The 57,671-nt window shown below is 63.0% G+C and carries 49 protein-coding genes and 1 pseudogene (1 of these 50 only partly in view); 26 read left to right on the top strand and 24 right to left on the bottom strand.

The window, feature by feature from the left end; translation table 11 throughout:
- Positions 1-158: 158 nt before the first annotated feature.
- From ACWPWO_RS00525 to ACWPWO_RS00515, 3 genes are all read left to right on the top strand, one after another.
- Positions 159-374, top strand: coding sequence for a hypothetical protein (locus ACWPWO_RS00525; protein ID WP_454006336.1), 216 nt, complete (start codon positions 159-161; stop codon positions 372-374).
- An 84-nt stretch (positions 375-458) separates the two neighbouring features.
- Positions 459-1,988 carry an MFS transporter gene (locus tag ACWPWO_RS00520; RefSeq protein ID WP_454003576.1) on the top strand — a complete coding sequence of 510 codons (1,530 nt, stop codon included), beginning with the start codon at positions 459-461 and terminating at the stop codon, positions 1,986-1,988.
- Between the two features lie 217 nt (positions 1,989-2,205).
- Complete coding sequence (locus ACWPWO_RS00515) at positions 2,206-3,183, top strand: tripartite tricarboxylate transporter substrate-binding protein (protein WP_454003574.1); 978 nt, start codon at positions 2,206-2,208, stop codon at positions 3,181-3,183.
- Positions 3,184-3,356: 173 nt separating this feature from the next.
- On the opposite strand, the gene ACWPWO_RS00510 is transcribed toward ACWPWO_RS00515, so the two are convergent.
- Together ACWPWO_RS00510 and ACWPWO_RS00505 are read right to left on the bottom strand one after the other, a co-directional pair.
- Positions 3,357-4,412, bottom strand: coding sequence for a CobW family GTP-binding protein (locus ACWPWO_RS00510; protein WP_454003572.1), 1,056 nt, complete (start codon positions 4,410-4,412; stop codon positions 3,357-3,359).
- A gap of 57 nt (positions 4,413-4,469) precedes the next feature.
- A pseudogene (locus ACWPWO_RS00505) lies at positions 4,470-5,395 on the bottom strand (DMT family transporter).
- A 201-nt stretch (positions 5,396-5,596) separates the two neighbouring features.
- On the opposite strand from ACWPWO_RS00505, the gene ACWPWO_RS00500 reads away from it, so the two are divergent.
- Genes ACWPWO_RS00500 through ACWPWO_RS00490 form a run of 3 tightly spaced genes read left to right on the top strand, consistent with a single transcriptional unit; the run spans position 5,597 to position 8,088 of the window.
- Positions 5,597-6,325, top strand: a complete 729-nt coding sequence (locus ACWPWO_RS00500; RefSeq protein ID WP_454003570.1) for a GntR family transcriptional regulator — start codon at positions 5,597-5,599, stop codon at positions 6,323-6,325.
- A 35-nt stretch (positions 6,326-6,360) separates the two neighbouring features.
- Positions 6,361-7,326 (top strand): Bug family tripartite tricarboxylate transporter substrate binding protein, encoded by a 966-nt coding sequence (locus ACWPWO_RS00495; RefSeq protein ID WP_454003568.1) that lies wholly within the window; start codon positions 6,361-6,363, stop codon positions 7,324-7,326.
- 18 nt (positions 7,327-7,344) lie between these two features.
- Entirely contained in the window at positions 7,345-8,088 is a 744-nt protein-coding gene (locus ACWPWO_RS00490; protein ID WP_454003566.1) for an arylmalonate decarboxylase, read from the top strand.
- Between the two features lie 5 nt (positions 8,089-8,093).
- On the opposite strand, the gene ACWPWO_RS00485 is transcribed toward ACWPWO_RS00490, so the two are convergent.
- From ACWPWO_RS00485 to dnaA, 15 genes are all read right to left on the bottom strand, one after another.
- The gene (locus ACWPWO_RS00485; RefSeq protein ID WP_394063047.1) at positions 8,094-8,876 is read right to left on the bottom strand and encodes an enoyl-CoA hydratase/isomerase family protein; all 783 of its coding nucleotides are present in this window, start codon (positions 8,874-8,876) and stop codon (positions 8,094-8,096) included.
- A gap of 27 nt (positions 8,877-8,903) precedes the next feature.
- On the bottom strand, positions 8,904-9,671 hold the full coding sequence (locus ACWPWO_RS00480) for a GntR family transcriptional regulator (RefSeq protein WP_454003563.1): 768 nt from the start codon (positions 9,669-9,671) through the stop codon (positions 8,904-8,906).
- Positions 9,672-9,688: 17 nt separating this feature from the next.
- Positions 9,689-10,489 (bottom strand): alpha/beta fold hydrolase, encoded by an 801-nt coding sequence (locus ACWPWO_RS00475; RefSeq protein ID WP_454003561.1) that lies wholly within the window; start codon positions 10,487-10,489, stop codon positions 9,689-9,691.
- 2 nt (positions 10,490-10,491) lie between these two features.
- Positions 10,492-10,863, bottom strand: coding sequence for a hypothetical protein (locus ACWPWO_RS00470; RefSeq protein WP_454003559.1), 372 nt, complete (start codon positions 10,861-10,863; stop codon positions 10,492-10,494).
- Positions 10,863-12,380, bottom strand: a complete 1,518-nt coding sequence (locus ACWPWO_RS00465; RefSeq protein WP_454003557.1) for a class I adenylate-forming enzyme family protein — start codon at positions 12,378-12,380, stop codon at positions 10,863-10,865. The genes ACWPWO_RS00470 and ACWPWO_RS00465 overlap by 1 nt, the downstream gene beginning before the upstream one ends.
- Entirely contained in the window at positions 12,373-13,101 is a 729-nt protein-coding gene (locus tag ACWPWO_RS00460) for an ABC transporter ATP-binding protein (RefSeq protein WP_454006215.1), read from the bottom strand. The genes ACWPWO_RS00465 and ACWPWO_RS00460 overlap by 8 nt, the downstream gene beginning before the upstream one ends.
- Positions 13,094-13,864 carry an ABC transporter ATP-binding protein gene (locus ACWPWO_RS00455; RefSeq protein ID WP_454003555.1) on the bottom strand — a complete coding sequence of 257 codons (771 nt, stop codon included), beginning with the start codon at positions 13,862-13,864 and terminating at the stop codon, positions 13,094-13,096. The genes ACWPWO_RS00460 and ACWPWO_RS00455 overlap by 8 nt, the downstream gene beginning before the upstream one ends.
- Positions 13,861-14,841 (bottom strand): branched-chain amino acid ABC transporter permease, encoded by a 981-nt coding sequence (locus tag ACWPWO_RS00450; protein ID WP_454003553.1) that lies wholly within the window; start codon positions 14,839-14,841, stop codon positions 13,861-13,863. The genes ACWPWO_RS00455 and ACWPWO_RS00450 overlap by 4 nt, the downstream gene beginning before the upstream one ends.
- On the bottom strand, positions 14,838-15,695 hold the full coding sequence (locus ACWPWO_RS00445; RefSeq protein ID WP_454003551.1) for a branched-chain amino acid ABC transporter permease: 858 nt from the start codon (positions 15,693-15,695) through the stop codon (positions 14,838-14,840). Before ACWPWO_RS00445 ends, ACWPWO_RS00450 begins: the two co-directional genes overlap by 4 nt.
- Before the next feature lie 73 nt (positions 15,696-15,768).
- Positions 15,769-16,926: an ABC transporter substrate-binding protein gene (locus ACWPWO_RS00440; RefSeq protein ID WP_454003549.1), complete on the bottom strand. Its 1,158-nt coding sequence runs from the start codon at positions 16,924-16,926 to the stop codon at positions 15,769-15,771.
- A 293-nt stretch (positions 16,927-17,219) separates the two neighbouring features.
- Entirely contained in the window at positions 17,220-18,494 is a 1,275-nt protein-coding gene (locus ACWPWO_RS00435) for an ATP-binding protein (RefSeq protein ID WP_454006213.1), read from the bottom strand.
- A gap of 66 nt (positions 18,495-18,560) precedes the next feature.
- On the bottom strand, positions 18,561-19,142 hold the full coding sequence (locus ACWPWO_RS00430; protein WP_454003547.1) for an AlbA family DNA-binding domain-containing protein: 582 nt from the start codon (positions 19,140-19,142) through the stop codon (positions 18,561-18,563).
- 224 nt (positions 19,143-19,366) lie between these two features.
- Complete coding sequence (gene gyrB / locus ACWPWO_RS00425) at positions 19,367-21,820, bottom strand: DNA topoisomerase (ATP-hydrolyzing) subunit B (protein WP_454003545.1); 2,454 nt, start codon at positions 21,818-21,820, stop codon at positions 19,367-19,369.
- Between the two features lie 76 nt (positions 21,821-21,896).
- A complete protein-coding gene (gene dnaN / locus ACWPWO_RS00420) occupies positions 21,897-23,006 on the bottom strand; it encodes a DNA polymerase III subunit beta (RefSeq protein WP_454003543.1) in 1,110 nt (369 codons plus the stop codon).
- Positions 23,007-23,008: 2 nt separating this feature from the next.
- The gene (gene dnaA, locus ACWPWO_RS00415; protein WP_454003541.1) at positions 23,009-24,412 is read right to left on the bottom strand and encodes a chromosomal replication initiator protein DnaA; all 1,404 of its coding nucleotides are present in this window, start codon (positions 24,410-24,412) and stop codon (positions 23,009-23,011) included.
- Between the two features lie 225 nt (positions 24,413-24,637).
- On the opposite strand from dnaA, the gene rpmH reads away from it, so the two are divergent.
- The 5 genes from rpmH (at position 24,638) to ACWPWO_RS00390 (ending at position 29,130) form a co-directional block, all read left to right on the top strand.
- Complete coding sequence (gene rpmH, locus ACWPWO_RS00410) at positions 24,638-24,772, top strand: 50S ribosomal protein L34 (RefSeq protein WP_003800771.1); 135 nt, start codon at positions 24,638-24,640, stop codon at positions 24,770-24,772.
- A 209-nt stretch (positions 24,773-24,981) separates the two neighbouring features.
- Entirely contained in the window at positions 24,982-25,350 is a 369-nt protein-coding gene (locus ACWPWO_RS00405) for a ribonuclease P protein component (RefSeq protein ID WP_454003538.1), read from the top strand.
- A complete protein-coding gene (gene yidD, locus ACWPWO_RS00400; RefSeq protein ID WP_454003536.1) occupies positions 25,347-25,589 on the top strand; it encodes a membrane protein insertion efficiency factor YidD in 243 nt (80 codons plus the stop codon). Before ACWPWO_RS00405 ends, yidD begins: the two co-directional genes overlap by 4 nt.
- Before the next feature lie 107 nt (positions 25,590-25,696).
- The gene (gene yidC / locus ACWPWO_RS00395) at positions 25,697-27,361 is read left to right on the top strand and encodes a membrane protein insertase YidC (protein WP_454003534.1); all 1,665 of its coding nucleotides are present in this window, start codon (positions 25,697-25,699) and stop codon (positions 27,359-27,361) included.
- 311 nt (positions 27,362-27,672) lie between these two features.
- Entirely contained in the window at positions 27,673-29,130 is a 1,458-nt protein-coding gene (locus ACWPWO_RS00390) for a catalase (RefSeq protein WP_454003532.1), read from the top strand.
- Positions 29,131-29,276: 146 nt separating this feature from the next.
- On the opposite strand, the gene ACWPWO_RS00385 is transcribed toward ACWPWO_RS00390, so the two are convergent.
- From ACWPWO_RS00385 to argE, 4 genes are read right to left on the bottom strand one after another with little or no spacing between them, the layout of a single operon-like run.
- Positions 29,277-30,248 (bottom strand): tripartite tricarboxylate transporter substrate-binding protein, encoded by a 972-nt coding sequence (locus ACWPWO_RS00385; RefSeq protein WP_454003530.1) that lies wholly within the window; start codon positions 30,246-30,248, stop codon positions 29,277-29,279.
- Positions 30,249-30,279: 31 nt separating this feature from the next.
- Entirely contained in the window at positions 30,280-31,284 is a 1,005-nt protein-coding gene (locus tag ACWPWO_RS00380) for an ornithine cyclodeaminase family protein (protein WP_454003528.1), read from the bottom strand.
- A gap of 3 nt (positions 31,285-31,287) precedes the next feature.
- Positions 31,288-32,262, bottom strand: a complete 975-nt coding sequence (locus tag ACWPWO_RS00375) for a threonine ammonia-lyase (RefSeq protein ID WP_454003526.1) — start codon at positions 32,260-32,262, stop codon at positions 31,288-31,290.
- Positions 32,263-32,295: 33 nt separating this feature from the next.
- Positions 32,296-33,492 (bottom strand): acetylornithine deacetylase, encoded by a 1,197-nt coding sequence (gene argE, locus ACWPWO_RS00370; RefSeq protein ID WP_454003524.1) that lies wholly within the window; start codon positions 33,490-33,492, stop codon positions 32,296-32,298.
- 161 nt (positions 33,493-33,653) lie between these two features.
- Between argE and ACWPWO_RS00365 the strand changes: the two genes are divergently transcribed.
- From ACWPWO_RS00365 to ACWPWO_RS00310, 12 genes are all read left to right on the top strand, one after another.
- Positions 33,654-34,205, top strand: a complete 552-nt coding sequence (locus ACWPWO_RS00365; protein WP_454003522.1) for a helix-turn-helix domain-containing protein — start codon at positions 33,654-33,656, stop codon at positions 34,203-34,205.
- A gap of 129 nt (positions 34,206-34,334) precedes the next feature.
- On the top strand, positions 34,335-35,708 hold the full coding sequence (gene mnmE, locus ACWPWO_RS00360; RefSeq protein ID WP_454003520.1) for a tRNA uridine-5-carboxymethylaminomethyl(34) synthesis GTPase MnmE: 1,374 nt from the start codon (positions 34,335-34,337) through the stop codon (positions 35,706-35,708).
- 184 nt (positions 35,709-35,892) lie between these two features.
- Complete coding sequence (locus tag ACWPWO_RS00355; protein WP_454003518.1) at positions 35,893-37,098, top strand: tyrosine-type recombinase/integrase; 1,206 nt, start codon at positions 35,893-35,895, stop codon at positions 37,096-37,098.
- A 146-nt stretch (positions 37,099-37,244) separates the two neighbouring features.
- Entirely contained in the window at positions 37,245-37,562 is a 318-nt protein-coding gene (locus ACWPWO_RS00350) for an HVO_A0114 family putative DNA-binding protein (protein ID WP_454003516.1), read from the top strand.
- Between the two features lie 26 nt (positions 37,563-37,588).
- Positions 37,589-38,581, top strand: a complete 993-nt coding sequence (locus ACWPWO_RS00345; protein ID WP_454006211.1) for a restriction endonuclease — start codon at positions 37,589-37,591, stop codon at positions 38,579-38,581.
- A 320-nt stretch (positions 38,582-38,901) separates the two neighbouring features.
- The gene (locus ACWPWO_RS00340) at positions 38,902-40,629 is read left to right on the top strand and encodes a class I SAM-dependent DNA methyltransferase (RefSeq protein WP_454006209.1); all 1,728 of its coding nucleotides are present in this window, start codon (positions 38,902-38,904) and stop codon (positions 40,627-40,629) included.
- Positions 40,619-41,134 carry a hypothetical protein gene (locus ACWPWO_RS00335; RefSeq protein WP_454003514.1) on the top strand — a complete coding sequence of 172 codons (516 nt, stop codon included), beginning with the start codon at positions 40,619-40,621 and terminating at the stop codon, positions 41,132-41,134. The genes ACWPWO_RS00340 and ACWPWO_RS00335 overlap by 11 nt, the downstream gene beginning before the upstream one ends.
- Positions 41,135-41,181: 47 nt before the next feature.
- The gene (locus ACWPWO_RS00330) at positions 41,182-42,024 is read left to right on the top strand and encodes a hypothetical protein (protein ID WP_454003512.1); all 843 of its coding nucleotides are present in this window, start codon (positions 41,182-41,184) and stop codon (positions 42,022-42,024) included.
- A 2-nt stretch (positions 42,025-42,026) separates the two neighbouring features.
- Complete coding sequence (kwaA, locus tag ACWPWO_RS00325) at positions 42,027-42,608, top strand: anti-phage protein KwaA (protein WP_454003510.1); 582 nt, start codon at positions 42,027-42,029, stop codon at positions 42,606-42,608.
- Positions 42,605-43,573 carry an anti-phage protein KwaB gene (kwaB, locus tag ACWPWO_RS00320; RefSeq protein ID WP_285230738.1) on the top strand — a complete coding sequence of 323 codons (969 nt, stop codon included), beginning with the start codon at positions 42,605-42,607 and terminating at the stop codon, positions 43,571-43,573. The genes kwaA and kwaB overlap by 4 nt, the downstream gene beginning before the upstream one ends.
- 117 nt (positions 43,574-43,690) lie before the next feature.
- On the top strand, positions 43,691-46,852 hold the full coding sequence (locus ACWPWO_RS00315) for a type I restriction endonuclease subunit R (protein WP_454003507.1): 3,162 nt from the start codon (positions 43,691-43,693) through the stop codon (positions 46,850-46,852).
- A complete protein-coding gene (locus ACWPWO_RS00310) occupies positions 46,831-48,543 on the top strand; it encodes an RNA-binding domain-containing protein (RefSeq protein WP_454003505.1) in 1,713 nt (570 codons plus the stop codon). Before ACWPWO_RS00315 ends, ACWPWO_RS00310 begins: the two co-directional genes overlap by 22 nt.
- A 123-nt stretch (positions 48,544-48,666) precedes the next feature.
- On the opposite strand, the gene ACWPWO_RS00305 is transcribed toward ACWPWO_RS00310, so the two are convergent.
- On the bottom strand, positions 48,667-49,530 hold the full coding sequence (locus ACWPWO_RS00305; protein ID WP_454003503.1) for a phage integrase N-terminal domain-containing protein: 864 nt from the start codon (positions 49,528-49,530) through the stop codon (positions 48,667-48,669).
- A 587-nt stretch (positions 49,531-50,117) separates the two neighbouring features.
- Positions 50,118-51,287, bottom strand: coding sequence for an STY4528 family pathogenicity island replication protein (locus ACWPWO_RS00300; protein ID WP_454003501.1), 1,170 nt, complete (start codon positions 51,285-51,287; stop codon positions 50,118-50,120).
- Between the two features lie 587 nt (positions 51,288-51,874).
- Here ACWPWO_RS00300 and ACWPWO_RS00295 point away from each other — a divergent pair.
- Positions 51,875-52,264, top strand: coding sequence for a DUF6180 family protein (locus tag ACWPWO_RS00295; RefSeq protein WP_454003499.1), 390 nt, complete (start codon positions 51,875-51,877; stop codon positions 52,262-52,264).
- A 375-nt stretch (positions 52,265-52,639) separates the two neighbouring features.
- On the top strand, positions 52,640-55,930 hold the full coding sequence (locus ACWPWO_RS00290) for an autotransporter outer membrane beta-barrel domain-containing protein (protein ID WP_454003497.1): 3,291 nt from the start codon (positions 52,640-52,642) through the stop codon (positions 55,928-55,930).
- 64 nt (positions 55,931-55,994) lie between these two features.
- Here ACWPWO_RS00290 and ACWPWO_RS00285 read toward each other — a convergent pair whose 3' ends face one another.
- Positions 55,995-56,492, bottom strand: a complete 498-nt coding sequence (locus ACWPWO_RS00285) for a hypothetical protein (protein WP_454003495.1) — start codon at positions 56,490-56,492, stop codon at positions 55,995-55,997.
- Positions 56,493-56,689: 197 nt separating this feature from the next.
- On the opposite strand from ACWPWO_RS00285, the gene ACWPWO_RS00280 reads away from it, so the two are divergent.
- Positions 56,690-57,671, top strand: the start of a protein-coding gene (locus ACWPWO_RS00280) for an autotransporter outer membrane beta-barrel domain-containing protein (protein WP_454003493.1). 2,342 nt of this gene lie beyond the right edge of the window; 982 of the gene's 3,324 nt are visible here — the first part of the coding sequence; the start codon lies at positions 56,690-56,692; its stop codon lies beyond the right edge, outside the window.

Genomic DNA, 57,671 nt, shown 5'->3' with positions numbered 1-57,671 from the left:
GGTCCTGCGCACCCTGTGTCCCTTCGGCGCCGCGGTGCGCGCCCAGCACCACCAGCCCGACACCCGCCTGCAGGGCGATCTGGAGCGGCTGCAGGCTATCTGGCAGGAAGGGCTGCAGCGCTTCGGCGGGCCGTTCCTCCGGGCCGCATTTCAGCGCGGTGGACGCCTTCTACGCCCCGGTGGCCTTTCGCATCCAGACCTACGGCCTGGAGCTGGACGAGACGTCCCAGGCCTATGCGCAGCGGCTCCTGGCCCTGCCGGCCATGCAGCAGTGGCACGACATGGCCTGCCGCGACACCTGGCGCGATCCCAACCACGAGGCCGAGATACTGCGTGTGGCCAATGTGCGCCAGGATCTGCGCCGCAGCGCATAGCACGGCGCTTTTTGCGTGTGGGCGCAGGGACGAGGGAGTATCCTTGATGGTCTGCTTCAACCCCGCCGTCAAGGAATCCGCCTCATGGGCGACACGTATTTCCGCAAAGTCACCTACCATCTGCATTGCCAGGACCAGCAGGCCCTGGCCGAACGCCTGCGCCAGCTCGCCCACCAGGCCCGCGCGCAGGAAGCCTGCATCTGCTTCGACGTGCTGCGCGAGCAGCACTCGCCCGAACACTGGGTCATCTACGAAGGCTGGCGCAGCCAGGAAAGCTGCGATGCCTTTCACGACAGCGCCGCCGCGCGCGAGCTGCACCGCAACATGATTGAACAACAGGTCACGGACGCGCCCCAGAACGTGGAGCTGCGCAGCATCACCACGCCCGAACCCCGGCAGCGAAACCGCTCCCGACGCTGGCAGCCCTACCTGTGGGTCTGCCTGGCCATGTGCGTGGGCGTCATGGGTACGGCGCTCGCCAGCCCGCTTTATCCCCTGTACCAGGCGCGCTGGAACCTGAGCGCCAGCCACATCACCCAGCTCTACGTGGCCTATATGGCCGCCGCCCTGCTGGGCCTGCTGTTCCTGGGCCGGCTGAGCGACCGCAAGGGCTTCATGCCCGTGCTGCGCACCGGTCTGGTGCTGGTCACCAGCGGCGTGGCCCTGTCCGCCTTCGCCTGGGACGTCTACAGCTTCCTGGTCAGCCGCATACTGATCGGCCTGGCCTCCAGCATGATCGTCACCTCGGCCTCCATCGGCCTGACCCAGCTGAACCGGGGCGGGGACATGCAGCGGGCCGCCGCCACGACCTCGCTGATGCTGGCCTTCGGCTTCGGCCTGGGCCCGGTCGTGGGCGGGCTGATCGCGCAATGGGCGCCCACGCCGCTGTTCTCCAGCTATCTGCCCTCCATCCTGCTGGGCGTGCTGGCCATCTACGCCCTGTTCCAGATCACGCCGCCTCCCAGCAGCCTGCCGCAGCGCAAGGACAAGGGCGGCTGGCGCGCCTGGCTGCCGCGCATCATGATGCCGGCCGGCCCCCTCAAGCGTCCCTTCCTGCTGGGCTGCCTGTCGGCCTGCTGCGCCTTCGCCATGTTCAGCCTGTTCGCCTCGCTGGCGCCCAGCTTCATGGCGCAGATGGTGCCCTGGCACGGCCCGGCCACCAGCGGCCTGTCCATCGGCATCATCCTGTTCCTGTCCTCGGGCTTCCAGTTGATGGTGCGCCGCTGGCCCGCCAAGCGCAGCGTGCTGGTCGGCCTGTCCGCCTTTTCCCTGGCCAACCTGGCCCTGCTGACCAACCTGTGGGCGGCCTCCTCGCTGCTATTCGTGCTGTGCGTGCTGGTCACTTCCTTCGGGCACGGCCTGTGCATGGTGGGCGGCATGTCGGTGGTCAACAAGGTCTCGCCGCCGCACCAGCGCGCCGGCATGACCTCCACCTATCTGGTGATCGCCTACCTGGGCGCCATCCTGCCCATCCTGGGCCTGGGCTGGCTGGCCGACCATCTGGGCCTGGACCAGGGCCTGATGATCTTCTGCGGCATGATGATCATCGCGACCATCGCCGTCGCCACCGTGGTGCGGCTGACGCCCGCCATCGCCGCGCCGGCCCGGTCCTGACCTCCCCGGGCCGGCCCCCGCCGGCCCCGGCGAGCTCCCGCCTGAGTGTATTCCCCTAGGCCATTTGGCGCTTGTCCTAGGGTTAGACCTGAAAAGGAAAATGGCCGAGGCTGAGTAGAATAGCCTTCACGCGATACAGCTTGGCAACACCCGGCGCCTGGGGAGCATCACCCTCGAGCTCCGTCATAAAAAAAGCAATCCTTACCAAGGAGACACCATGACTGTTGCAGTCAAGAAGCTGGCATTGGGCCTGACCGCGGCCCTGGCAAGCCTGAGCGCCGCGCATGCGGCCGACTACCCCGACCATTCCATCAACATGGTCGTGCCTTTCGCCGCCGGCGGCCCCACCGACAACGTGGCCCGCGCCCTGGGCGAAGCCATGCGCCCGGTACTGGGGCAGCCCATCGTGATCGAGAACAAGGGCGGGGCGGGAGGCTCCATCGGCACGGCCCAGGTGGCCCGCGCCAAGCCCGACGGCTACAACATCCTGCTGATGCACATCGGCTTCTCGACCGCTCCTTCGCTGTACAAGAAACCCGGCTACGACGCCATAAACGGCATGGCGCCCATCGGCCTGGTGGTCGATGTGCCCATGACCATCATCGCCCGCGAGGACTTCCCGCCCAATACCATCCAGGAGCTGGTCCAGTACCTGAAGGACAACCATGACAAGGTGTCCCTGGCCAACGCCGGCATCGGCGCCGCCAGCCACCTGTGCGGCACCATGCTGACCGAGGCCCTGGGCGTGGACCTGCTGACCGTGCCCTACAAAGGCACGGCGCCGGCCATCGCCGACCTGATGGGCAAGCAGGTCGACATCATGTGCGACCAGACCACCAACACCACCCAGCAGATCCAGTCCGGCAAGGTCAAGGTCTATGCGGTCACCAGCAAGCAGCGCGTGCCCACGCTGCCGAATGTGCCCACCATGCAGGAATCGGGCTTCAAGGATTTCGAAGTGGGCATCTGGCACGGCATGTGGGCGCCCAAGGGTACGCCGCAGCCGGTGGTCGACACGCTGGTCAAGGCCCTGCAGGCCGGCCTGGCCGACGCGGACTTCAAGAAACGCATGGCCACGCTGGGCGCCACCGTGCTGGAACAGGACGCCAATCCGGCCGCCCTGCAGGCCAAGGTGGAGCAGCAGGTGCCGCAGTGGAGCGCTTTGTTCAAGAAAGTGGGCGTGGAGCCCCAATAAATCCTGCCGTCAGGCCCTGAAAGGGACGCTGCGGCGTCCCTTTTTTTGTCACTGGGCTTCCCCGAAAGCGCAGGTTCCGACCACTCCTCCTGCGTCCGGCAAATCGGGGCGAAATACGAGTCATACGAAGACCAGCGCTACGCCGCCGTCTGCATAGTCAGGAAAGCCCTTCTTCAAGCCGGACGTACGGCTTCATCCAGCTCGCGCAACCAGACCCAGACATCGTCCGGATCCAGGTTCCGCGTGATCAGCACCAGCCGGCCTTCGCGTGCCGGCCAGGGCCATTGCGGCAGCTCCTGCAAGGGATAGGCCCGATGCTGCACAGCGTGCACGACCTGCGGTTGCCCGTGCCCCCGCAGGGCCAGCACGCCTTTCAAACGCAACAGGCGCTCGCCCGCCCATTCGCAGAATGAAGCCAGCCAATCCTCCAGCCGGGCCGCCGGCAGCTCGCCGGGCAGCACCATGCTGAGCGAGCGTATGGCCTCGCCATGCCGGTTCACATCCGGCCCGTGGTCGTGGTCGTGGTCGTGGTCGTGGTCGACATCATGATCCTCGATCATGAAAGCCTGCTCGCGCCAGGCGCGCCATTGTCCCAATTGCCCGCCCAGGCCCAGCAGCCAAGGCGCCACGGCCTCGCGCGCGGACAGCACATGTCGCTGGGCAAGGGGATTGAGTTCGCGCAAGCGCTCGCGCACGGCCTGCTCCCGGGCCGGCGATACCAGGTCGCGCTTGCTGAGCAGCAACAGGTCGGCCACCGCGACCTGCCGGCGCGCCTCCGCATACTGTTCCAGCGTGGCCAGGCCATGCTCCAGATCCACCACCGTCGCCAGGCCATCCAGGCTGTACCTGCCCGCCAGTTGCGGCTCGCTCAACAGCGTATGGATGATGGGGGCCGGATCCGCCAGGCCGGTGGTCTCGATCAGCACGCGGCTGAACTGGCGCCGGCCCTGGCGCGAAAAACGCCAGGTGATGTCGCGCAGCGTCTGCACCAGGTCGCGCCGTATCGTGCAGCACAGGCAGCCGCTGCCCATCTCCTGGATGATGTTCTCCTGGCTGTGCGCCACCAGCATATGGTCCAGCGCCGTCTGGCCGAACGCGTTGATGATGACCAGCGTATCGGCCATCTGCGCTTCCCGCAGGCAGCGGTTGAGCAGGGTGGTCTTGCCGCTGCCCAGGAACCCGGTCAGCAACGTGACCGGAACAGGCGGGTTCTGTGAAGCGAAAGTCATGAAGCGTCCATCCGAAAACGCGGCCGGCGCCGCCTGGACATTATACGGAGTCGGCCTTCAGCCCCGCCGGTCCAGCCATGGCTTCAACCAGCTGTAGGTGCTGACCAGGGTGATGCCGGCCAGCACCAGAGCCGCGCCCATGACGAAGCGCGGCTCTATGGTTTCTCTCAGCAGCCAGGCCCCCAGCAGCACGCCGAACAAGGGCGTGGCAAAGGAGAACACGCCCAGGCGCGAGGCCTGGTAATGCCGCAGCAGCCAGAACCAGACCAGAAAGCTCAGGAAGGCGACCACGACGGACTGGAACAGCAGGCTGGCTGCCAGCGCGCCGGTCCAGCGCACCTGATCCTGCCCCGTCAGGAAGGCCGCGGCCAGCAGCAGCACGAAGGCGCTCAGCAACTGGTAGAGCAGGGCCTCGGAAGGCGGGATGCCGGACAGGCGCGAACCGCGTATCACTACCGTGGTCAGTCCCCAAAGCGCCCCTGCGCCCAATGCCATCAGGTCCCCCAGCAGCATGCGGCCCAGGTCGGCGCCGGCCAGCTCCCGGGCCGCAGGAAGGTCACGGCGATGCCCGCCGCCGCCAGGCCTATGCCCAGCCACTGCCCCCAGGCCAGGCGCTCGGACGGCAGCAACAGATGCAGGCCCAGGGCCGCGAAGACGGGCGCGGTGTACAGGAACACCACCACATGAGCGGCGGAGGTGAAGCGCAGGCTTTCGCCCACCAGCAGGTATTCGGTGGCGAACAGCAGGCCGGCCAGCAGGCCCGGCTTCCAGGCGCCGGGCGAAAAAGCCAGGCGGCGCGTGCGCGCCAGCACCAGCAAGGCCACCAGCACGGCCGCCGCCCCGGAACGCAGGCCGATCTGCAGCACCGGCGCCATGTCGCCGCCCGTCCCCTTGAGCACGATCTGCTGCAGGCTCCAGATCAGGCACAGAATCAGCATGGCGCTGACCGCCAGCGCATCCAGGGGCTTACGTTCGTCGTTCATGGTGTCTCGGCAAAAGAGGGCTAGCGCAGAGCGCGGACCCGCGGCAGAAGCAAAAAGTGCATTATGCGCGAAATCCGCCCCGGCCTGCAGGGCGCGGCCGCAGGCCGGACAACCGCTCCAGGGAAGCGTCAATTGATATATCAAAAACCCCTACCTAAAATATTTTCATACTTGAAAACAAGACGCGCCGCAGGAGACAGCATGGCACTGAGCAACACCGATCGAGTCCGGGTCGAACTGGAACACCGCATCGCCAGCGGCGACCTGCCGCCGGGCAGCGCCATCGACGAAGCCCTGCTGTGCACCTTCTTTCGCGTCTCGCGCACTCCCGTGCGCGATGCCCTGCTGCAACTGGCGGCCACCGGCCAGGTGCGTATCGCCCCGCGCGCCGGCATCTTCGTGACTCAGCACACGATCGCCGAGCTGGAGGAAATGCTGGAGACCCTGGCCCTGCTGGAAGGCGCCTGCACCCAGCTTGCGGCGCATCGCATCAGCAACGCCCAGATCCGCGAACTGGGACGCCTGCAAAAACGCGGCGCCGCCGCCCTGCACAAGCAGGACCTGCCCGAATACGCCGCCTACAACGCCGAATTCCACGCCCTGGTGCACGGCATCGCCGGCAACGGCTTCATGGTGCAGCAGATCGAGCACCTGCGCCGCCTGACCAATCCCTACCGGCACCGCCACCTGGACCAGGAGAACCGCATGGAGCAATCCTGGCACGAGCATCAGGCGCTGACCCAGGCCCTGGCCGCGCGCGACGGCCACAACGCCATGCAGGCGGCCGCGGGCCACGTGCTCTCCGGCGCCGAATCCCTGCGCCGCGTCGCCCAGGCCCATCCCGAAAAATGGGAGTTCGACAAGCGCGAACGCTATAGCTGGCTGAACGCCCATCTCAACCCCTTGTCCGCCATCTTCATGCGGCACTAGAACACCCCACAAAATCCATAATCAGGAGACTTTTCATGACGACACGCCGTTTCACGCGGCGGGTGCTGGCCGCGCTCGCCCTGTCCATCGCCCCCCTGGCCCTGCATGCGGCCGAACCCCTGCGCCTGGTCGTGGGCTTTGCCCCCGGCGGCGGAGTGGACACCCTGGCGCGGGTGACCGCCCAGGCCCTGGGCCAGGAGCTGAACCGCACCGTGATCGTCGAGAACAAATCCGGCGCGGGCGGCACCATCGCGGCCGACTACGTGGCCAAGTCCCAGCCCGACGGCAATACCGTGCTGTTCGCCGACACGTCGCTGCTGGTGGCGCCCTACATCTACCCGGCGCTGCGCTACGACCTGCAACGCGACTTCGTCACCGCCGGCATGGTGGGCCAGTCCGACCTGGCGCTGGCCGTGCCCGGCAACAGTCCGATCAAGTCCGTGGCCGAGCTGGTCGAGTCCATACGCAAGGCGCCGCCGCAGACCGAGACCTTCGCCTCGGTGCGCGTGGGCTCGCTGCACCACCTGGGCGGGGCACTCTTTGCCCTGAAGACCCGGACCGAGCTGGTGCACGTGCCCTACCGCGGCGGCGCGCCCGCCAGCCAGGCCCTGGCAGCCGGGGAAGTGGCCATGTCCTTCGCCAGCCTGGCCTCCTCCATCGGCCTGGCCAATTCCGGCCGCATCCGTCTGCTGGCCACCTTGTCCGAGCGGCGTTTTCCCGGCATGCCCGATCTGCCGGCCGTCTCCGAGACCATTCCCGGCTACAGCGTGACGCCCTCGCTCTTCCTGCTGGCGCCCAAGGACGTGGATCCCGCCTTCATCCAGACCCTGAGCGCGGCCCTGCAGAAGAGCATGGGGCAGAAAGCGGTGCAGGACGCCTTCCTGGCGCAAGGTTCGGTCTCCGCCTACCAGGATCCGCAGGCCACCCGGCAATGGCTGGGCGATGAGACCGCCCGCTGGGCCGGCGTCATCAAAGATGCCAAGCTGACCTTCAAACAATGAACCCATAGTGACTGACTCATGAGCACAAGCAATACGCCTTCCGCCCGCCCCCTGCTGGGCCTGATCGTGCCCCCGGCTGCCGGCCTGGTGCCGCCCGAAGGCCCGCAGATGTACCCGGAAGTGGATTTCATCGCCCAGGGCCTGGCCCTGGCCTCCGTGGACAAGCAGGGCTACGACCAGGTCATAGACCAGGTCGTGGACGCCGCCCGCAAGCTGGCCGGACGGGGCGCGCAGGCCATCTCGCTGATGGGCACCTCGCTGAGCTTCTATCGCGGCTCGGAATTCAATGAACGGCTGGCGGAGCACCTGCGCGAGGCCACGGGCCTGCCCTGCACCACCATGAGCCACGCCATCGTGCGCGGGCTGCGCGCCAGCGGCATAACGCGCGTGGCCGTGGCCTCGTCCTACATCGAGGACGTCAACCAGCGGCTGGTGCGCTTCCTGGGCGAGAACGGCATCGAAGCCGTCTGCGCCTACGGCCTGGGCGTGACCGAAGTCAGCGCCATGGCGCGGATCAGCACGCAGGAGCTGGTGGACCTGTGCCTGACGACCTGGAGGCTGGCCCAAGGCAAGGCTCAGGGGCTGCTGCTGTCCTGCGGCGGCCTGGTCTCACTGGAGGCCGTGCGCATCGTGGAAGAGCAGTTGGGCGTGACCGTGGTGTCCAGCTCGCCGGCCGGCTTCTGGGACTTGGTGGCCACGGCCGGACTGGAGCTGTATCCGCAGGACGCCGGCCGCCTGGCGCGCGAGCGCCAGACAGCCTAGGCGTATCAGGCGCGGCCCAGGAAACCGGCGCGCGCCTGCGCGCCCTCCGCGCTGTCGCGGCACACCAGAGCCTGGTCCGCGTCCATGTAGATGCCCAGGCGATTCAGGGCATGGGCCACCTGGTTGACCGACTCCTTGGTCATGCGCACGATGGCCGCCGGCGACTGGGAGGCGCGCTGCGCCAGCGACTGGGCGGCGGCTACGGCCTGGCCGGGCTCGCAGACCTCGTCCAGCAGGCCCCAGTCCAGCGCCTGCGGCGCGCCCAGGCGCTCGGCCAGCAGGATGGCGCGCTTGGCCCGCGGCGCCCCGAGCAGATTGACCATGCGCGGTATCGCGCCCCAGCCCATGTTCAATCCCACCTTGGCTTCCGGCAGGTACAGAAAGGCTTCGCGCGAAGCCACCCGCCAATCGCAGGCCAGGGCCAGGGCCACGGAGCCGCCCACGGCCGCGCCCTCGATAGCGGCGATGGTCAGCTGCGGCAATTCCTCCCAGAGCCGGCACAGACGGGCGCCGCGCTGGGCGACGTCGCGGCGCTCCAGCAGGCCGGCCTGCTCATCGTTCCACTTCTGCGGGTCCTTCAAGTCTATGCCCGCCGAGAAGATATCCCGGGCGCCGGTCAGCACCACGGTGTGGATGGAAAGGGACTGCGCCAGGTCCAGCGCCACCTGGGTCAGGGCCAGCAGCGTGTCCTGGTCGATGGCGTTGCGGTTCACGCCGCGATCGAAGCGCACCAGCGCATGGTCGCCCGTCACCTTGACCGTCACGCTGCGGCCATATTTGCGTTTCATGGTTGTCTCCCCAAAGGTTCGGAAAAATCAGCTCTGCGAGCGATGGCTGCCGTCGCCGCGCGACAGGCGCGTGACGTAGCGGAATTCATAGGGCGGATAGAAGCTGACGGCCACTTCCATCACCTTGCCGGCCGGATTGCGGAACGTGCGGATGATGAGCAGGGCGGGGTCGGACTCCTCGTAGCCCAGGAAGCGCGCGATGTGCGGCGGGAAACGCGAGGCCGAGATCTCCATCTCTATGGTCTCGACCACTTCGCCGCAGTGCTCCTCCAGCAGGGGATAGACGCCGCCGGGCTTGGTGGATATCAGGTCGGCCACGACCTGGTATTCCTTGCGCAGGTAGATGTCCGTCCAGGAGATGCCGCGCTTGCTGCCCGGCACGCTGCGGTAGGTCTCCACCTTGACCCAGTTCGCGGGGTCGCCGTCCAGCGCCGTCTCCGGCGGCTGCTTGTCCAGACAGGCCGCCTTCCTGTGCACGTGCAGGTCGGTGAATTCCAGGTAGCGCTGCAGCTGGTCCGTGGTGTCCAGCTCCAGGCCGAACTGCGGCTTGGGGTGCTGGCGTATCACGGTGGTCCCCGCGCGTCGGCGCCGCTCGATCAGGCCCAGGTCGGTCAGCTTGCGTATGGCTTCGCGCGCCGTGTGCCGGCCCACCCCGTACATCTCGCACAGTTCCATCTCGGTCGGCAGCTTGGAGCCGACCGGATAGTGGCCCGAACGGATCAGTTCCAGCAGGCGATCGCTCATGCTCTGGTACAGGGTCGGCTTGGCGCAGGACTGGGATTCGTTGTTTGCCATACGGAGTGTGCTTCAGCTTAAAGGGACAGACGGCGCAGGGCGGCCAGGGTGTCGCGTGTGAACAGATCGGGGCATTCGCTTTGGGGAAAATGTCCGATGCCCGGCCATTCTATATATTCCACCGGAACTTTGCCCTCCCGCAGCGCGCGCTCCACCTGGCGCGCCGACTCCGGCGGCACGGACCAGTCCTCCTCGCCTTCCACGATGATGACCGGGCAGCGTATCGCCTCCAGGATCTGCTCCATGCGAAATCCCCCGAAGGCGCAGATGTCGGCGAAGGCCACCGCCGGAATGCAGCGCCGGGCGTCGGTCACCACTTCCAGGGCGCGCTGCGGGTCGGCCCGCGAACCCATCAGAGTGCGGAAGGTCACCTCGAACCAGTCGCCCGGATTGATGCGCGCCATCTCCAGGATGCGCGGGTTGTAGCCCGAGGACTTCACCACATTGACCGAAGCGCCGTCCACCAGGACCAGCCCGCGCACGCGCTCCGGCGCCAGGGCGGCGGCCTGGGCCACCACGCCCCCGCCCATGGAGTGGCCCATCAGCACCGGATCCTGGATGCCGGCCGCCTCCAGGAACTGCAGCAGGTAGCGCGCGTTCTGCAAAGTGGCCGACTGCGGCCCGCCCGCGGGCATGCCGCTCTTGCCGTGGCCGGGCAAGTCCAGCGCGTGGACGGTGTAATGCGGCGCGAACAAGTCGATCACATACTGCCATGACAGGCTGTCCTGGCTGGCGCCGTGCACCATGACCAGGGCGGGGCCCGAGCCGGCCAGATCGTAATAGGCGCGGATGCCGTCCGCGGTCGTCACATAAGGCATGGTCAGCTCTCCAGCTCGCCCGTCAACCGGGTCAGGGCATACAACAACATCCAGTTCTGCACGCAGGCGCGCAGATCGCCGCCCACCACCAGCCGGTGCTGGCGCACCAGGCGGTTGAAGGGAAAGCCCCGCGCCAGGTCGGCGAAGGCCGCGCTGTCGCCTTCCAGCCAGAAGGGCGCCGCGCGCTCGCCCACGCCGGCCTGCACGTCCTGCTCGCGCACCGCCAGCCAGGCCTGCTCGCCGGTCTGCGTATTGCGCAGGGCCAGGCACAGGTCGGCCAGCGCGCTGTGCTGGCGCACGAACTCAACCGCGCCGGCCCGCCGCGCCCAGGCGGCCAGCACCCCGGGGTCAAACAGGGAAAGAGGGGTCTGCATCACAAATACCTTTGTCGAAGAAGGAACTTCTGCACTTTGCCGGAAGAGGACTGGGGCAGGGAATCCACGATGAAGATGCGCTTGGGCACCTTGAAGCCCGACAGCTTCTGCCGGCAGAACTCGCGCAGCACTTCCACGTCCGGTTCGCGTCCATTGGCGGGCACGACGGCGGCCACCAGTTCCTCGCCCCAGTATTCGTGCGGCAGGCCGAAGGCCGCCGCCTCGCGCACATCGGTATGGCTGGCCAGGCAGTTCTCCACCTCCAGGGCGGCCACGTTCTCCCCGCCGGTCTTGATCATGTCCTTGCTGCGGCCCATGAAGTAGGCGAAGCCGTCGTCATCCACGCGGATCAGGTCGCCCGTGTGCAGCCAGCCTTCGGCATCGAGCACCTGCGCCGTCAGCTCGGGCTGGCGCCAATAACCCTTGAAGACGGTGGGGCCGCGCACCTGCATCTCGCCGGGACCGCGCTGGTCGGCCAGCACCCGGCCCTGTTCATCGACCAGGCGGTACTGCACATGGCGCCACAAGTAGCCGATGGAGCCGGGATGCTCCAGGATCTCCTGGGTGTAGCGATTCTTGATGGTCGTCACGCAGCTCTCGGTCATGCCGAAACCCCAACTGAACTGCGCCTTGGGAAACACGGAGCGGATCAGATCCTGGCGCCACTGACCCAGCGGCGCGGCCGCCGTCTGCACGAACTCGGCGCAGGGCAGGGACAGGTCGCGAAACTCCGGATGATCCGTCAGGCCGACCCACATGGCCGACAGGAGGAACACGTGGGTGGGCTGGTACAGGCGCAACGCGTCCATGACGACGTCGGCCTCGAAGCGCGGCACCACGTGCAGGCTGCCGCCCGCGTACAGGATGGGGCCGTTGACCACGCCGAAGCCGCCGATGTGGAACAGGGGCGTGGCCAGCAGCGAGCGGCTGTTCGCATCGATGCCCAGCTCCATGATGTAGTTCACCGCGTTGGCCGACAGATTGCCGTGCGTCAGCATGGCGCCCTTGGGCGCCGATGTGGTGCCCGAGGTGTACATGATGATGGCCACGTCATCGTCCTGCACGCGGCCGAAGCGCTGCTGCACCGGGTCATCCGCACGGTGATCGGGCAGGCTCTCGGGAAAGTGCTCCAGCCACTGCACGGGCGCGGCCAGGCCGCCTTCGCGTTCGATCTGCTCGCGCAATGGCCGATAGGCCGGATCCATGATGCATACGGCGGGCTGGGTGTCGTCCAGCAGGTAGCGCAGCTCGGCCGCGCCGTAGCGCGTGTTCACCGGCACCAGGGCGAATCCGCCCACCGCCGTGGCATGCAGCAGGGCCAGGTAGTCGATGGAGTTGGGCGTCATGATGGCCACGCGATGCCCCGGCTGCACGCCCAGGCTCGCCAGATGGCCAGACAGGGCGCGGGCGCGGGCGCAGAACTGGCCGAAGGACAGGGCCTGCCGCTCGTCCGAGACCGCCACCTTGTCGGGGTAGCGCTCGGCGTTGAACATGGCGACCTGATAGATGTTAGGCATGATGCTGTGGCTCTCCGGCGCGGCCCAGGTAGGCCGCCGCGATCTGTGGGTTGTTCATGATGTCCCGGCTGTCGCCCGCCAGGGTCAGGCGCCCGGTCTCCAGGACCACGGCGCGGCTGGACAGCTTCAGGGCCAGCCGGGCGTTCTGCTCCACCAGAACGATGGTGGTGCCGTCCTGGCTGATCTGGCGGATGGCGCGCGCCACCTCCAGCGTGACCGCCGGCGCCAGGCCCAGCGAAGGTTCGTCCAGCAACAGCAGGCTGGGCCGGGACATCAGCGCCCGCCCGATGGCGCACATCTGCTGCTCGCCGCCCGACAGGTGCCGGCCCTGGCTGCGCTCGCGCTCCAGCAGGCGCGGAAAATAGGCGTAGATACGCTCCAGGTCCCGGGCGATGCCGGCGCGGTCGCGCCGCAGGTAGGCGCCCATCAGCAGGTTCTCGCGCACGCTCAGCTCGGGGAACAGCCGGCGCCCCTCCGGGGACAGGGCAATGCCCAGGGCCACGCGGCGCTCGGCGCTCAAGGCCTGGATGGGCCGGCCCTGCAGGCGGATCTGCCCCGCGGCCGCGGGCGCCAGCCCGCTGATGGCTTTCATCAAGGTGGACTTGCCGGCCCCGTTGGCGCCGATCACCGCGCACACGCTGGCCTGCTCCACCGAGAAGCTGACCGAATCCAGGGCCTGCACCGCGCCGTAGAAGACGCTCAGGCCGTCAATTTCAAGCATCGTCAAGATCGGCTCCCAGATAGGCTTCAATCACGCGCGGGTCCTGCCGCACCTGGGCGGTGGGGCCTTCGGCCAGCCGGCGGCCGTTGACCAGCACCACCAGCTTCTGGCACAGACGCATCACCAGCCCCATGTCGTGCTCGACCACCACCACATCGACGCCGCTGGCGTGGATGCGCTCGATCAGGTCGGCCATGGCCACCGTCTCCACCGGATTCAGGCCGGCGGCCGGCTCGTCCATCAGCAGCAGGCGCGGCATGGCGGTGAGCGCCATGCCCACGCCCAGGATCTTCTGCAGGCCGTAGGCCAGCGAATCGGCCTGCGCATGCGCGACGGACTCCAGGCCGATCAGGGCCAGCGCCTGGTCGGCCTGGCGGGCCGCTTCCCGCCTGCCGCGCCGCACGCCCCAGGGATTGAACAGCGACCAGGGCGAGGGGAACTGGCGGAACAGGGCCGCGCGGTACAGGTTCTCGTACACCGTGTGGCCCGCGAACACATGGGTCATCTGGAAGGTGCGCACCAGGCCCTGACGGGCCAGGCAGGCGGCGGGCCGTCCCGTGATGGCGACGCCGTCCAGGGTGACCGCGCCCGCGCTGGGCCGGGTGGTGCCGGCGATCAGGTTGAACAGCGTCGTCTTGCCCGCGCCATTGGGGCCGATCACGCCGGTGATCTGGCCGGGCGCGGTGCTGAAGGACACCTCGTCCACCGCCCGTATCCCGCCGAAGTGCCGGCTCAGGCCCCGGACATTCAATTGCACGCTCATGCCGCCTCCTTGCGCGCCGCGCGCCGCTTGCGCCACAGGCCGGCCAGCCCCTGGGGCGTGAACAGCCGCCGCAGGATCCGCGTCAGGCCGTAGATCAGTCTCTGGTACTGCTGCAGGTCGCGCAGCAGCTCCGGCAGGGGAATCAGGATGGCGGCGCCGACCACGGCCCCGGCCAGCGCGCCCACGCCGCCCAGCACATTCATGATGACGGCGTTGACCGCCGTCCAGAAGCCGAAGGAATCCGGCGAGATATAGCCCTGATAATGAGCGTACAGGCTGCCCGTCCAGCCGGCGATCAAGGCGCTGAGCACAAAGACGCTGACGCGGAAGCGCAGCACGTTCAGGCCGCCCGAGCGCACCAGTTGCTCGTTCTGGTGCAGGGAGTCGGCGATCATGCCCCATTCGCGCCGGTACAGGGCGCGCAGCACGAAATACACCAGCAGGGCGAAACCGACCGCCACCAGGTAGACGCCGTAGCGCCCCTCGGGGATGGGCAGGCTGGCCTGCAGCGGCGGGATCTGGCCGAAACCGTTGTTGCCGCCGAACAGCTCGTGGAACTCGATGAAGCACAGCACCACGGCTTCCCCCAGGGCGAAGGTCAGCAGGGCGAAGTGCACGCCCTTGATGCGCATGAAGATGGGGCCGGTCAGGGCGGCCAGGGCCCCCGTCAGCACGCCCGCGCCCAGAAAGGCCCAGGGGAAGGACCAGCCATAGTCGCGGCTGAGGATGGCCGAGGCATAGGCGCCCAGGCCGAACAGCGCGCCGTGGGCCAGGGACAACTGGCCGATGCGCAGCACCAGGTTCATGCTCATGGCCAGGCAGGCGTACAGCGCCACCATGATGGCCAGGTGCAGGGCGAAGCGCGGCTGCCCCGCCCACGCCGGCCAGCCCAGCAGCGCCGCGACCAGGACGGCATGCCAGAGCCAGCGCAGCGCGCCGTCGCGGGGATAAAGAGAAATTGCATTGTTCAAGCTCATGTCGACTTCCCCATCAGGCCGCTGGGCTTGACCAGCAGCACGGCCATCACGATCAGGAAGGACAGCATGGTGGCCACGGTCGCGTTGTAGAAGGTGGAGGCAACGGCTTCGGTCACGCTCAGGATGAAGGCGGCCACGACCGCGCCCGGCAGACTGCCCAGCCCGCCCAGCACCACGATGATGAAGGCCTTCACCACCACGGCCTCGCCCATGTAGGGGTGCACGGTGTAGACCGGCGCCATCAGCGCGCCGGACAACCCCGCCAGGCCGCAGCTGAGTGCGAAGGTGAATGCCATGATCTTCCAGGAGCTGACGCCCTGCAGCCGGGCCACTTCCCTGTCCTGGGCGACGGCGCGTATCGTCATGCCCAGGCGCGTGCGTTCGATCAGGAAATAGAAACCCGCCAGGGCGAGCACGCTGATGCCCACGATCAGAAGCTGATCCTTGGCGAAGAAGGCCTGGCCGACCTGCCAGGCGCCTTCCACGGGCCGGCGCACCGACTGCTCGTCCACGGAGAACAGCAGCGAGATGCCCGCCTGCAGGGTGATGGCCAGGGCCAGGGACATGATCATGCCGCCCATCTCGTCGCCGGCGAAGCGCCGGAACAGGCCGCGTTCGGCCAGCAGGCCCAGCACGCCCACCAGCATGGCCGCCGCCGCGATGGCGGGCAGATAGGGCCAGGAGAACTGGCCGTAGAACACATACATGGCGTAAGCGCCCAGCATGTAAAACTCGCCATGGGCGAAATTGACCACCCGCAAGATGCCGAACACCAGCGTGAAGCCCAGGGCGACCAGGGCGTACACGAAGGTGGACATCAAGGCGATGATGGCGATCTGCATTGCGATCTGCATGATTGCGAACCGTCGGTAAGCCGCCCCCCGCCGTGACGGCGGGGGGCGCAGGGACAAAAGACTGAAACAGCGTTTAGCGGGCCTCGAACTTGTTGATGACCTTGGCCTTGCCGTCCTCGATCACGCCCAGGTAGGCGGGCGTGGCGATCTGGTGGTTTACGCCGTAGACATTCTTGCCGCCCCACACGATGGCGCCCTGGACGCCGTCGAAGCTGGGATTGGCTTCGATACGCGCCCGCACGGCGTCGGTGTCGTCCACCGTGCCGGCTTCGGTGATGGCCTTGAACAGCAAGCGCGTGGCGTCGTAGAAGTAGAAGACGAAGTCATCCATGCTGTTGCTGTGGACCTTGGCGTAGGCTTGCGACAGCTTCTGGTAAGGCTCGCTGGACGGATCGGCGGACAGGTACACCAGGGTGCCTTGCGCATTGTCCGCGCCGGCCGACTTCACCGTCTCGGCCACGTTGTTGCCGCCGAACTTGGTGAACTGGCCTTTGAAGCCCATCTCGCGGGCCTGGCGGATCACGATGCCGGCCGGGCCGGGCGGCACGGTGTCCAGCTCGATGAAGTCCACGTTCTTGGCCAGGATGCCGGTCAAGAGGGTGCGGAAATCGTTCTGCGAGCGCTCGAAGAACTTGGTTTCGGCCACGTCATAGCCCGCGTCCTCGTAGGCCTGCTTCTGGATCTTCTGCGTGCTCCAGCCCGTGGCATCGTTGGGGGACAGGATGGCCAGGCGCTTGAGCTCGGGGCGTTCCTGCTTCAGCCAGCCGATCAGTTGGCGGTTGTATTCATACTGCGTGGGCAGGACGCGGAACATGTACTTCGTATTGGCGTCCAGCACCTCGGTGGAATAGCTGTTGGACAGCATGATGACCTTGTTGCGCTCGGTGATGGGCTTCATGGCCATGACCGAGGCCGAACCGATAGGTCCAATGATGTATTTCACCTCGTCCTGGTCGATCAGGCGATTGGTCGCCGTAACCGCGTCGGCAGCCTTGTAGTGATCGTCGTAGGTGACCACTTCCACCTTGTACTTCTTGTCTCCGACCGCCAGGCCGCCGGCCTGGTTGATCTCGTCCACGGCGATCTTCACGCCGCCGTCGATCGCCAGGCCCCAGGGCGCGCCTGGTCCCGTCATGCCTCCCACCACGCCCAGCTTGAGCGTCTGCGCCTGCGCAGCCAGCGCCGCCAGCATGCCTGCCGCCGCCAGTACACCCCGAATCCCTTTCTTCATGGACCTGCTCCTATTAATTGACCGGACATATTGTTATTTGATACGAACAATATAATAAGGAGGCAACGCTTGTCCATGGAAATATGGATTGATAATGACCTTATTACCGTCTTACCCCAGGATAAATCAGCCCCATTAAGGGAAAACACCGACACGGCTGTCGGTTTATTTGTACGGATGTTATTTCATAAGCTTATGCGAAATGGTTATGCGCGGGCAAAAAAAGGGCGACTCATCAGCCGCCCCGTTTCCGCAACACACACCCCTACAGCATAAGCAACGGCATATACCGGTTAAAGCACGCCCTGTTCATGTAACCACAACCGTCCCGCCTCTGTTGTCACGTAGGCCTGTTGGGGATGATTGATGACTTCTGGATATACATACTGCAGCCAGCCATTCTTGCGCAGGCGACTCAAATGCTGGCTCTTAAGTGCGGTTACCTGACGCCCTCCCAACAAATCCGCCAATTGCTCCGCACGATACGCCCTGACAGCGCATAGCGACACGATCACTGGCCAGAGCTTCTCCTTACGCGGCTTTGAAGACAACTCCTTCATCATGGTACGCAAGAACGGGGGCAACTCACTCGCATTAACGTCGAACTCACTCACATTAACACCGAGCTCACTCGCATTAACACCGAACTCACTTACATTGACAAGCTGCTCACTTCTATTTTCAGCATCAAACAGCGGTAGATCAGGCGCTGCACGCAACTGATAATACGTAGCTGAACTGGCTCCCCCCTGCACGAGCAACTGCCTCTGGTGATACAGCTTGCGTAGCACCTGGCTCGCCGCCAAGGTGTCCAGTCCGGTAACGGCTCGCAGGCTGGCATTTTCCACAGCGCCAGTTTCCCGGGCCAGAATCAACGCCTTGGCCTCGTCATCACTCAAGCACAAGTGCTGGAACTGCTGCAGCCATTGCAGCTGCTCTTCATCCAGCAACTGATGCAGAAGATACACGGCCGAAAACTGATTTTCCTGGCTACTGCTGGTAAACACCGGGGCGCTCAAGCCAGCCTTGTCCAGCAGACGACGCATCGTACGAATACCCGAGCCTTTGGTTTCGGCAAAATCAAGGTCATACAACACCGATGCAATACATGGATTGCGTTGGATTGACCCCATCTCCCCCAGCAGCGCCGCAGGCTTCAGCGAATAACCTGCATTGCGAATCTCCAGCCGATTGCTATAGCGCACCACTAAAATAGGCTGATTGATCTGATAATCACGATGCATCACCGCATTCACGATGGCTTCACGAATGACCTTCTGCGGTAGAACTGGCTCATCGCTGCGTTGGGTCTCTCCCTCCTTCAAACGAAAATGCCTGGGCATGTCATCCAGAATGGCGGCCTCCAGCTTCTGAATCAACCGGATCAAAGGCTCTCGAATATCCAAGGTGGTAACGAAGCGCTGATCCGGATCCTCAACCCATTGCGTGCCTGCAATGCGAACATAATCCACTCGCATGGCGGGCAACAGACGACGCAGGCTCAAGGGCTTGCCCAGCAAGAGCATGCCAGCCACAGTGGGGACCCATGCATTTTTTTGCCATTTCACCAGGTTCAAGGCCCGGAGCATTTCCTCATCGCTTACCTGCAACTCTTCGGCATGAGGACGAACTCTCTATCGCAAGGAACGATACAAGGCAATGGAGGTAGTATCCCGGTCATTCCAGGATGCATCCTCAAGCACAACTTGCTCAAACCCCATCCCTGATTTGGCCAACAGAATTGGCGCCAGCTCCTGCTGACCACACTCATAGTCGCCATTGAGCCCGCGCCGCCATATGCCTGTCTTGCGTTTGTTTCTGCTATCGCAGCGTCCCCTGAACGTACAAGGCTTGGCAGCGACAGGCAACTCCGGCACATAGACCACCACAACACGCCTGCCATTCAGCAAGACTGTCTCGCCGCGCACGGGAACCACTTGCTCGAACTGATCCCGACAATGATGCTGAAGGTCATTCAACAGCTTGTCGCCGTCCTGGACACCAGCCACCCAATATTCGGCATGCGCCTCGTCAGGTTCGGCGATGCCCAACAGCAAGTATCCGCCTCCCAAACCCGGCTCATTCGCAAAAGCGCAAATCGTCTGCATAACGGAGTCTCCTGCGTCGCGGCCGCGCTTGGCTTCAATTCGAGGGTGCTCGTCCAGTTCACACAACTGTCGCCACAGCTCATGCGGAGTAAATTCGAAACCATGCATAGTGGGAAACTAAATTATCAAAACATTACGATCAGCGTAGTCCGGTAGCACCGCCCATGCCTAAAGACGGGAAATAGCTAGGGTAAAACAACTTGTGCCCCACAGTAAGGAACATGCCCTGTTACAGCGCCCCGCGATAAATCCGCTGCGAAAAAAAGGGGCTGCCTATAAGCAGCCTCCCTTCTTTCACAGTACGTGTTGGTTCCATAGCCAGATTTGATCGATCAGATATCCAGATTCCCCACCTGCAAGGCATGGGTCTCGATGAAGGCCCGGCGCGGCTCGACGTTGTCGCCCATCAGCGTCGTGAAGACTTCGTCGGCGTGCATGGCGTCGGCGATCTGCACGCGCAGCAGACGGCGCACGGCGGGGTCCATGGTGGTTTCCCAGAGCTGCTCGGGATTCATTTCGCCCAGGCCTTTGTAGCGCTGCTTGCTCAGGCCGCGCTCGGCCTCGGACAGCAGCCACTGCATGACCTCGCGGAAGTCGTCCACGCGGGCCTCGCGGCGCTTGTCGCCTTCGCCGCGCACGATGACGGCGCCCTCGCCGATCAGGCCGGCGAAGATCTCGCCGGCGCGCGCCAGCGTCTGGTGGTCGGCGCCGCGCACGAAGTTACGGTCAAAGACCGTGACGCGGATATTGCCGTGATGCAGGCGCTGCACGATGACGCGCCAGGCGTCGCTGGCCTCGTCGTAGGCCGCGAAGACCTTGACCGCATGCGGAGCCGCCTCGTCGAACAGGGCCTGCTGCAGGTCCCGGGCGCTTTGCTCGGCCTGCTCCTGGCCTTCCAGGTTCAGCTTGACGCCTTCGGCCAGGGCCGAGAGGGCGTCGCCGTCCATGTGGCGCGACAGGCGCTCGATCACGCTCTTGGCCTTGACGTAGCGGTGCGCGTACTCGGACAGAGGCTCGCCGGTGATGGGCTCGGCGCCCGCGGCCGGCGTCAGCACCGCATCGCGCAGCGCCAGCTTCAGCATGAATTCGGCTTCCTCGGCGTCGTCCTTCAGGTACATTTCCTCGCGGCCGACCTTGACCTTGTACAGCGGCGGCTGGGCGATGTAGACGTAGCCGCGCTCGATCAGCTCGGGCATCTGGCGGTACAGCAGCGTCAGCAGCAGGGTGCGGATGTGCGCGCCGTCCACGTCCGCGTCGGTCATGATGATGATGCGGTGGTAGCGCAGCTTCTCGATGTCGAAGTCCGGACCGATGCTGGTGCCCAGCGCGGTGATCAGGGTGGTGATCTGCTCGCTGGAGATCAGGCGGTCGAAGCGCGCCTTCTCCACGTTCAGCACCTTGCCGCGCAGCGGCAGGATGGCCTGGAACTTGCGGTCGCGCCCCTGCTTGGCCGAACCGCCGGCCGAGTCGCCCTCCACGATGTAGAGTTCGCACAGGGAAGGATCCTTTTCCTGGCAGTCGGCCAGCTTGCCGGGCAGGCCGGCGCCTTCCAGCACGCTCTTGCGGCGGGTCATCTCGCGGGCCTTGCGGGCGGCCTCGCGGGCCCGGGCCGCTTCGATGATCTTGCCGCACAGCGCCTTGGCATCGTTCGGATTCTCGAGCAGCCAGGTCTCCAGGGTGCGGGCCACGGCCTCTTCCACGGCGGGGCGCACTTCGGAGGAGACCAGCTTGTCCTTGGTCTGGCTGCTGAACTTGGGCTCGGGCACCTTGACCGACAGCACGCAGACCAGGCCTTCGCGCATGTCGTCGCCCGACGTATCCACCTTGGCCTTCTTGGCCAGCTCATTGTCCGCGATGTACTTGTTGATCACCCGCGTCATGGCCGCGCGCAGGCCCGTCAAGTGCGTGCCGCCGTCGCGCTGCGGGATGTTGTTGGTGAAGCACAGCACGGTTTCCGCATAGCTGTCGTTCCACTGCATGGCCACTTCCACGGTCACGGGCACGCCGCCGGCGTTCGATTCGGTGGTGACGTTGAAGACGTTGGGATGCAGCGCCGTCTTGTTGCGGTTGATGTACTCCACGAAGCCCTTGACCCCGCCCAGGAAGGCGAAGTCTTCTTCCTTGCCCTGGATCTCGTCGACCAGGCGGATCTTGACGCCATTGTTCAGGAAGGACAGTTCGCGCAGGCGCTTGGCCAGGATCTCGTGGTGGTACTCGATCTGGGTGAAGATTTCCTGGTCGGCCAGGTAGCGCACGCAGGTGCCGGTGCGCGCTCCCGCTTCGCCGGTGACCGCCAGCGGGGCGGTGCGCTCGCCGCGGCGGAATTCCAGCTCGTGCACCTTGCCGTTGCGCCAGATGGTCAGACGCAGCCATTCGGACAGAGCGTTCACGCAGGATACGCCCACGCCGTGCAGGCCGCCGGACACCTTGTAGGAGTTCTGGTCGAACTTGCCGCCGGCGTGCAGCTCGGTCATGACGATCTCGGCGGCGCTGCGCTGGTGCTCGTCATCCTTGTGGATGTCGGTCGGGATGCCCCGGCCGTTGTCGCATACCGAAATGCTGTTGTCCGTGTGAATGGTGACCACGATGTCGTCGCAATGGCCCGCCAGGGCCTCGTCGATCGCGTTGTCCACCACCTCGAACACCATGTGATGCAGGCCGGTGCCGTCGGACGTATCGCCGATGTACATGCCCGGGCGCTTGCGCACGGCTTCCAGGCCCTTGAGCATCTTGATGGAATCGGCGCCGTAATCGGCTTGCTGGGTGGTCGTGGTTTGTTCGGTCATAGCGTAAAACCTTGTAGTTGCCTGTCTGCTTCAAGCCGGCGCAGCCCGGCGGGCCGCGCCTGTGGGAACGAACGCATCAGATGCGCATCGGCATGACCACGTATTTGAAGGCTTCTTCTTCGGGCAGCGTCATGAGCACCGACGCGTTGGCATCCGGCTTCACCGACCAGCGGACGGTCTCGTCCTTGATGTTGGCCAGCACGTCCAGCAGGTAGCTCACGTTGAAGCCCACATCCAGGCTTTCGTGTTCGTAATCGATGTCCAGCTCTTCGACCGCCTCTTCCTGCTCGGCGTTGGACGCCGAGATCTTGAGCTGGTTCTGGGACAACTGCAGGCGCACGCCGCGCAGCTTGTCGGTGGTCAGGATGGCGGCGCGCTGCAGGCTGCCCTGCAGGGCCTCGCGGCTGACATCGAAATGACGGGTGTAGTTGGAGGGGATGACCCGCGCGAAGTCGGGGAACTTGCCCTCGACCAGCTTGGAGATCAATTCCACGTCGCCGAAGCGGAAACGGATCTGGCCGCTGGCCACGTCGATCTGCACGGGGTCGTCTGTTTCGGCCAGCAGGCGCTGCATCTCCAGCACGGTCTTGCGCGGCACGATGACGTCGTGGCGGGCCTGGAAGCCGTCGATGGCGGGGGCGTTGGGGGGCAGGCGGTGGCCGTCGGTGGTGACGGTGCGCACGAAGCCGGGCTCGAACACGAACAGCATGCCGTTCAGGTAGTAGCGGATGTCCTGCTGGGCCATGGCGAAGTGCACCGTGTTGAACAGGTGCTTGAGCGTGCGCTGCGGCAGGCTCAGGGACACGTCCCACTGCTCGGGCTGGTTCAGGGTGGGGAAGTCCGCGGCCTCCAGCGTCTGCAGCTGGAAGCGGCTCTTGCCGGACTGGATGGTCAGCTTGCCGCTGTCCAGGCCCAGCTTGACCTCGCCGAAGTCAGGCAGCGCCTTGAGGATGTCCAGCAGCTTGCGCGCCGCCACCGTCGTGGCCGCCGTGTCCCCGCCCACGCCGAAGTCGGCGCTGGTGGTGATCTGCACTTCCAGGTCCGTCGCCAGGAAGGAGACGTCCGGACCATACGTGCGCAACAGGATGTTGGCGAGGATGGGCAGTGTATGACGGCGTTCCACAATGCCGACGACGGTGGACAAGGGCTTGAGCAATGCGTCACGGGTCGCTTGAACGAGTTGCATGGTCATCCTTTGAGAGTTTGTTCCAGTACGTGTAATGCGTGATTCAGTTCGGCTTGCTTGGTGCGCGCGTCGGATATCTTGCGCACGGCGTGCAGCACCGTGGTGTGGTCCCGTCCGCCGAAGAGATCGCCGATTTCCGGCAGGCTCTTCTGGGTGAGCTCCTTGGCCAGGTACATGGCCACCTGGCGCGGCATGGCGATATTGGCCGGGCGACGCTTGGAGTACATGTCGGCGACCTTGATCTTGTAGAAGTCGGCCACGGTCTTCTGGATGTTCTCCACCGTGATCTGCCCGTTGGAGACCGACAGCAGGTCCTTCAGGGCGTCCTTGCACACCTCGACCGTCAGCACTTCGCGGCCGTGGAAGCGCGCGTAGGCCGATACCTTGCGCAACGCCCCTTCCAGCTCGCGCACGTTGCTGCGCAGGTGCTTGGCGATGAAGAAGGCGACTTCCTCGGGCATGGCGATGCCCTCGGTCTGGGCCTTGCGCAGCAGGATGGCCACGCGCATCTCCAGCTCCGGCGGCTCGATGGCCACCGTCAGGCCCGAGTCAAAGCGCGAGATCAGGCGGCTGTCGATGTTGGCCAGTTCCTTCGGGTACGTGTCCGAGGTGATGATGATCTGCTTGCGCTGCGCCACCATGGCCTCGAAGGCGTAGAAGAATTCTTCCTGGGTGCGGTTCTTGCCGGCGAAGAACTGGATATCGTCGATCAGCAGCAGGTCCAGCGAATGATAGTAGCGCTTGAATTCGTCAAAGGCCTTGCGCTGGTAGGCCTTGACCACGTCGGACACATACTGGTCCGCATGCACGTAGCGCACCCGCACGCCATTGCCGCTGGCCACCAGCGCATTGCCGATGGCGTGGATCAGGTGGGTCTTGCCCAGGCCCACGCCGCCATACAGAAACAGCGGGTTGTAGGACACGCCCGGGTTTTCCGCGACCTGCAGCGCGGCGGCCCGCGCCAGCTGGTTGGCCTTGCCGGTGACGAAGTTGTCGAAGGTCAGGTCGGCGTTCAGCCGGGAGCGGTCCTGCACCGCTTCGGCGGCGGCCGCCAGGGCCGGGTTGGCGGAGACGGGCGCAGGCGCGGGCGCCGCGCCCGATTCGCCGGGCTCGACCGCGGGCGCGGCGCGGTCGGCCAGGGCGCGACGAGGCGCCGCGCTGGCCGAAGGCAGCTCGAACTGCACCGTGACGGGACGTTCGTAGAAGTCCGAGGCCAGCTCTTCGATGCGGGTGGCGAAATTCTTGCGGACCCAGTCCAGCTTGAAACGGTTGGGAGCAGAAACACGCAGCACCCCGGCTTCGTCGTCGAAGTCGAGCGGGACCAGTGGACGTATCCACGCGCTTATCTGTTGGGGGGGAAGCTCCTGTTCCAGTTTCTGGACGCAGGACTGCCAGAATTCATTCATCGGTCTTCACTTCAGTAAACCTCAATTCTACCCTGTCCTGCCCCAAGTTATCCACAGGCCGTACAAATATGTTTGAAGCCGCGCCGCTAAACGATTGACACGACACAAAAAATTTGCTGAAATGGTGGGCTTAACACGAATTTCTGTTGCCAGATCCCCGGGACATCGCCTTGGGGGTGGAAAGATTTCTGCGATTTCTGGCGGCTCTTTTTCTTTGGACACACCATGAAACGCACTTACCAACCCTCTGTTACCCGTCGCAAGCGTACCCACGGTTTCCGCGTTCGCATGAAGACCCGCGGCGGCCGCGCTGTTCTGAACGCACGTCGCGCCAAGGGTCGCAAGCGCCTGGCTGTATAAGCCATGACGGGATGCGTGGTCAGGGAGCCTCTGAACAAGTCCCCGCGCCGCGTGCCTTTGCGGATTCGGGCGGTCTGCCGCGTTGCAAATCCTCGCGATAGCCAAGCTATCGCTGCGGTTCACGCCTAGCATCCCATCCCGACCCGCAACGACCGCTTACCGCTCGACTTGCTCAGAGGCTCCCCGCGTCCCAAACTGCCTTGCGCATCATGCGTGCCTCCTTTCCAGCCACGGCTCGCTTGCATAGCCCCACCGAATACGCCCAGTCCCTCAAGGGGCAGCGCGTAGGTCGCGGGGCTTTGTTCGTGGTCACCCGCTCTCGCGCCGGGGCCGGCGAACGTCCCGACGACGGGGCGCGCCTGGGGCTCATCATTCCCAAGCGCTTCGCCGCCCGCGCCGTCACCCGCAACACGATCAAGCGCATCATCCGCGAGACCTTCCGCCACAAGCGCGCGCATCTGCCCGATGCCGACTACGTCTTCCGGCTGCACGGCAAGGTGCCGCTGGTCTCGCTGACCGCCCTCAAGCAACTGGTGCGCGACGAAGCCGACGCGCTGCTGTCCCGGGCCCGGCCATGATGCGCAGGCTGGCCTCGGCGCCGATCCGCTTCTACCAGTTCTTCCTGAGCCCCTGGATCGGAAGAAACTGCCGCTTCACCCCCAGCTGTTCCAACTATGCCTTGCAGGCCATCGACATTCACGGCCCCCTGAAAGGGCTGTGGCTGGGCGCTCGCCGCATCTGCCGCTGCAACCCCTGGTGCCAGGGCGGCCACGACCCCGTGCCGCCGCCTCACCCGGACAACCGCAACACACCCTGACCCGTCCTGGCCGACGCCTTGTTTTTACGGACAAATCCCCTGTTTGCCGGCCAGCTACGTTAAACTGCTAAGCTTTTGCTCAGCTTTATAAATGTGATACAGGCGCTATGGATATCCGACGCACCATCCTTTGGATGATCTTCTCGTTTTCACTGCTGCTGCTGTGGAACAACTGGCAGGAATACAACGGCAAGCCTTCGCTGTTCGCTTCCACTCCAGCCACCACGCAGACGCAGGCAGCTCCCGAGCCCGCCGCCGACGGCAGCGTGCCCGCCGGCCACCAGCCGACCGCCCCCGCCGCGCTGCCCGCGACCAACAGCGTCGTGTCCGCCTCGGCCCAGACCGTGGACATCACCACGGACGTGTACAAGCTCAGCTTCAGCACCGAAGGCGCCCAGTTGATCAAGGCCGAACTGCTCAAGTACGGCTCGCCCGAAGCGCCTGAGCAGCCCATGGTGCTGCTGGACAACTCCGCCGGCTCCACCTACCTGGCCCAGTCCGGCGTGGTCGGCGCCGCCGGCCAGAACCTGCCCAACCACCTGACGCCCTTCACCCTGGTGTCCACCGAGCGCGCCCTGACCGGCGACTCCCTGGACGTGGTCTTCGAAGCCACCTCCGGCGACGTCAAGGTCACCAAGACCTACACCCTGCACAAGGGCCGCTACGACATCCAGGTGCGCCACGACATCCAGAACCAGAGCGGCGCCGCGATCTCGCCCACGCTCTACCTGCAGCTGACCCGCGACGGCAACAATCCGCCCGATTCCTCGCGCCTGTACAGCACCTTCACCGGTCCCGTCGTGTATTCCAGCAACGACAAGTTCCAGAAGGTCACCTTCTCGGACATCGACAAGAACAAGGCCAGCTACGCCCGCGACGTGGACAACGGCTGGATCGGCATGGTGCAGCACTACTTCGCCACCGCCTGGGTGCCTGCCCAGGACGTCAAGCGCACCAACGAAGTCCTGAAGCTGGGCAACAACCTGTACGCCGTGCGCACGCTCGAACCCGTGGGCGCCATCGAGGCCGGCCAGAGCAAGGCCGTGGACGCCGCACTGTGGGTCGGCCCCCAGGACCAGAAGGCCATGTCGCAACTGGCCACCGGCCTGGACCTGGTGGTGGACTACGGCTGGCTGACCATCATCGCCAAGCCGCTGTTCAAGCTGCTGACCTGGCTGCACGCCCTGCTGGGCAACTGGGGCTGGGCCATCGTCGCCCTGACCGTGCTGATCAAGCTGGTGTTCTTCCCGCTGTCGGCCGCCAGCTACCGCTCCATGGCCAAGATGAAGCAGTTCGCGCCGCGCATGCAGGCCCTGCGCGAGAAATTCGGCGACGACAAGGCCAAGCTGAACGCCGCCATGATGGAAATGTACCGCACGGAGAAGATCAATCCCCTGGGCGGCTGCCTGCCCATGCTGGTGCAGATCCCCGTGTTCATCGCCCTGTACTGGGTGCTGCTGGGCAGCGTGGAGATGCGCGGCGCCCCCTGGATCCTCTGGATCCACGATCTGGCCGCGCGCGATCCCTGGATGATCCTGCCCGCCATCATGATGGGCACCATGTTCCTGCAGATCAAGCTCAATCCCACCCCGCCTGATCCTATGCAGGCCAAGGTCATGATGCTGATGCCTCTGGTGTTCGGCGGCATGATGTTCTTCTTCCCGGCCGGCCTGGTGCTGTACTGGTGCGTGAACAACATCCTGTCCATCGCCCAGCAGCGCTACATCACCGTCCAGATCGAGAAAAAGAGCGCCAAGGCTGCCCACAGCTGATCCAGCCCGCGCAAGCCAGAACCCCGCCGAACCGGCGGGGTTTTTTTTCGCCGGGCGCCTGAACGCCGAGCAGCCCCTGGCGGAAAGCGCGCCTCCTCGGCGGACAACAAGCCCAAAGCGCAGCGCGGGGACCTATTTTGCCCTTCAGACATGGCTTCAGGCTATGCTCAGGAAGAGGTCGAGTTCGCGATAGCCAAAACCTATAATTTCACTTAGTTCATTCAATTTAACTAATTTCGACAGGGCAGGTAGACTGGTTCCAACTTCTTAACACGACCCATACTCCGGGTCAGCTTCCACGGAGAATCGCCATGAGCAACAAAACCCTGACGACCGCCGCCGGCCGCCCGGTCGAGGAGAACCAGAACTCCATGACGGCCGGTCCGCGCGGACCGGTCCTGATGCAGGACTTCTGGCTGCTGGAAAAACTGGCCCACTTCGACCGCGAACGCATCCCCGAGCGCGTCGTGCACGCCAAGGGCTCGGGCGCCTTCGGCACCTTCACGGTCACCCACGACATCAGCCGCTACAGCATGGCCAAGGTCTTCAAGCCAGGCAGCAGCACCCCCGTTTTCTTACGTTTTTCCACCGTAGCCGGTGAGGCAGGAGCCGCAGATGCAGAACGCGACGTACGAGGATTCGCCATCAAGTTCTATACCGAAGAAGGAAACTGGGACCTGGTGGGCAATAACACTCCTGTCTTCTTTATACGGGATCCACTGAAGTTCCCCGACTTCATCCACACCCAGAAACGCGACCCGCGCACCCATATGCGCAACATGGCGGCGGCCTGGGACTTCTGGTCGCTCTCGCCCGAATCCCTGCACCAGATCACCATCCTGATGAGCGATCGCGGCCTGCCGCGCAACCTGCGCCAGATGCACGGCTTCGGCTCGCACACCTACAGCCTGATCAACGACCAGGGCCAGCGCCACTGGGTGAAGTTCCACTTCAAGTCGCAGCAGGGCATCGCCAACTACACCAATGCCGAAGCCGCCGCCGTGGTGGGGCAGGACAGGGAAAGCTCGCAGCGCGACCTGTACGAGAACATCGAGAAAGGCAATTTCCCGCGCTGGTCGCTGCGCATCCAGGTCATGACCGAAGAGCAGGCGCGCAACTACCACATCAATCCCTTCGACGTGACCAAGGTATGGCCGCACGGCGACTTCCCGCTGATCGACGTGGGCGTGCTGGAACTGAACGAGAACCCCAGCAACTATTTCGCGCAGGTGGAGCAGGCCGCCTTCACGCCGGCCAACCTCGTGCCCGGCATCGGCCATTCGCCCGACCGCATGCTGCAAGGCCGCATCTTCTCCTACGGCGACACCCAGCGCTACCGCCTGGGCGTGAACCACGGCCTGCTGCCGGTCAACGCGCCGCGCTGTCCCTTCCATCACAGCTACCACCGCGACGGCGCGATGCGCGTGGGCGACAACCAGGGCGGCACCATCAACTACGACCCCAACAGCCAGGGCCAATGGCAGCAGGCCCCGCGCACGGAACCGCCTCTGGCGCTGGACGGCCAGGCCGCCGATCACTGGGATCACCGCGTGGACGATGATTACTACACGCAACCGGGCAATCTGTTCCGCCTGTTCAATGATGAGGAAAAACAACGCCTCTTCAGCAACATCGCGGACGCCATGGCCGACGTGCCCAAGGAGATCATCGAGCGCCAGCTGGGCCACTTCCGCAAGGCGGATCCGGCCTACGGCGAAGGGGTCTATGCAGAGCTGAAAAAGCGTGGTACATTTCAAGTACAGTTTTAGCGAACTGGCTCCTTAGGGAGCATTAACCCCCCAACCGCAAGGTTGGGGGGTTTCTCTTTTTCGGGCTTCGGGCCCCCGCGGCAAGTAGACCGCAAGCGTGAAAAAACCCGGCCGAGGCCGGGTTTTCAGCATTCAGGCGCTGCGCATCACTGCTGCAGGTAGCCCGATTCCTTGATGATGGGGCCCCAGGTGTCCAGGTCCTCCTGCACGGTGCGCGCCAGCTCCTGGCCGTCTCCAGAGGAAGGACGGAAGCCGATAGGCACGATGGCCTTTTCGATCTTGGGGTTCTTGGCGACCTCGTTGAAGGCTTCCTGGAACTGCTTGACCAGTTCGGGCTCCATGCCGACGGGAGCGAAAATCCCCATCCAGCCCGAGGCCTCCAGATTGCCGTAGCCCATTTCCACGAAGGTCGGCACGTCCTTCAGGATGTCCAGGCGCTTGGGACCCGTGATGCCCAGCACGCGCACCGAACCGGCCGCCACGTGCTCGGTGATCATGCCCACCGCATCGATGCCGGCGGGGATGTGGTCGCCCAGCAGGTCATTGATCAGCGGCGCGCCGCCCTTGTAGGGCACCGGCGTCATCTGGATGCCGTTCTTCTTGGCGATGCTGTAGCCCAGGAACTGGGGCGCGCTGCCGGGCGCGGGAATGCCGTAATGGCCGTACTTCTCGGGCTCCTTGCGCACCAGCTCCACATATTCGGCCAGGGTATTGGCCGGCGTGGTCTTGCCCACCACGAAGATGTGTTCGAACTTGGCGATGACGGCCACGGGCAGGAAGTCCTTGACCGGATCGTAGGTGACGGTCTTCACCGTCAGGGGCAGGGTGGTCATCATGTGATTGTTGGCCACCAGCAGAACGGAGCCGTCCACAGGCGAGCGCAGAAAGCCCTGGGCCGCCACCTGGCCGCCTGCGCCGGCGCGGTTGTCCACCACCACGTTCACGCCCAGCTTCTCGCGCAGTTCTTCGGCATAGACCCGCGCCACGGCGTCGGCCGTGCCGCCGGCCGGATAGCCCACCACCAGCCGGACCGTGTCCGGCAGCTTGGCCGCCATGGCCATGCCCGTCGCCAGGGCCAGCGAGGCCCCTGCCAGAACCTGCACCCATTTCATCTTCATCGCTCAGCTCCCCGGCGTCTTCATGACGCTTTTAAAGTTCAACCAAACGTCCATGCCCTTCCCGGACATGGCGACTCAACAGTGCGGCGGCCGTCAGCACATCCTCGAAAGCCAGCCCCAATGACTTGAATATCGTGATCTCCTCGCGGTCCAGACGGCCCGGCGCCTGTCCTTCCAGAATGGCGCCCAGCTCGGTCAGCGGCGTATCGGCGCTCAGCCAACCCTCCCGGCAGGCGTCCAGGAACTCTCCGGACTCGGTGCGGGTGGACTGGGCCCGGTCCACGAACAGGCGGCCCGCCGCCATAGTGGGGCCGTCCAGCTCGCGGCTGGCAGGGGTGCTCGATCCCATGGCCGTCACATGCGTGCCCGGCCGCAGCCAGTCGCGCTGCAGCACGGGCGTGGCCGAACTGGTGGCGGTCAAGACCAGATCGGATTGTGCCACGGCCTGCTCGGGCGCCACATCCGCAAACAGGGGGCAAGCAATATAAGACTGGGCCTCTTGCATAAAATGACGAGCCGACGCCGGCGATCGCGTCACCACGAACACCTTGCTCAAGGCGCGCACCTGGGCGACGGCGCGCAGTTGCCACAAGGCCTGGTGGCCGCCGCCGAACAGCGTCAGCACGCTCGCATCGGGCCTGGCCAGCAGGTCCGTGGCCAGGCCGGTCACCGCCGCGGTGCGCAGGGCGGTGACGCTGCTGGCGTCCAGGATGGCGCGCGTCTCGCCCGTGCGGGCGCTCATGAGCAGCACGCAGCCCTGGTGCGGGTCCTTGCCCAGACGCACATTGTCCGGGAACAGCGTGCCCATCTTGGCGCCGTACAGGGGCTCGGGGTAGATCTCGGGCAGGTCGATGCAGGCCGGCATCATGCCCAGAAAGCCCGCCGCCAGCGGACTGCGCACGATGGTGCGCAGCGGCTGGTCGATCCGACCCTGCTGCATGGCGGCAAAACCCTGGCGCATCAATTCAATGGCCGCGCCCAGCTCCAGGCCGCCAAACACCTCGTCGGCGTTGGCCACATACACGGAATGGTCCATGGATCACCCCCGCGCCAGCGGCGTGGTGATGTGGCGCACATAGGTGTCCGTATCCGTATTGGAACCACAGAACAGCACGCCCACGCGCTGGCCCGCCAGACGGTCGCGCAAGGGATGCATCAAGGCGGCGGTGGCCACGGCGCACGCCGGCTCGGTGGCCATCTTGAACTCCTCGAACAGGAAATGCATGGCCGAACGGATCTGGTCCTCGGTCACCGTCTCCAGGGCATCGATATTGTCCTGGCAGATGCGGAAGCTGAATTCATCGGTGTGCGGGGCCATTAGGCTGTCGGCGATGGACTGCATGGCGCCGATCTTCTGCGGCTGCCCTGCGGCGCGGCTGAGCGCCATGACGCTGGCGCCCGCGGGCTCGATGCCGTAGACCACGCAGTCGGGCTGCCACAGCTTCACCGCGGCCGACACGCCGGCCGCCAGGCCGCCGCCGCCGATGGGCACCAGCACCGCGTCCAGCTTGCCGGCCTGCTGCAGCCATTCATAGCCCAGCGTGGCCGTGCCCATGACGGTGGGGTAGGAGCTGAACGGGTGGATGAAGCTCATCTGTTCGTCGCGTTCGATCTGGCGCACCAGCTCGAAGGCCTGCTCGCCATTGTCGGCGAACACGATGTCCGCGCCGAACTGGCGGCACAGGGCCACGCGGGCCGGGCTGGCCGTGCTGATCATGACAGTCTTGGCCCTGACGCCCATCTCATGGGCGGCGTAGGCCACGGCCACGGCGTGGTTGCCGGCGGACACGCAGGTAACGCCCCGGCGGCGCTGCTCCTCGGACAGGCTGAGCAGATTGTTGAAGGCGCCGCGCGCCTTGAAGGTGCCCGAGCGCTGCAGGTGTTCGAACTTGAAATTGACCGAACTGTCCAGGCGCCGGCTGTCGTAGTCGAACACCGGCGTCTGGCGCACATAGGGGCGCAGGCGCTCATGCGCCCGCGCCACATTTTCCTGGGTAACTTTTTCTTGTGTCATGGTTGTGTCTCTGAAACCAGCCTCTGCGGGCTGTCAGGGCCGGACGGCCTGGGTGCGGATCAAGGCCCGCAGAAACTGCTCGCACTGCTCGATCTGGGCCAGCTCCACGTACTCGTCCGGACGATGCGCCTGTTCGATATTGCCCGGACCGCAGATGATGGACGGCACGCCGGCGCGCTGGAACAGGCCCGCCTCGGTGCCGTAGGCCACCTTGCGCACGGTGTCGTCGCGCGTCAGCTCGCGCACCAGCTTGGTGATGGCCGCCTGCTCCTCGGGGTTCAGGCCGGGAGCGCTGGCCAGCTTCTCCAGCTCCACGGCGGCGTTGGGATGCTCGCGACGCATGGCGGGCAGCACCTGGCCTTCGATGAATTCGCGGATCTCCTGCAGAATGGGCTCGGGATCGACGCCGGGCAGGTTGCGGTACTCGAATTCGAACTCGCACAGGTCCGGCACGGTATTCAGGGCGATGCCGCCGCGGATCATGCTGGTCTGCAAGGTGGTGAAGGGCACGTCGAAATCGTGGTCGTAGGGGCCCAGGCTTTTGTAGTCGTCGGCCAGCTCGCGAATGGCCGTGATGATGCGCGCCGCGTATTCGATGGCGTTCAGGCCCTTGGGCGTCAGCGAGGAGTGCGCCGCATGGCCGTGCACCCGGCAACGGTAGGCATTGATGCCCTTGTGCGCCACGATGGTGCGCATGCTGGTGGGTTCGCCCACCACGCAGCCGTCGGGGTTCACGCCGCGGCGCACCAGATCGTCGATCATGACCGGGGCGCCCACGCAGCCCACTTCCTCGTCGTAGGAATAGGCCAGGTGAATGGGGTGCGCCAAGGGGGTGGACAGCATTTCGGGAACCAGTTGCAGGGTCACTCCCACAAACCCTTTCATGTCGCAGGCGCCGCGGCCGTACAGGCGGCCGTCGCGCACTTCGGGCTTGAAGGGATCGCTGGTCCAGTTCTGGCCGTCCACGGGTACCACGTCGGTGTGGCCGGAGAGCACGATGCCGCCCGTGCGGCGGCCGTCGGCCGCGGGAATGGTGGCGAACAGATTGGCCTTGCGTCCGCTCGGGTCGTGCGTCAGCACCGTCTCCAGGCCCTGCAGGTGCAAATAGGTTTGCACATCATGGATCAGGCCAAGATTAGATTCACGGCTTGTCGTATCATAAGCAATCAGCTTTTTGATCCAATCGACCGAGCTGGAGGGATAAACAGTAGGATCAAACAACGCAGTCATGCCTTTTTTCTCCTGACGTAAACCTTATATCTTACATACGATAGGACAGAGTTTTCGTATAAGAAAATTAATAATATCTATAAAACAAGCTTCCTTTATTCTAATAGGTTATGACAAAAGATTCGGCAAGCACCGCGCCCAACCTGTTGAGCAAAACGGCGATGGGGACGCGCATCCGCGATGAACGCAAGCGACAGGGCTTGACCCTGTTGATGCTGGCTCGCCTGTCCAATGTCTCCCTGTCCACGCTGTCCAAGGCCGAACGCGGCCTGATCGGCTTGAGCTACGAAAAATTCCTGGCCGTCAGCCGCGCCCTGAAGATGGATCTGTCCGATCTGTTCAAGACGCCGCGCGACCAGAAGGAATCCGGCCTGGACATCCTGGTGGGACGCGCCTCGCGCACCGTCACCTACCACGCCCATCGCTATGAGTATGGCATGCTGGCGTCCGAATGGATCAACAAGAAGATGATCCCCATGCACGGCCGCGTGCTGGCCGGCCAGCCGCGCGACGCCAGCGACTTCAGCCAGCACCAGGGCGAGGAATTCATCTTCGTGATCGACGGCCAACTGACCATGCAGTTCCAGGACGGACGACGCCACGTGCTGCAGGCGCGCGACAGCATCTACTTCGACAGCAACCTGGGCCACATCTACCTGTGCGAGCACGGCGAGAGCGTGGAAATCCTGGTGGTCTGCGTCAACGACAACTGAGCTGACCTGCTGCCGGGCTGACTTCCGATTCCGCGCAACGGCATCGTGCATACCGCCCTCACAGCGTGGGGAATGCTTCTGTGCGCCTCCATTACAATAGCCCCATCCCGCCATTTCCGTTTTTCCGACATGTCCAGTTCCTCTCCCATCGTGGCCATTGCCACCGCCCCCGGCCGGGGCGGCATAGGCGTCGTGCGCGTCTCCGGCAAAGCGCTCGCTCCCCTGGTGCAGACCCTGTTCGGCCGCGAACTGCAGCCGCGCCACGCGCATTTCCTGCCCTTCAGGGACGCCCAGGGCCAGACCATCGACGAGGGCATCGCATTGTTCTTCAAGGGCCCGCATTCCTACACGGGCGAAGACGTGCTGGAACTGCAGGGCCACGGCGGACCGGCGGTGCTGCGCCGCGTGCTGGACCGCTGCCTGCAGGCCGGCAGGGAACTGGGCCTGCGCCTGGCCGAACCGGGCGAATTCACCCAGCGCGCCTTCCTGAACGATCGCATGGACCTGGCCCAGGCCGAGGCAGTGGCCGACCTGATCGACGCTTCCTCGGAGGCCGCCGCGCGCAGCGCCGTGGCCTCGCTGTCGGGCGTGTTCTCCGACAACATCAATGCCTTGGCCGATCGCATCATCCACCTGCGCATGCTGGTGGAAGCCACCCTGGACTTTCCCGAAGAAGAAATCGACTTCCTGGAGAAATACCAGGCCGCGCAGACGCTGCAAGGCATACAGGACGAACTGGACCGCATCCTGCAGCAGTCGCGCCAGGGCGCCATCCTGCGCGAAGGCCTGCACGTGGTGCTGGCCGGCCGGCCCAATGTGGGCAAGTCCAGCCTGCTCAACGCCCTGGCCGGCGAAGAGGTGGCCATCGTCACCGACATCGCCGGCACCACGCGCGACCGCGTCATGCAACTGATCCACATCGAAGGCATCCCGCTGCACATCGTGGACACGGCCGGCCTGCGTGACACAGACGATACGGTCGAGCGCATCGGCATCGCCCGCACCTGGGACGAGATCGCCAAGGCCAACGTCATCGTGCACCTGCTGGACGCCCGCCAGCCCCAGGACAGCCTGGACGGCGCCATCACCGAACGCCTGCCCGCGCACGTGCCCGTGCTGCGCGTCTACAACAAGATCGACCTGCTCACACCCGAACAACAGGCCGCCTTGCCCGCCCAGGAAAACGGCGCCACCGTGCTGCCCATCTCCGCCCGCCGCAAACAGGGCCTGGACGAGCTGCGCCGCACCCTGCTGGACATCGCGGGCTGGAACCCCGGCAGCGAATCCCCCTGGCTGGCCCGCGAGCGCCACCTGCGCGCCCTGGAACGCGCCGACCACCACCTGGGCCTGGCCGCCGAACACGCCGCCCACAGCGACCAGGTTCTGGACCTGTTCGCCGAAGAACTGCGCCTGGCCCACCTGGACCTGTGCTCCATTACCGGCGAATTCAGCAGCGACGATCTGCTGGGGGAGATCTTCTCGAGTTTCTGCATCGGGAAGTGAGGTGGAGTCCATGGACATCCACTGACGTCTGATGGTGTGGCCTTAAACCGCGTAAACAAAGGAATTTTCGTCTTCTGAATGATTCGGTGATACAGTCAAAGCCACTCACTTTTATGTCCAAGTTTGGTTCCAAGTAGCTGGATTCTTGTCTTTCATCCTTCTACTTGGACATACGGAGGATGAGATGGCACTGACCGACACCGCGCTCAAGGCACTCAAGCCCAGGGACAAGACCTATACGGTCACCGACGACCGGGGGCTGTATGTGGAGGTCTTCCCGACCGGAGGCGTCGTCTGGCGCTACCGCTACCGGCTGAATGGCAAGTACGAGAAGCTGACGCTCGGCAAGTACCCCGCGCTGACGCTGAAGAACGCTCGCCTGAAGCGGGACGAGGCGGCCCAGCAGGTGGCGATGGGCGAATCGCCGGCAAGGAAGAAGCAGCAGGAGAAGGTGGCTGGCGCAGAAGACGCCACCGTGGCCGAATTCGCCGAACGCTTCTTCAAGGACATCCAGTCACGCGACCGCAAGGACGTGATCATGCCTCGCCGCTACCTGGAAAAGGACATCCTGCCGCACATCGGCAGCAAGCCGGTTCGGGACATCACCGCCGAGGACGTGCGCGACGTCATCTGGCGCAAGAAGGAACAAGGCTTCGATGCCGCCGCCGGCCAGGTACGCGGCCTGCTCAAGCGCATGTTCGACTACGCGCTGACCTGCGGCCTGATCCAGGCCAACCCGGTCATGGCCCTGCCGATGCGGCACGTCTACCGCGCCGCCGCCCGCGACCGGGCGCTGACGCCGGACGAAATCCGGCAGTTCCTGCGCGCCATGCAGGCTTCTAACATCCGTCGCCAGTTCAAGATCGCCTTCCAGTTGATCCTGATGACCCTGGTGCGCAAGTCCGAGCTGATGCTGGCGCAGTGGAAGGACGTGCATCTGGACGAAGGCGAATGGCACATCCCGGTCGAAAACTCCAAGACCGGCAAACCGCACATCGTCTACCTGTCCACCCAGGCGCAGACGCTGTTCAAGGAACTCAAGCCGCTGGCCAGCAGCAGCAACTGGGTGCTGCCAGGGCGTGGCACTCTGGCCAAGCCCTTCGCCAACAATGCGCTGAACCAGGCGCTGAAGGTGTCATTGCAGGGGCAGGAGATCCCCGCCTTCACCATCCATGACCTGCGGCGCACCGCATCGACGCTGCTGCACGAGCAGGGCTGGCCTTCGGATGTGGTGGAAAAGGCGCTGAACCACACCATCGGCGGAGTGCGCGGTGGCTACAAACGGGCCGAGTACGCCGAACAGCGGCGTGAGATGTTGCAGGCGTGGGCGGATTACGTCGACAGGCTGGCACCGTCGGGGAATCTGGTGATCGGTGTCGCTTCGGCTTGAGGGCGGCCCTTTCCTTTTCCGGGTAGGGCCGTTGTCCCTTGGGGGCCATTCCCTTGTCCCTTCCATTTCCGGCCAGCGTGCTTGACCACCAATGATTATCAGGCACTGATATGATTGTGACCTGACATGTCATTGGATCGGAAACCATGAAGCGCTGCATTGTCGGTATCCGACGACCGGATAGCCCGCCCCCGAAAAAGAGCGAGATGCCCAGCATCTGGTTCCCCTCTCTGGCGTGGCTGGCTGCCGTGCTTTCCGACGACAACCGCCGCCTGTTACGCCTGATCCACGACAAGCAACCCAAGTCCCTGACCGAACTGGCCGAACTCAGCGGGCGCAAGGTGCCGAACCTGTCGCGCACGCTGCGCTTGATGGCGGACTATGGCCTAGTGTCGCTGCAACGCAATGTCCGGGATGTGCAGCCGACTGCGCTAGCGACCGAATTTTTGGTCGTGCTGGATTGATGGCTATGAATACGAGAGGGAATGCAATGGCACGGATGTGGATGGTGCGAGGCGAAGGCGGAAGCTTGTATGACGCCTTTCGAGAACGCGGCGTAACTGCCGTGGGCTGGAATCAATTGGCAGCCCATGCCAAACCCGGTGTCGGACGCAAGCAGTTAATCGCCCTGTACCAGTCTGCCGAACCACAGGCAAAACAAGGCACAGTGGTATCGGGTGCATCCCAAGTCTGGCGTTTCGTCAACGACATCCAGGATGGCGACTGGGTCATCACCTATTCGCCAGCCAATCGCCTGTACTCGATCGGTAAGGTCACGGGACCAGCCGAACACCACCCTGAGTGGGCCGAACAAGGCATGCCACTGGCGCGCAAGGCGCATGGGCAAACGCAGGAAGTACCGCGGGACAGGTTGGGCACCAGCACAGAGAACAGGGTGGGCCCGACCATGAGCCTGTTCGAAGTGCCATCCAGCGCAGCAACCGAAGTTTTGGCAGCACTGAATGGCAAACCAGTGCCGGTTGTGGAAGATGAAGCAGAGGAAGTCATCGCCGATCCACTGGCCGACATTGAGTCCCAGGCGCTGGAGCGCATCAAGGATCGGGTCAACGAACTCGACTGGGACGACATGCAGCAACTGGTCGCCGGCATCCTGCGCGCCATGGGCTACAAGACCCAAGTTTCACCACCTGGCTCAGACCGGGGCAAGGACATCGTCGCATCGCCCGACGGCTTCGGCTTCGAACACCCGCGCATCGTCGTAGAGGTCAAGCACCGCAAAGGGCAGATGGGCAGTCAGGAAATCCGTAGCTTTCTCGGTGGCCGTCACAAGGATGATCGTGGGTTGTACGTCAATACCGGCGGCTTCACCAAGGACGCCCAGTACGAAGCAGATCGAGCGGCCATCCCGCTGGCCATGTGGACGCTGGACCATGTGGTGCGCGCTCTGATCGAGCACTACGACGCTACAGACGCCGAAACCAAACGAATCGTGCCGCTGAAGCGGCTGTACTGGCCTGCCTGACGCCAGAGGAATAGCAAGTGACTTCCACAGAACAACAGATCGAACAATTCATCGGCACATTGGTTTCCCTTGGCGGCAGCGCGGGCAATCAGCACCTGCTCGAAGCGCTGGGCTGGCAGGACAGCATCTACCAACGTGTCAAGCAGCAACTGATCGACGACGGCCGCATCCGCCCTGGGCGCGGGCGCGGCGGCTCGGTTGCCTTGGCCGAGAGCGTTTCGTCTTTGCCCAAACCCGTCACCGAACCATCAGCGGCCATCAAGCGGCAAGCCAACGAGGCCCGCAAGGAAGACAGGCATGACGCAACACGGAACAAAGACATGAGACCCATCGAACAACAGTTTTTCAACGACCTGGAAAGAAAACTTTGGACCGCTGCAGACAAACTGCGCTCCAACCTCGATGCCGCCGTCTACAAACACGTTGTGCTCGGGCTGATCTTCCTCAAGTACGTCTCCGACGCCTTCGAAGAACGGCAGCGCGAACTGCGCGAGCAGTTCACCCATCCGGACCATGACTACTACATGGACCCGGACGAGTACGGCGGGGCAGGCACCCAGGAGTACGAAGACAACATCGCCACCGAGCTAGAAGTGCGCGACTACTACACCGAGAAGAACGTGTTCTGGGTGCCTCTGGAAGCACGCTGGCAAACCCTGCGCGACTGCGCGCAACTGCCGCCCAAGGCCCCTCTACCTTGGAACAAGCCCGGCAAGGACGAGCCGGAGGAAATGCGCTCGGTCGGATGGCTAATCGACAACGCCATGGAAGCCGTCGAGCGCGAGAACGCCCGGCTGAAGAATGTGCTGAACAAGGACTTCGCCCGCGTGCAGCTCGACTCCAGCAAGCTGGCCGGGCTGATCAGCCACTTCTCGGATACCGACTTCGCTGCCCGCGAATACAAGGGCCAGCCGCTGGACCTGAAATCCAAGGACATCCTCGGCCACGTCTACGAATACTTCCTCGGCCAGTTCGCCCTGGCCGAAGGCAAGAAGGGCGGCCAGTACTACACGCCCAAGAGCATCGTCACCCTGATCGTGGAAAGGCTCCAGCCGTTCAAGGGCCGCGTCTACGACCCGGCCATGGGCTCCGGTGGTTTCTTTGTGCAGAGCGAGGAATTCATCGAACAGCACAGTGGCAAACCGGCCAATGGCCAAGGAAAAAAAGCGACCGGGCAGATCAGCGTCTACGGGCAGGAGAGCAACCCCACCACCTGGCGGCTGGCTGCGATGAACATGGCCATTCGTGGCATCGACTTCAACTTCGGCACCGGCCCGGCCGACACCTTGTTGAACGACCTGCACCCGGACCTGCGCGCCGATTTCGTCATGGCCAACCCGCCCTTCAACATGAAGGAATGGTGGAACGAAAAGCTAGCCGCCGATCCGCGCTGGATCGCCGGCATACCGCCGCAGGGCAACGCCAACGTCGCCTGGTTGCAGCACATGCTCTGGCACCTGGCGCCCACCGGCAGCATGGCGCTGCTGCTGGCCAACGGCTCCATGAGTTCCAACACCAACAACGAGGGCGAAATCCGCAAGCGGCTGGTCGAGGACGACTACGTGGAATGCATGGTCGCGCTGCCCGGCCAGTTGTTCACCAACACCCAGATCCCGGCCTGCATCTGGTTCCTAACCCGCGACAAGCAAAACGGCTTTGCCCTGGACAAGAAAAAGCGCGACCGTCGCGGCGAGTTCCTGTTCATCGACGCCCGCCAGATGGGCTACATGAAAGACCGCGTGCTGCGTGACTTCACCCCGGACGACATCCAGAAAATCGCCGATACCTTTCATGCCTGGCAGCAGGGCGAAGGGTACGAGGATGTGCCCGGATTCTGTTACTCCGCCAAGCTGGACGATGTGCGCAAGCATGAGCATGTGCTGACGCCGGGGCGCTATGTGGGCGCGGCGGAGCAGGAAGAAGATGGCGAACCCTTTGCGGAGAAGATGCAGCGGCTGACGGCGCAACTGGCAGAGCAGTTTACGGAGAGTGCCAAGCTGGAAGCGGAGATCAAGAAGAATCTGGCGGGGTTGGGGTATGGCTGCTGACCAGAAAATCACCGAGGTGGTTGAATTCAATCCACCAAGGGGCATCAAGCGCGGTACTGTCGCACCATTTGTGGATATGGCAGCCCTACCCGAAAACCAGCGTGATATCGCATACGTATCTGAACGCGAATTTTCCGGTGGAGGAGCGCGCTTTCAGAACGGAGACACGTTGTTTTCCCGTATCACCCCGTGCCTAGAAAATGGTAAAACAGCCAAAGTGAATGTGCTGCCTGCGGGATCCATTGCACATGGGTCAACGGAATTCATCGTCATGGCGGCTAAAGCCCCTGAATACGACGAAGATTATATATATTATTTGGCACGCCACCCCGAATTCAGGGCGTTTGCTGAGCGCGGATGGAGGGGACATCTGGTAGGCAGCGCGTATCGTGGCAAGCGCTGTCTGACTTTTGCATTTTTTTTAAAGCAGAAGACGGCATACGAGATCACCCGCGGTCACGTGAGCTCGAGGATGTTTGTAAGGGACAGTTCCTTAAAAAGCTAGACAGAAAGAGCGGCCTAAACCGCCGCATCAGCCAAGACCTCGAAGCTATGGCGCAAGCCATCTTCAAGTCCTGGTTTGTCGATTTCGACCCGGTCAATTCCAGGATCGCCGCCATCGAGCAAGGCGAAGACCCGCTGCGCGCCGCCATGCGCGCCATCAGCGGCAAGACCGACTTTGAGCTCGACCAGATGCCCCGCGAGCACCACGACCAACTCGCCGCCACTGCCGTGCTGTTTCCCGATGCAATGGAAGATTCGGAGTTGGGGGAGATTCCGAAGGGGTGGGGGATCAAAAAACTTGGCGCTGTCACGGACTATTTGAATAGGGGAATTTCCCCAAAATATCTAGAAGATGGCGGGGTTCTTGTTCTCAATCAGAAGTGCATACGTGATTTCAGAGTAGATGAGTCGAAAGGTCGGAGACACGACCCAAGCCAAAGGAAAATTGATGGCAGGACGCTTGAAGTGGGCGATGTCTTGGTCAACTCGACCGGAGTTGGGACTTTAGGGCGAGTTGCGCAGGTGCTTCATCTGAGCGAACCAACCATTGTGGACTCTCACGTTACTGTTGTTCGAGCTGGCGGTGAGATCAATTGCTCATATTTGGGTTGCTACATCAATTGGATGCAGCCCGACATCGAGGCCATGGGCGAGGGTTCTACGGGACAGACTGAATTATCAAGATTGAAACTTGCGGAGTTATCCATGCTTACGCCATGTCAAGATGTATTGAAGGCGTTTGATGTTCTGATTTCACCACTTACGGCAGAAATTTCAGAAAAAGAGCGTGAATCAGTGAAGCTTGCCAAACTCCGCGACACCCTTCTCCCCAAGCTCCTCTCCGGCAAGCTGCGAGTTCCCGATACTGAACGTATTGTGGAAAAGGTGTGACCATGGCAAACGTACGCCGGAAAGTGGACCTTTACATCCTGTCTCTCGGACTGCTCTTCATCTTCTTTATCATTATTTCTGCGGAGCCTCCAGCTTCTTCCTTTTCTTTCAAGGATACCGGGAGCTGGAAAGCCCTAGTGCTGAACAATCCTTTGCCCGTGGTTTCGATATTGGGGTTGCTTTACTGCCTGTTTGCATATTTTCGTTTTGACTTCGATTTAAAAGGCGCTAACGAGATACCTTTTGAAGTCAAGAAGCTGGAAAACATCAACTACGAGCACCTTACATTTCTAGCCACCTATGTGGTGCCACTCATCAGCTTCGATTTCGGCAGCGGTCGACAAATGATTGTACTGGCGTTGCTACTGGTAGTGATGGGGACCATCTACATCAAGACAGATCTGTTTTACGCCAACCCGTCTTTGGCTCTTCTTGGGTTCCATATTTACCGAGCCAGTGGTCATTTCAAGAATGGCGAGCGGGAAGGTATCACGTTGATTTGTCGTGAGCGATTGGTAGAGAACCAAAAGCTTTCCTACATAAAGCTGGATGACAGAATTTACTACGTCAGGGGAACAAAGTGACCGTCGATGAGCTGAAAGCGGCCTTACAGGCCTACTATAACGATCAGACCAATATCGGCGTTTGCGTGTATGCGCTGATGAAGGACGCCAATAATCCAGGTCCTTTCAAGCTGGACATTGAGGCCGATGCGCAGGCTGGCCTTAAGGCCTTGTTTCTACAAAGCCTGTGTGACGAAATTTCTAGCAAAGAGGAACTGTCGGTACTTGCCTTGTCGAGTGCGGATGAGCGAGTCAATGCCATCTATGTTTACGATCTCGATATCCCAGAAGAGCTGACATCACTTGAGGCTGTCATTGCTCAAGATGATCTGCCCATGCTGGATTTGAATGAAAAAAGCCTGTCTTCGATCAAGGCGCTACTCATCGAAATGGGCAACGACATTGGCCAATTGGTTTTGTACAAGACTATGGCTCCCGTCAATATCTTTGGTCGGTCGAGTTTTTTTCTTCGTAAACATGAAAGTCGACTTGAACGGCTGAATGACGAATTTCTGCGCGTCAGTGCCGGATTTCAGATGTTGCGGATTAATGATGCCTTGCTGGTGCTGAATCTTGAAGCACTAGAGCATAATTTCGGGTTCCACGATGTAATCAAAAAGGAGGCTGCATTGGGCATTGATGCCATTGTCTCGGCAGAGTTGGTGACCAATCCGGATGTCTTGCGAGAGCTTGTCGATGATGTGAAATATGCTCGTCGCCTCACCAAGATTGCCAAGGCTTCCCCTGTACTTAAAGCTGGTATTTCAGGAGAAAGCATTGTCCAGTTTTGCCAGACATTCCCCAACCTTGTTGGTCGCATTCGATTTAATGAAGAAAGCAATAAAGTGATACTTGATACCAAGGTATCCAAGGACTTATTCATCAAGGTGTTAATGGACGATTTCCTAACTTCTGAACTCACAAAATTTCATTACGCCAGTGTCGCAAAAGACGCTGTAGAGCCAAGCGTAGAGGAAACCGACTAATGGCTTTTCTGTCGGAAACCGCTGCCAAGAAAGCGCTGCTGCACGCACAGAAGGAACGGATGGTGCGGCTGATCGAGTACTCATGCTGCTAAAAGGCTATACGGAAGAACGGACGACATGAGCATTACCGAACAGCAACTCGAAGACGCCGCTATCGGCTGGTTTGGCGAACTGAGCTGGCAATACGTCAATGGTCCGGACATTGCGCCCGATGGCGACCAGCCTGCCCGCACCGACTACCGCCAGGTGGTGCTGCGCGAACGCCCGCTCCCCGCGCTGTCCCGCATCAACCCGCACATCCCCGCCGCAGCGCTGGAGCAGGCGGCACACGAGCTTTTGACGGTCAGTGAGCCGCTGCTGATTGCACGCAACCGCCATGTGCATCGGCTGCTGCTGGCTGGTATTCCGGTCGAGTTTTCCATAGGCGATGAAAAGCGCAGCGATCTGGTCAACCTGATCGACTTCGCAGAGCCACGCAACAACGACTTCCTGCTGGTCAGCCAATTCACTGTGACTGGCACCAAGCAGCCGCGCCGTCCCGATCTGGTGGCTTTCGTCAACGGCCTGCCGCTGGCAGTGATCGAGCTGAAGAACCCGGCCAACGAGCAGACCGACATCTGGGACGCCTTCAACCAGATCCAGACCTACAAGGATGAGATAAGCGACCTGTTCAACACTAACGTGGCGGTGGTGGTCAGCGACGGCTTCACGGCGCGGTTGGGATCGTTGACAGCCAATCAAGAGCGCATGCAGCCCTGGCGGGCGATTGCCAATGAGGACGACCGGGCGCTGCTGGAGTTAGAGCTGGAGACGCTGGTTCGCGGTTTCTTCGAGCCTGCGCTGTTTCTCGACTACGTGCGCCACTTCGTGCTGTTCGAGCAGGATGCCGACCAGATCATCAAGAAGATCGCGGGCTACCACCAGTTCCATGCAGTGCGCGAAGCGGTGAATGCCACGGTGATTGCCGCCAGCAACCCGAGCAAGGGCTTGTTGGAAGTGCAGGAGCCGCGTGCCACCTACGGCAAGGAAGTGCAGCCCGGCAGCCGCAAGGCCGGCGTGGTGTGGCATACGCAAGGCTCGGGCAAGAGCATTACCATGGCCTGCTACGCGGGCAAGCTGTTGCAGCAGCCGGAGATGAAGAACCCCACGCTGGTGGTGGTGACCGACCGCAACGATCTGGATGGGCAGCTTTTCGGTACTTTCTGCGCCGCAGAAGACCTTCTCAGACAGACACCGGTGCAGGCCGGCAGCCGCGAGGACCTGCGCGAGATGCTGGCCTCGCGTGAGGCGGGCGGCATCATCTTCACCACGGTACAGAAGTTTGCCTTGCTCGACGACGAGCAAAAGCACCCGCTGCTGTCGGGCCGCAGCAATATCGTGGTGATTTCCGACGAGGCGCACCGCAGCCAGTACGGCATGAAAGGGCGACTGGATACCAAGACTGGCAAGTACGTATTTGGCTACGCCAAGCACATGCGCGACGCGCTGGCCAACGCCACCTTCATCGGCTTCACCGGCACACCTATCGCGCTGGAGGACAAGGATACGCGGGCGGTGTTTGGCGATTACGTCAGCATCTACGACATCCAGGATGCGGTGGACGATGGCGCCACGGTGCCGATCTTCTATGAAAGCCGCCTGGCCAAGCTGGACGTGAACCAGGCCGAGATCGACACGCTCAATGCCCAGGTGGATGAAGTCATCGAGGACGAAGAGGACATCACCGCCCGCGAGAAAACCAAGAGCGACTGGGCTGCGCTGACCAAGCTGGTGGGCGCACAACCGCGTCTGGAACAGGTGGCGGCCGATCTGGTGCAGCACTTTGAAACGCGCACCGCCACGCTGGAAGGCAAGGCGATGATCGTGTGCATGAGCCGCGACATTTGCGCCGAACTATACAACGCCATCGTCGCCCTGCGCCCGGACTGGCACGATGCCGACCCGGAAAAGGGCGCGATCAAGGTGGTGATGACCGGCTCGGCTGCGGACAAGCCCTTGCTGCAGCCGCACCTGTACAGCCAGCAGGTGAAGAGACGCCTGGAAAAGCGCTTCAAGGACCCGGCGGACCCGTTGAAGCTGGTGATCGTGCGCGACATGTGGCTGACCGGCTTCGACGCGCCCTGCTGCCACACCATGTATGTAGACAAGCCCATGAAGGGCCACAACCTGATGCAGGCCATCGCCCGCGTCAACCGGGTGTTCCGCAACAAGCCCGGTGGCCTGGTGGTGGATTACATCGGCATTGCCAACGAACTAAAAGCGGCACTCAAGACCTACACCGAATCCAAGGGCAAGGGCGACCCGACGCACAACGCGAGCGAGGCCCTGGCCGTGCTGCTGGAAAAGCTGGACATCGTGCGCGGGCTGATACACGGCTGCGACTACAGTGGGTTCGAGACGCGGGCGATGCAGCTGCTGGTGCCGGCGGCCAACCACATTCTTGGGCTGAAGGACGGCAAGCAGCGTTTCCTTGATGCCATGCTGGCCGTGAGCAAGGCGTTTTCCCTGTGCAGCACGTTGGACGAGGCCACCGCCCTGCGCACCGAGATTGCCTTCTTCGCCGCCGTCAAGGCCGCCATCGTCAAGTTCACCACGGTCGATCGCAAGCGTTCCGACGCGGACAAGAACAGCGCGCTCAAGCGGATCCTGGACAACGCCATCGTGGCCGACGGCGTGGCAGACATCTTTGCCTTGGCCGGGCTGGACAAGCCCAATATCGGGCTGCTGTCGGAAGAATTTCTGGAAGACGTGCGCAACATGCCCAGCCGCAACCTGGCGGTGGAACTGCTGGAAAAGCTGCTGCGCGACGAGATCAAGGCGCGGGCGCGTAACAACGTAGTGCAGGAGAAGAAGTACGGCGACCGCCTGCTGGAAACCTTGCGCAAGTACCACAACCGCGCGGTGGAGACGGCACAGGTCATCGAGGAGTTGATCCAGATGGCCAAGGACTTCCAGGCAGCGCTGGAGCGTGAAGCAGCGCTGGGGCTGAATCCGGACGAGATCGCCTTCTACGATGCGCTGGCCAACAATGAAAGCGCCGTGCGGGAGTTGGGCGACGATACCTTGAAGAAGATCGCCGTCGAGATCACCGAGAAACTGCGCAACAGTACCACGGTGGATTGGCAGGTACGTGAGAGCGTGCGGGCGAAGTTGCGGATTCTGGTGCGGCGCACTCTGAAGAAGTGGAAGTATCCACCAGTGGGTGAGGATGCCGCCATCGAACTGGTGCTGAAGCAGGCGGAATCCCTGTCGAACGCTTGGTCGAAGCGATTGGCGTAGGCGGAGGAGAAACGATTACCCAATCAGACTTGAGCCAGCGACTGGACAACCTGATCGCCACCTGGGAAAACGAGGTGGTGGAATTCAAGCAGGCCGGCAACGACTACAGTACCGACGACATCGGCAAATATTTCTCTGCGCTGGCAAACGAAGCCAACCTGCGCGGCACCGATGGCGGTTGGCTGGTGTTCGGCGTGAACAACAAAAACCGTCGCGTGGTCGGCACTGACTATCGCCCACAATCCGAGCGCCTGCACTCGCTGAAGATGCAGATTGCCGAAAATGCGGAGCCTCGCATCACCTTCCGCGAAATCCATGAACTGGCCCACGCCAATGGTCGCGTGCTGATATTTGAAATCCCTGCTGCCCCGCAAGGTATCCCGATTGCCTGGAAGGGCCACTACTATGCCCGCGCTGGTGAAAGCCTGACATCGCTAGGCTTGGACAAACTAGATGACATCCGCCGCCAAACGCTCGCTCAAGATTGGACGGCCCAGGTGGTTCCTGGCGCCACGCTGGATGATCTGGATGACGCCGCAGTACAAAAAGCGCGTGAGTCTTTTGCGCAGAAATATGCCAACCGCTTCCAGCCTGGTGAAGTAGAAGGCTGGTCGCTGGCAACCTTTCTTGACCGTGCCCGCGTCACGCAGAACGGCCAAATCACACGTGCCGCACTGCTGTTGCTCGGCAAGGCGGAATCGTCTTTTCTCCTGTCTCCCTATCCGGCGCAACTGACCTGGAAGCTGGAAGGCCAGGAGCGGGCCTACGAACACTTCGGGCCGCCATTTCTGCTGAGTACGACACGACTCTACCGACGCATTCGCAACATTCAGCTTCGGTTGCTGCCGCAAGACGAGCTGTTGCCTATCGAGGTCTCGAAATACGACCAGAAAATCGTGCTGGAGGCCCTGCACAATTGCCTTGCCCATCAGGACTACACCCGCAATGGGCGCGTGGTGGTGACAGAGTTGCCGGACAGGCTGGTGTTCGAGAATGAAGGCAGCTTCTTCGAGGGACAGCCCGACGAATACATCCAGGGCGACAAGACACCACGCCGATACCGTAATCCAGCTTTGGCCCAGGCAATGGTCGAACTAAACATGATCGACACGATGGGCTATGGCATTCACTCCATTTATACGGGGCAGGCAAGACGCTACTTCCCATTGCCGGACTACGACCTGAGTGAGCCCGGTGCCGTCAAGCTCACGATCTATGGTGGCGTCGTGGATCCGGCCTATAGTCGTCTGCTGATCCAGAACACTGATTTACCATTGGCGGATGTGCTGGCACTGGATCGTGTGCAGAAAAAGTTGCCTATTCCGGACGAAGCCGCCGCACGTTTGCGACGCAACAGGCTGATCGAAGGGCGCAAACCCAACTTCCACGTATCAGCCGCCGTAGCCGAGGCAACTGCAAACAAGGCCGATTACATCCGCACCCGGGCGCAAGATGACGAGTTCTACGCCAAACTGCTGACCGACTATCTAGAGAAGTTTGGTCAAGCGAACCGTGCCGAGATCAACAAGTTGCTCATGGTCAAATTGAGCGATGCCCTGGATGACAAGCAGAAGTACAACAAGATCAGCAGCCTGCTGACCAGGCTGCGCCGCCATGGGGTGATCGTGAACACCGGCTCAGACACGGCTCCTTGCTGGCGGCTGACAGAGAGAGTTGCAGAGAGAAATTAGAGAACCATAAAGAGAATCCGATTAAATCCATGAAAAATCAATAGGTTATACGATTACTCGGCGCTCGGAAGTCCGGATCTTTGCAGAGAGGTATGAGAGGCCTGGGGATGTTGGAGGCCAATCTCAAGTACCCAGATAGATCGACGTCACTTTCAGTCTTTCATGCCCGAGTTCTCGGCTGATCTGCTGTCGGGCGTGCTGGTCAATCGTTCGTTGGCTTGCGCTGAACAGGGCTTTAGTTGGCCCACCCGCCGCCGGAGCTTTCCAGCCTGTGAGTGCCTCATACCGCATCTGCGCATACCGATGCCGCAGCCCGTGCATGTTGCTCAGACCTGCTGCCTTGCACTGGCCGTCATAGACGTGCCGTTGCTGGATGTAGATCTTGTGCGCCGGGATAAGCGAGCCCAAGCCAGTCAGCTGCTGTGCTTCGTCCAGTACTACACGCTGCTCCGGCGTAGTGATCGGTACTGTCCGGTCACGTCCGCCCTTGGCCCATGAGCCTTTGATGGCGATGTGGTCGCCGCGGTCGGCATAGCGGGGTTGGAGCTTAATGGACTCCTCCCGCCGCAGGCCAAAGGCCGCTTGCAGACGTAGGCTCATACGGACGTGTGGATCGGTGATTTTGTTCAGCCCATCGCCCAGTTCCTTGGCCTTGCTCTCGTTAGTCACATAGCGGCGCTCAGGGATGCCCAGCTTGGTGTTGTCCGCAGGCAGGATGCCTGCCTTGCCGACCTTCTCGGCCCACCAGCGCAGGTGTGCTATGCGGTTCTTGATCGTGCCAGCCGACAGGCCTTCGGCTTGCCAGCGCTGCAACAAGGCTTCGACGTGCTTGCCCTTGAGTGAGGTTGCCCGCATCTGGCGGAAGCCCGCCTCGCGCAGTTGGCGGGCGACCAGGCTCAGTGATCGCTGCCGGTCGGCCTGGGTGGCGTGGCTGCCGTCGCGGTTGCGCAGGCAAAGCTGGCGCAGGGTATGGGTCAGGTCGTCCATCGCGGTGTTGTTCCATCGGTTGTCAGGACTGAGAACCAAACGGTCAGTGTTTTTGCCAACTCGCCAAGGCGAGATCCCCGAAGGGCAAGGGCCAGGTGCTCAGTTCACCTGTGGCCTCGAATGAGGCGTCCGCCTTGCTTCCTGTGGGAAGGCCGGGCGGAGGAATGGCAAGGGACGACAACGCGGTGTGCTGGGATGAGTACCTCCTGTGGTGCGGTGGTGGAAAAGGTTTCGGCAGGCCGCGCGAGGACGGGCGACCAGCAACGAGTGCCTGGAACGATGGACGTGTGTTGCGACGATGGCGAGACGAACCACGCCGAGGATGAGGATGGCTCTGCCCATGGGTAGGGCGGCACACCAAGCGAGCCTGGGTGTGTCTGGGATGGTTCCGCCCGGTGAACCGGGTCGGCGCTTGCAAGAACCTGCGCCAGGGTTCCGGTGTTCATACCCACCGGCAGGTCGTTGCTGGGTCAGTGTGCCGGGGCATCGTCATGTGCGCAGCCATCAATGCGATGCTGCGCCAACCCGCATTCCTGCTGCAGTTCGCCGGGCCGTCACTGCGGCGGGCAGTGACGGCCCCATCTGTCTCACGCCGAACCCAGTGGCCCTAGCCTTGCAGCAGCAGGCGTGTTTCCCGGGGCTGTTGGCAGCATTCCACTGTCAGCCATGCACCCGATGATCTGCCCGATGGGCAGCGATGGCGTCTTCAACATGCGCCGGATCTGATCCAGATGCCGTTGCGCCACCTCGCGCGACGCAGGCTTTGCGGTTTGGCTGCTGGACGATGGCGAAGGAGCAGGCGGCGAGCCATGCTGGCTGTTGCTGATGGCCTGCACGGGTGTCTGCTGTAGGGTGGATTTGCGCGCTGCCCAGAGCTTGAACACGCCTTCCACGGCCCTCTTGATCAACCCGTAGAGGTAGGCGATGACGTTGTGCACGCCACCTGATTCGCAGCGCAAATCCCACTCGGCCAACACCTCCAGGCGCTGTTCCGGGGGCAAACCCCTGAGACGCGCGGTGAGGATCTGCTGCTGATCCTGCGGGAGCTGCCGGAAGCGGATGGGCACATCCGACCGCGATGCCTGCACTTCGGTTGGTAACCGGTACATATGTACTTCTTTAAATACTTCTTTTTGTACAGTACGTACTGCTGTCGCAGATGCCGGAACGGGTTTCGGAATGCCGCCGCTGGCTTCGGGGACGAGGTCATCCCGCGCAGTTGAGCCACTAGGACTGCCCGGGTCATGGTCGTCGTCATGCTGCTGCAGGCTCCTGATCCGAGCCTGCATCGTTGTGGGCAGCTTTTCCAACCGATCCGGATGGAGCATGGCCTCATCGAGAATGGACTGCGCCAATTGGCGAATCGTCGCGCTGGCATGGCCGAGTGCCCGTTCCAGCAGGGGCAGGTAGTCTTCGTCCTCCAGGCACGCGTCGTGGAACGCGAGGGGCTGGTTCCGTACCACGTAGCGGCTGGCCATCGAGAAGCCGGTCATCGGATTGCGGCGGTACTCGACCAGCGCAATCCACGTGGACAGCCGCAGGCACAGCACGGCCCTGAACACGGTTTCAAGGGCCGCCCGCTTGCTGCCCGGTGCGCTGGGCAGGTATTTGCGTAGCGCGTCGTAGCTGAGGACCACGGTGCCATCGCTGCTGGCCAGCGCACGGAAAGTCAGCCAAGCGTTGCGCTCCAGCGGCGTCAGCCGCTCGTCGAGCAACAGGGCTTTCGGGGTGATGATGTCTGAGGTTGGGTGTGACATGGCGAGGCTCCTATCGGTATTGGCCAACTGGCCAAAGGAGCTGTCATCTCACTCCGGCATCACCGCTGCCGCAGCCAACAATCCGAACTGCGCTCCTCCCGTTTTTTCGGGCTGAAGCAGGACACAACATCCTTGGTCTTCCGAATCAGGAGGTGGGAAAATGAGCCTGTTGCAGCGCATTGGACGTTGGCGGACGTTGATGGCCGGGTTCACTGCCTCTGATCAGGCTGTCCGCTGACACATCGCATGGTTAACGGGAGAGCGGGCAGCGTCCAAGGAAGGCCATTTGCAGCTACCAAGGGACACACTTGGTACTTGGGTCCAAGAATAGGTCCAAGCACGTTGCGGGACCGCCATGATTGACTTGAAAATCAACGACATGCGGCAGAAGTGCCGCTTCTGCATCGGGAAGTGACCCCTGCGCCAGGCTGGCCGGTCGCTGCCCGCCAGTCAGTGAACGACTGCGCCCGGAAGGCGGCCGCCTCCGTATTAACCCGCAAAATAGTCATGGATTGTTCAGCATAGTCGAACAGCTCGCCCGGCCGGCGCTATGCTGAGGGCTCCATCATCTCCCGCGGGAGGACGTCATGCTGAAACTGCGCGAATGGCTCATGCTGGCGGCCTTGTCGGGCGCCATGGCGTCGTCCTTGGCCCAGGAGGCGGAGCCCGCCGGCCTGCAGGCGGAACGGCGCTCGATTTCCTCCCTGTCAGTGGCGCAATGCCTGGACGCGGTACGCCGCACGGCCGCCGACGAAGGCTACCTGCAGCACACGGAGCTGAACGAGCCTGATCAACTGGGCATCTACATCGGCGGGGCGCCCATCGGCGGCGGTTCTCTGGTGGTCTACTGCATAGGGCTGGATCAGGCCACGGCCTACATCATCCAGGCCCGAAGCGCCAATTCGGCCATTCTGGCCGCGCCCCGGCAACTCAGCGACAAGATCGCCCAGGCCCTGACGGTGACGGCGTTGCGCTAGACAACGCGAACCACCGGTCCGCCTGTTCCACCACCCAGGCGGCCGCCTGCCTGCGCGCAAGACGCAAGTCGCTCAAGCCGCCCGCGCTGTTCCAGCCAGCGCCGTCAAGCCGCGGTTCAAAACTCCATTCAGAACAATCAGCGTCCTCGCTGGCTTCAGCCACAATATCTGCCTCTGCTTATGCATTTAAGCCTAGGCATGCCTGACTGCACACACAATAAACTGCGTCGTCCCCAGCCCTCATGGTGAAAGTCGTAGTCACTTGCATCAAAAGATACTTTTTATTTTCGTTTATTTGCAACTTACTACGAGCTGCTGTTACCAACGCTTGACCTACCGCCATCTTACTGGATGTTGTAACAGGGAGCTCGTCTCATGGACTTCAAGATCAAAGCCATATTCAGCATTGCCTTGCTTGCCCTGGCCTCGGCCAATACGCATGCCTATCAAAGCGAAACCATCTACAACAAAAAGGGCGAGGCGGTCTTCGAGTTTCGCATCTACAACCCCGGCGACGGCGTCTACGACATCAGCAACATAGGCAGCCGTGAATCCACCTTCGCCATCGATGAAAACGGCCGCCGCAAAATCCGCGCGGCGCTCGAGCGCTGGGCGGAAATGCTGACGCTGAAGCCAGGCTACCGGCCGGCCATCATCAATCTGGGCACGTATGACGACGCCAACGCCGGTGTCTACAGCATTGATACCTCAGACAAGAGCGATCCGAACTTCCTGGCCATAACTGCTTTGCAAGCGGCCTTGTCGAATCAGCTGAAAGAAAGCGAGTTCCACCAAGCGCAGGCCGTGATCAGCGTAGGCCCATTACCGTTCGATACCGCGCCCGGCACGCCCAGCCAGCTTCCTCTGACGGGCCAGTTTGACTACACCGCCACCATATTCAACGAACTGGGCCATGCAATGGGCATTACGAAGAGAATCTTCGATTTGTACGGCCCGGGCACTGCCACGCCTTACTTCTTCTCCTACTTGACCCGCTGGACGGCCGGCTTGCGCGACGACAATGGCAACCCGGCCAAGCCACTCCAGGCCATACTTTGCGTCCCCTGCAACAACCCCTACGATCCTAACGCCTTCGACCTGCGCAAGGACCAGGGCTACTTCACCGGACAGCACGTGCAAGAAGTGCTCGACGGCGCCATGCCAGGCGTCCCCGTCAGCATCCTGATCAACCACAATGCACCACAGGCCGGTGTAGATACGAACTACTTGAGCAACATCGAATTGCGCAACGGTTTGACAAGTCATCAGGACTACCGCAACTACACGACCTTCATGGAAGCGGAAATAGCCGTCCTGCAGGATCTGGGCCTGGACATCGACCGACGCAATTTTTTCGGCTATTCGGTCTACGGCAACGACGTCACGCTGACCAACAATAACGGGTTCTTCGCGCGCAACGCCGAGGGCACGGCCTACCTGCCCGGCCAGTACAACCAGGCCACCCAGGGCCTGGGACTGCACATCTATGGCGAGCGCAACACCATCACTCAGGCCGCCGACCTGCTCAGCGCCGGCCCCGGCGGGGTGGGCGTGCGCGTGGACGGCAGCGAAAACACATTGATCATCCCCCAGGCCACGCGCATCCACGCCCACGGCTGGTACGGCCGCGGCCTGCAGTTCAGCTACGGGCGCCACCACAATATCGTGCAGCAGGGCGAGGTGCGCGCCGATGGCCAGGACGGCGTGGGCGCGCTGTTCGACTTTGGCAACAACGTCTTGGGCAACTCGGTCGACTATCGCGGGTCCTGGCTGTGGAAAGACGAAAACCATTACTACGAGCCCCCCGAGATCCTGCAAGGCGCGCTGGTCAGCAACTATGACCTGTCCGGTCCGCTCTCGGGCCGCAAGGCGGCCATCCAGATCTCGGACAACGCCTGGGTACAGAACATCAACATCATGCAGGGCGCCGCCATCCAGGGCGACATCCTGTCCAATTTCTCAATGCGCCGGGACAACGAGCAACTCGTGACCCGGGTCAGCTTCGGCCAGAAGGCCAATGCCCAGGGGCGTGCCACCCTGCAAGCCGACCCCAACTTCCGCCTGCACTACGAGGGCAACATCCAGGGTGGCGACAACCTGGCCGTGGCCATCGCCGGCGGGGCGACCTCGCTCAATGGCCAGCACGAACTGTACGGCCTGCGCGTGGACCCCGGCGCCACGCTGAGCGGCAACAGTTCCTACACCATCAATCCCGAGGATAGCTTCATCAACAACGGCACGCTCAGTCCGGGCAACTCGTTCGGCCAGATGAGCATCAACGGCCGCTTCATCCAGGGTCCACAAGGCCGCATCCTGATCGAGGCCAATACTCGACAGCACGACCGCATCGAAGTGAACGGCATGGCTGAATTGGCCGGCGAGCTGCACGTGCAGCTGCAGCCCGACTGGTACGCGAGCGACTGGTCACTGAGCCAAGATACCGTATTCCAGGCCACCCAGACCCAAGGAACCTTCGATCGGCTGACCGCCACCCTGGCCTCGCCCACGCTGACCGTGCAAGCCGCCAATGGCCTGTGGACCGTCAAGCGTAACCCGACCGCTTATTCGCAATACGCCGCCAACCCCAACGCCGCCGCCGTAGGCCGCGGCCTGGCGCAAACCTCAAACGATGGCCAGAGCTTGGCCCCGGTCTACCAGGCACTGGACTTCTCCAACCCCAATGGCAGCGACATCAGTAATGCGCTGGACCAATTGAGCGCCGGCGCCTACGGCGCGCAACTGGCCGCCAGCCTGCGCCGCGAACAGCTCGTGTCCGAGCAACTGCGCCAGCGCCCCGGCCTGGGTAAGGACGGCTGGCAGACCTTCATTCAGCCCTTCGGCGGCAGCTACCGCTGGCAACTGGGCCGCAACGACGTGGACCACCGCAGTCAGACCTATGGCGTGCTGTTCGGCGCCGAACATCGCGCGTCGGGCAGCGACTGGAGCTTGGGTCTGCACGCCACCGCCAACGAACAGCGCCTGAACATGGACGCCCCTTTCCAGGCCAAGAGCACGCTGACCGGCCTGGGCGCGGGCGCGCATGCCCTGTACCGCGCCGACGCGCGCCAAGGCTGGAGCGGCGCGGCCCAAGTGCGCGCCGGGCTGGAGCAGGGCAAGCTGAACCGGCGCATCGACTTCGCCGGCTACCAGGCCAACCCCAAATCCGACTGGACCGGCCACACCCTGGCCGCGGGCATCCAGGCCGCGTACAACTGGCCGCTGGGCGAGGCGGGCCGCATCGGCCCGGTGCTGGCGCTGGATTACCTGCGCTACAGCCGTCCCGACTTGAGTGAAGACGGCGACGACGCCAGCCGCCTGCGCCTGGACTCCTCGCGCGCCGATGCGCTGCAGGCGTCCTTGGGCCTGGCCGCTCGCCAGAGCTGGGAACTCAAACATGGCCGCCGCCTGCAGGCCGACGTGTCCGTCGCCTGGGAGCAGGCGCTGCTGGGCCGCCACCAGACCCAGCACGCACGGTTCGATGCCTCCCCGCAGACCGGCTTCGACGGGCGCTACGCCCGGGTCGACAGCCAGGCGCTGGCGCTGCGCGCCGGGCTGACGCTGCACGCCTCCGAGCGCCTGCGCCTGGGCGTGTCGGCCGGCACTCGCCTGCTGGGCAACAGCCGGGCCGACGTCAGCGGCAATGGCTCGCTGAACTGGGCGTTCTAAAGTCCTAAAACTGGCAGCGCCGCCCTGGACGGCGCATCACCATCCCTGTCAAGCGCCGGGATACTTATTTCATCAGCAGGCTGGCCACCTGCATGCGCGCATCGCCATCAAGCTGGGCATCGTCCATGGCTTTGAGCAGCATGGCGTTGGCCTTGGTCAAGGCGCCATTCAGGCTGTTCAATTCAGCCTGCACACGCTCCAGGGCCTGGGTGCGTTCCTGCTCGTTCAAACGCTGATCGGCTTGTATGCGGCGCAATTCGATCATCTTCTTCTGGATCTGCTCGTTCAAGTCGCGGATGCGCTTGAGCAATTCCTTAATCCCATCGGGCAAGGAGCTGTTGTCGATATCCTCGTCGCGCCGGCTCTTGGCGGCCTCGCCGCCAGCAAGGGACAGGGCCTTGCCCACTGGCGAGATTTCCACGTGCAGGCCTGCTTGGCCGCGCCGCTCGCCGCCGGCTCCTTCCGACACCACGGCGGCCGGCGCCACATCCTGCAGCGGGCCGGTCCCTGTCTGCATCGACGCGCCGCGGTTCAATACCCCATTCAAGGCATCCAGAGACATTGCTGTTTCCCTTTCTAATACCAAAGCATGGTTACGTCTTCTGGACCATATTTCTTTAACCGCGTGCAAAAAAAGCTTGTTGCGCCATTTCCTCAACGCTCTCCATGAAATCAAGAAACAACTAGCGCCAAAAAGCACTTTTCGTTACCGTTAGCCAGCTCCTATCTGCCAACAGTTGTCATGCGGTACCCGTTTCAATGCGCTTCAAGACCAAATCCCTGCTCAGCACCACCCTGCTCGCCCTGGCCTGGGCCAATGCCCACGCCTACCAAAGCGAAATCATCTACAACAAAAAGGGCGAAGCGACCTTCGAGCTTCGCATCTATAACCCGGGCGACGGCATCTATGACATCCACGACCCAGCCCACCCGGCCGGGCGAGAATCCACGTTTCCACTGGACGAAAACGGCCGCCGAAAAGTACGCGCGGCGCTCGAACGCTGGGCGGAAATCCTGACCCTGAAGCCAGGCTACCGACCCGCCATCATCAATCTGGGCAGCATGGAGGCGGTCAACGCCGATGCCTACAGCCTTCTGGGCAAAGACAAGGATGATCCGAGCGGCATATCGATCACAGCTCTGCAAGCCGCCTTGTTGAACAAGCTGAAAGAGGGCAACTTCAGCCAAGCGCAGGCCGTCATCGGCGTGGGCAGGATGCCGTTCGATACCGCCCCTGTCACGCCCAGCCAGCTCCCCTTGACGGGCCAGGTCGACTACAACGCCGTCATATTCCACGAACTGGGCCATGCCCTGGGCATCTTGAGCTCAATCAGGGACAAAGGGGGCTCGGGCACCAACACGCCGTACTTCGACTCCGACCTGAACCGCTGGGAAGCAGGCCTGCGCGACGACAACGGCAACCCCGCCATGCCGGGCCAGGCCGTGCTCTGCGTCCCCTGTAAAAACCGCTATGACCCCGAGGCTTTTGACCTGCGCAAGGACCAGGGCTACTTCACCGGCGCGCACGTGCAGAACGCGCTCGACGGCGCCATGCCCGGCATTCCGGTCAGCATGCTGCGCAATCATGATTACCCGCAAGCCGGCGTGGACACGAACTATCTGAGCCATATCGAACTGCGCAACAGTTTGATGAGCCACCAGCCCTATCGGAACTACACGGGCTTCATGGAAGCGGAGATCGCCGCCCTGCAGGACATGGGCCTGGCGATCGACCGGCGCA

This window comes from Alcaligenes sp. Marseille-Q7550 (assembly GCF_965112015.1).
This window is presented reverse-complemented; position numbering and strand designations above follow the sequence as displayed.

Excerpts from the sequence above, each read along its gene's own strand:
- ACWPWO_RS00520 (WP_454003576.1), top strand. The coding sequence starts at position 459 with ATGGGCGACACGTATTTCCGCAAAGTCACCTACCATCTGCATTGCCAG.
- ACWPWO_RS00515 (WP_454003574.1), top strand. The coding sequence starts at position 2,206 with ATGACTGTTGCAGTCAAGAAGCTGGCATTGGGCCTGACCGCGGCCCTG.
- ACWPWO_RS00510 (WP_454003572.1), bottom strand. The coding sequence starts at position 4,412 with ATGACTTTCGCTTCACAGAACCCGCCTGTTCCGGTCACGTTGCTGACC.
- ACWPWO_RS00500 (WP_454003570.1), top strand. The coding sequence starts at position 5,597 with ATGGCACTGAGCAACACCGATCGAGTCCGGGTCGAACTGGAACACCGC.
- ACWPWO_RS00495 (WP_454003568.1), top strand. The coding sequence starts at position 6,361 with ATGACGACACGCCGTTTCACGCGGCGGGTGCTGGCCGCGCTCGCCCTG.
- ACWPWO_RS00490 (WP_454003566.1), top strand. The coding sequence starts at position 7,345 with ATGAGCACAAGCAATACGCCTTCCGCCCGCCCCCTGCTGGGCCTGATC.
- ACWPWO_RS00485 (WP_394063047.1), bottom strand. The coding sequence starts at position 8,876 with ATGAAACGCAAATATGGCCGCAGCGTGACGGTCAAGGTGACGGGCGAC.
- ACWPWO_RS00480 (WP_454003563.1), bottom strand. The coding sequence starts at position 9,671 with ATGGCAAACAACGAATCCCAGTCCTGCGCCAAGCCGACCCTGTACCAG.
- ACWPWO_RS00475 (WP_454003561.1), bottom strand. The coding sequence starts at position 10,489 with ATGCCTTATGTGACGACCGCGGACGGCATCCGCGCCTATTACGATCTG.
- ACWPWO_RS00470 (WP_454003559.1), bottom strand. The coding sequence starts at position 10,863 with ATGCAGACCCCTCTTTCCCTGTTTGACCCCGGGGTGCTGGCCGCCTGG.
- ACWPWO_RS00465 (WP_454003557.1), bottom strand. The coding sequence starts at position 12,380 with ATGCCTAACATCTATCAGGTCGCCATGTTCAACGCCGAGCGCTACCCC.
- ACWPWO_RS00460 (WP_454006215.1), bottom strand. The coding sequence starts at position 13,101 with ATGCTTGAAATTGACGGCCTGAGCGTCTTCTACGGCGCGGTGCAGGCC.
- ACWPWO_RS00455 (WP_454003555.1), bottom strand. The coding sequence starts at position 13,864 with ATGAGCGTGCAATTGAATGTCCGGGGCCTGAGCCGGCACTTCGGCGGG.
- ACWPWO_RS00450 (WP_454003553.1), bottom strand. The coding sequence starts at position 14,841 with ATGAGCTTGAACAATGCAATTTCTCTTTATCCCCGCGACGGCGCGCTG.
- ACWPWO_RS00445 (WP_454003551.1), bottom strand. The coding sequence starts at position 15,695 with ATGCAGATCGCAATGCAGATCGCCATCATCGCCTTGATGTCCACCTTC.
- ACWPWO_RS00440 (WP_454003549.1), bottom strand. The coding sequence starts at position 16,926 with ATGAAGAAAGGGATTCGGGGTGTACTGGCGGCGGCAGGCATGCTGGCG.
- ACWPWO_RS00430 (WP_454003547.1), bottom strand. The coding sequence starts at position 19,142 with ATGCATGGTTTCGAATTTACTCCGCATGAGCTGTGGCGACAGTTGTGT.
- gyrB (WP_454003545.1), bottom strand. The coding sequence starts at position 21,820 with ATGACCGAACAAACCACGACCACCCAGCAAGCCGATTACGGCGCCGAT.
- dnaN (WP_454003543.1), bottom strand. The coding sequence starts at position 23,006 with ATGCAACTCGTTCAAGCGACCCGTGACGCATTGCTCAAGCCCTTGTCC.
- dnaA (WP_454003541.1), bottom strand. The coding sequence starts at position 24,412 with ATGAATGAATTCTGGCAGTCCTGCGTCCAGAAACTGGAACAGGAGCTT.
- rpmH (WP_003800771.1), top strand. The coding sequence starts at position 24,638 with ATGAAACGCACTTACCAACCCTCTGTTACCCGTCGCAAGCGTACCCAC.
- ACWPWO_RS00405 (WP_454003538.1), top strand. The coding sequence starts at position 24,982 with ATGCGTGCCTCCTTTCCAGCCACGGCTCGCTTGCATAGCCCCACCGAA.
- yidD (WP_454003536.1), top strand. The coding sequence starts at position 25,347 with ATGATGCGCAGGCTGGCCTCGGCGCCGATCCGCTTCTACCAGTTCTTC.
- yidC (WP_454003534.1), top strand. The coding sequence starts at position 25,697 with ATGGATATCCGACGCACCATCCTTTGGATGATCTTCTCGTTTTCACTG.
- ACWPWO_RS00390 (WP_454003532.1), top strand. The coding sequence starts at position 27,673 with ATGAGCAACAAAACCCTGACGACCGCCGCCGGCCGCCCGGTCGAGGAG.
- ACWPWO_RS00385 (WP_454003530.1), bottom strand. The coding sequence starts at position 30,248 with ATGAAGATGAAATGGGTGCAGGTTCTGGCAGGGGCCTCGCTGGCCCTG.
- ACWPWO_RS00380 (WP_454003528.1), bottom strand. The coding sequence starts at position 31,284 with ATGGACCATTCCGTGTATGTGGCCAACGCCGACGAGGTGTTTGGCGGC.
- ACWPWO_RS00375 (WP_454003526.1), bottom strand. The coding sequence starts at position 32,262 with ATGACACAAGAAAAAGTTACCCAGGAAAATGTGGCGCGGGCGCATGAG.
- argE (WP_454003524.1), bottom strand. The coding sequence starts at position 33,492 with ATGACTGCGTTGTTTGATCCTACTGTTTATCCCTCCAGCTCGGTCGAT.
- ACWPWO_RS00365 (WP_454003522.1), top strand. The coding sequence starts at position 33,654 with ATGGGGACGCGCATCCGCGATGAACGCAAGCGACAGGGCTTGACCCTG.
- mnmE (WP_454003520.1), top strand. The coding sequence starts at position 34,335 with ATGTCCAGTTCCTCTCCCATCGTGGCCATTGCCACCGCCCCCGGCCGG.
- ACWPWO_RS00355 (WP_454003518.1), top strand. The coding sequence starts at position 35,893 with ATGGCACTGACCGACACCGCGCTCAAGGCACTCAAGCCCAGGGACAAG.
- ACWPWO_RS00350 (WP_454003516.1), top strand. The coding sequence starts at position 37,245 with ATGAAGCGCTGCATTGTCGGTATCCGACGACCGGATAGCCCGCCCCCG.
- ACWPWO_RS00345 (WP_454006211.1), top strand. The coding sequence starts at position 37,589 with ATGGCACGGATGTGGATGGTGCGAGGCGAAGGCGGAAGCTTGTATGAC.
- ACWPWO_RS00340 (WP_454006209.1), top strand. The coding sequence starts at position 38,902 with ATGAGACCCATCGAACAACAGTTTTTCAACGACCTGGAAAGAAAACTT.
- ACWPWO_RS00335 (WP_454003514.1), top strand. The coding sequence starts at position 40,619 with ATGGCTGCTGACCAGAAAATCACCGAGGTGGTTGAATTCAATCCACCA.
- ACWPWO_RS00330 (WP_454003512.1), top strand. The coding sequence starts at position 41,182 with ATGGCGCAAGCCATCTTCAAGTCCTGGTTTGTCGATTTCGACCCGGTC.
- kwaA (WP_454003510.1), top strand. The coding sequence starts at position 42,027 with ATGGCAAACGTACGCCGGAAAGTGGACCTTTACATCCTGTCTCTCGGA.
- ACWPWO_RS00315 (WP_454003507.1), top strand. The coding sequence starts at position 43,691 with ATGAGCATTACCGAACAGCAACTCGAAGACGCCGCTATCGGCTGGTTT.
- ACWPWO_RS00305 (WP_454003503.1), bottom strand. The coding sequence starts at position 49,530 with ATGGACGACCTGACCCATACCCTGCGCCAGCTTTGCCTGCGCAACCGC.
- ACWPWO_RS00300 (WP_454003501.1), bottom strand. The coding sequence starts at position 51,287 with ATGTCACACCCAACCTCAGACATCATCACCCCGAAAGCCCTGTTGCTC.
- ACWPWO_RS00295 (WP_454003499.1), top strand. The coding sequence starts at position 51,875 with ATGCTGAAACTGCGCGAATGGCTCATGCTGGCGGCCTTGTCGGGCGCC.
- ACWPWO_RS00290 (WP_454003497.1), top strand. The coding sequence starts at position 52,640 with ATGGACTTCAAGATCAAAGCCATATTCAGCATTGCCTTGCTTGCCCTG.
- ACWPWO_RS00285 (WP_454003495.1), bottom strand. The coding sequence starts at position 56,492 with ATGTCTCTGGATGCCTTGAATGGGGTATTGAACCGCGGCGCGTCGATG.